The sequence below is a fragment of the Gordonia oryzae genome, from assembly GCF_003797185.1.
In the GTDB taxonomy this organism is placed as follows: Bacteria; Actinomycetota; Actinomycetes; order Mycobacteriales; family Mycobacteriaceae; genus Gordonia; species Gordonia oryzae.
Genome location: NZ_RKMH01000005.1, coordinates 57,672 through 115,342, shown reverse-complemented (window position 1 = coordinate 115,342; position 57,671 = coordinate 57,672). Strand labels below are relative to the sequence as shown.

The window sequence follows — 57,671 nt, the reverse complement described above, 5'->3', positions numbered from 1 at the left end:
GTGGATACGGGTGGCCTCTTCGGCCGGGAACCCGTTGACCATGTCGCCGCGATAGGACGGCAGGCCCAAGGCGTCGGTGTCGGCCGAGCGGGGTTTGGCGTACTGACCGGCGATGCGGGCAACCTTGACCACCGGCAGGCTCGCACCGTAGGTGAGCACGACCGCCATTTGCAGCAGCGTGCGGATGTTGCCCTTGATGTGCGGCTCGGTGTTGTCAGCGAAGGTCTCGGCGCAGTCGCCACCCTGCAGCAGGAAGGCCCGGCCCTGTGCCACCTCGGCGAGCTCTCCGGCGAGCGTGCGGACCTCAGCGGGCATACAGATGGGCGGCACCGACTCGAGCACCGTCCGCATACGCCGCGCGTCCTCGGCGGGCCAACTCGGTTGCTGCAGCGCGGGACGAGCCAGCGCGTCGGCGAAACGCGCCTGCAGGTCGCCCGGCAGCGGCGGGAGTTCGGGCAGTTCGTCGATCGGAACGTCTACGGTCCAGTTCACCACCGCTCCAGCGTAGCGAGGCCAGCTGCGCACACGCGCACCGGCAGGAACTGGTCAGGCGCAACACAGCGAAGCCGGCGTCGCACACGCGCACCGGCAGGGAATGATCAGCCCCGGGTCTGCCGTGCGTGTTCGATCGCCTGCCACTTGCGCCAGTTGTGTCGAGCGTCACTGAGTGCGTCATGGGCGTCGGCGGGTGCCGACGGCAGGGCTGGACGGCCCGCGTATTCCCAGTGCTGACGTAGTTCGCGGGTGAAACGTGGGATCGTTCGCGGCAACGCGGTCATCGGCCCCCATAGCTGGCACAGCACGACGTGGTCGTAAGCGCCCACCCAGGCCCACAATTCGATGTCGCCGGGCTCGGTGGTCAGGAAGTCCAGGAGGTCCTCACGGATGGCGCGCCGGGACCGCCATGCCCGTGACGCCGGCGACGGCAGCTTGGGAAGGACGTTCGCGCGAACCCAGTCCCCGGCCCGGCCCGAATCGAACTCGGTGGACACCGCGTAAAATTCTCGACCGTCCTCGGCGACGACACCGATCGAGATGAGATCGATCGTGGTGCCGTCCTCGATAAACTCCGAGTCGTAGAAGAACCGCATACTGGTAAGTATCACCCGCCACCCGGCGAGGGTCGCCGCCGGAGAGGAACGAAGAGCCCGTCATGACGACAATGCTGACTTCGGTGGATGAGCGGTTGCGCCACTGGTCGCCGACCCGGCGCGCGCGCATCGTCATCGGAGTGATCTTCCTCGCATCGGCGGGGATGCAGATGTTCGGGGTGCCGTTCACCTCCAGCTTCGGCACCCGGACCCGCATCGACCTCGACGTCTACCGAATCGGTGCGCAGATCTGGCAGCAGGGACAGAGCTTGTATGCCGACGGGTCGATGCCGTTCACCAGCGACGGCATCTGGTTGCCGTTCACCTATCCGCCGTTTGCCGCACTCGGCTTCGTCCCGCTCGGTGCCATGCCCCTGCCGGTGGCCGGGGTGGTGATGTCTGTGCTCACCATCGTGCTGCTGATGCTCATCGTCCACATCGTGCTGTCGTTGTTGTCGGTGGGCACCCGCACCAACCGTTGGTGGCTCGCGGCACTCGTCGCCGCGGGCGCACTGTGGCTCAATCCGGTGTGGATGACGATGGGTTTCGGTCAGGTCAATGTCATCCTGATGGCGATGATCCTGCTCGATTTCGTCGTCATCGCACGCGTGCGCACGCCCTGGACCCGGGCACAGGGCATCCTGGTGGGTCTGGCCGCGGCGATCAAACTCACTCCGCTGGTGTTCATTGCCGTCTTCGCCGTCGCCCGCCGCTGGCGTGCAGCCGCCACCGCCGGTCTCACCTTCGTGCTGGCGGGCGCGTTCGCGGCGGTGTGGCTACCGCGCGATTCGTTGGGTTATTGGACGCACACGCTGTTCCACACGACGCGGATCGGCGATCCGGCCGGACGCATCAACCAGAACCTCAACGCGGCGTGGGTGCGCATCCTGCCGGGCGTCGACGGTCAGATCGCCTGGGTGCTCAGTTCGTTGGCGGTCACCGTGCTGGCGTTGTGCGCGGTGCACGTGTGCCGTCCCCGGGAATCGTTCGCAGCGGGCGCCGGCCCCGCGGCGCGGATCAATGCGATGCTCGCGACCTGCGCGATCGCGGTCTGGGGTTTGCTCGTCTCCCCCACGTCGTGGGCGCATCATTGGGTGTGGACGATCCCGCTGATCTTGACCACCATCACGGTTGCCGCGCGCACGTCGTCTCGCGGCACCCGGATCGCCCATCTCGGACTGGCCGCGGTCGGGCTTCTCCTGTTCTCCCTCGGGCCTTTTCAATTCCTTCCACAGAGTTCGGCCTCGTGGTCGGTGCTCGCGCAGATCGTCGGGAGTTCGTATTCGATCTGGGGTATCGCCGCACTCGTGGTGATCTGGCGGTTCCCGGCCCAAGGCTTGCGGGCGCCGAGCACCCACGAGGCCACCGGCCGGACCGAACTCGCCCAGATCCGCACGCGCTGACCCAGGTCAGTGGGCGGCCTATAGGGCCGCGAGCACGCTCAGGCAGCCGGTCCCATTCGGGCTTCGGGCTTGGAACCCAGGGACTCGGCGGACGAACGGTTTTTGACGCTGGCTGCATAGACGTCGACGTACTGCTGACCCGACAGACGCATCAATTCGTACATGATCTCGTCGGTGACGGCACGTTCGATGAATCGGTTGCCCTGCATGCCTTCGTAGCGATCGAAGTTCAGCGGCTTACCCACCCGGACGGTGACCTTGGTCGGTCGAAACATCACCGTCCCAGGCGGATTGAACTTGTTGGTACCGATCATCGCTACCGGGATCACCGGCACCCCGGTCTCCAGCGCGATCCGCGCGAGCCCGGTCTTGCCCTTGTAGAGCCGACCGTCGGGTGATCGGGTGCCCTCGGGGTACATGCCCATCAGCTCACCCTTTTCCAGCTGCCGGCTCGCTGCGGTCAACGCACCGGCGGCCGCCTCGGCACCAGACCGGTCGATGGGGATCTGGCCGACCGCGGTGTAGAACCAGCGCTGGAACCTGCCCTTGAGTCCGGTCCCGTTGAAGTACTCGGCCTTGGCCAGGAAGTAGATGCGACGCGGGCACATCAGCGGCAGGAAGAAGCTGTCCATCACCGCCAGGTGGTTGCTGGCCAGGATGGCCGGTCCGCGCGCCGGAATGTTCTCCAGCCCTTCGATCGTCGGCCGCCCCAGCAACCGGAGCAGCGGGCCCAGCAGCACGTATTTGAACACCTGGTACCACATCGTGTGTGTCACTACCCTTCGTCGCACCGACGAGTGCTTACCGGCCACTCGATCCGGTTGTGAACTCTACTCACCCCAGCCGACGAGCGTGAGGCATCGGCCACCCGACGCACAGGACTTGCGGCCTGCGCCGACACCCCGACATCGGATTCCAGTCGCCATCACGTATGAGGTTATCCGGCGTCGGGCCCGTCAGACATCGGGAAGATCAGACATCGGCGACCTGCGCACGCCCGCACCGATCCCCAAGCGAGCGATCTCGGCGGCCCCGAGCACTCCGGCGTTCTCACCGAGTTGCGTACCGCGGATACGCGCGAGCTGCCGATGGCCGGCCCCGGTGACCAGCCGCGCATAGTGCTCGCGGGCCTCGTCGAGGTAGAGCCCCGACGCGGTCCCGACACCGCCGGCGATGACGATGAGGTCGGGGTCGAAGACATCGGCGATCATCGCCAGGCCCTGGCCAAGCGATGCGGCGAACGCGGCGAACGCAGCCACCGCCACCGCGTCGCCGTCAGCGGCGGCGCCGGCCACCCGTCGGCCGGTCAACGACCCGGGGTCGGCGGCCAGATCGGTCGCGAGCTGGCTGCGACCCCAGTCGCCGTCGGCGAGCAACTCGACCACGGTGTCAACCAAAGCCGTTCCGCTGCAATACCTCTCCCAACATCCACGCTTACCACAGGAGCATTGGCGGCCGTCCGGGACGATGGTGAGGTGCCCAAGCTCCGGTGCGACACCAAAGCTGCCACGATAGATCTCCCCGTCGATCAACAGGCCCGCACCGATGCCAGTGCCGATCGCCAACACCAGCACATTGTGTCCGCGGGCCGCCGCCCCGTAGTGACGTTCGGCCACCGCGGCCGAGTTCGCGTCGTGTTCGGTGAACACCGGTATACCGATGCGCGCGGCCATTTCCTCGGCCACCCGGGCCTCCCGCCACGGCAGATGGGGGGCGAATCGCACCACCTCGCGGTCGGGGGTGAGGAAGCCCGCGATCGCCACCCCGACGGCCTTGGCCGCCCAGCGCGAGGTCAGCTCGCCGACCAGGCGGTCGAGGCAGTGTTCGAGGGCTTGCGCCGTCGGCGGGGTCGCCGCGCGCAGAGTGTCGAGCATGACGCCCGAGTCGTCAACCACGGCGGCACGCACGCTGGTGCCGCCGATGTCGATCCCGATGGTCAACTCGCCCATCACTTCTCACCTTCCGACGTCGGGTCGACCACAGCGTGTCCACCCAACGCACCGGTCGGCGGTGTCTGCGGGGCGGCCTCGAGTCGCACCGCGATCGGCTGGTAGCGCCGCGGTGGCGCCCCGGCGTCGGCGGGCGCGCTGCGCAAAGCCGCCGCGATCGCCTCCAGCAAGGTGATGAGTGCGGCGATCAGCCGCGCGAGCAGGTCCCCGATCTCCTTCATCAGTGAGGTGATCTCACCGACGGCGGCCGCGGCCGATCCGTCGCCGAAGAAGGCGCCGGCCGCGGTGGCACCGCCCGATACGGACCCGGCCGGTCGTGCGGTGCCGGTGGGCCCCGTTCTGCCGGTAGCTCCCGATGCACCGGTGCCGAACCATCCCGCGACGACGTCGATCTGGGCGGCCAGCGCGAGCAGCAGGTCGCGTAGTGGGTCGCCTATCGACTCGCCACCACGTGCCGAACCCGACCCGGCATCGGCGCCACGGCTGGTGTCGTCAGTGCTCATGCCCTCGCCTCATACGCTCGGCTCATCCGGTCGATACTCCATCTGGCGATTCGTGTGCACAAGCACGGTACCCTCTGGGGCCCGCCCACCTCCATTCCGGGGCGCAGGCTTGCGCAGCCTCAGGCCTGACGGCCCTGTGGCCAGACTGACGGATCCGGGGTGAAGAGCACCCTGATCCGCCGGCCGTCCCAGCTCGCCTCACCGACGTGGCAGCGCCGCAGCACCGACGGCAGCCGCACCGCGTGACGGAAGCCGTCCACGGTGACGAGCAGGTCGTCGCCACCGCGGCCCAGGTCGAACCGGTGGGGGTCGGGCAGCCGCTGCTCCCACGACATCTCAAAGACGGTGTCGAGCCCGGTACCGGACACCGTCCTCACCTCGGCGTCGCCGCTACCGCGGGCGGCGCCGGTCGGTCGGGCAAGTGAGACAGCGAGTTTGCGTAGTCGCGCCGGGCGATCCAGTGGGGCGGCTGCGAGCTCGACGGTGCAGACAGACACTTGCGGGTCGTCGACGACCACCTCGGCGGGCGCACCGGCACCGACGCCCCGGTTCACCACGATCGACCGCATCGGAAACCCCATCAGATCGGCGATCGCGAGATAACGCGGTAGCGCACCGGCACCGCGTGCGTCGGCCGCCACGACGAGATGCCCGGCGACGACATGCGGATCGGTGAGCAACTCCGCGATGTCGTCGCAGTCGCCGGCAATGGCGTCGACGGCGGCCGTCAGTTGCGTGAGCATCGGTGAGCCGGCGGCCACCGCGAGACGTCGGTGGCGCGGCCACAGCCGTTCGAGGGCCTGCAGCAGGATCGTCGGCGCCCGCAGCAGGGAGTACGGATCGGCGACCCCCGACAGATCGACGACGATGCGTTCCCAAGTGCCGCTGGTGGCCTCGTCGCGGATGCGCCGCAACAGCAAGAATTCCTCAACCCCCGGCAGTGCGGCGAGTTCGGCGGCGTCGATTCCGGCCAACGTGGTCAACACCGGCAGCGTCGTCTTGGCGCCCCGGATACCGGCGGCGAGCAACTCGGCGAACATCGCCCAGGTCTTTTCCAGCGACTCCAGCCGGTCGAGCGTCAGCAAATGTACGCCCGAGGAGACCGCAACGCTCGATCCGGGCATCCGGAAGACCCCCAACAGATCCGGCGTCGGCGAGAGCCGGTCGACGGTGATCAGCAGGGTGTGACGGTCCGGCCGGGCCAAGGGAGCGCGGGCACGATCACGACCGCGGTCACGGCGCAGTGCTCCCGCGGCCGCGACCACGGAGATCCCGGAACCCCCCGGCCCCAGCATCACGTGGATGGGAGTGAGATCGATCAGCCTTCGACCCTCTTCTTCAGGTCGTTGAGGGCGGCATCGGTGATGGCCTTCTCGGCGCGCCTCTTGAGTTGCCCGATCATCGGCACCATCAGGTCCACCATCAGTGTGTAGGTGACCTTGCTCGAGCCGGGCACCTGTTGGACGACCTCGTAGCGGCCGCGCTGATCGCTTTGCAGATCACTGGAGACCAGTTCCCACCAGACCCCGGTGCCGTCGGCGTCCCACTCGTACCGCAATTCGTAGGTGTCGCGCAGCACTCCGGCGTCGAGCACGAATCGCACCCGGCGTGCGCGACCTGCCGAATCACGTTCGGTGACTTGGACTTCGCGGGCCGCGCTGACCCATTCGGGGTAGTTGTCGAAGTCGGCGATCACCGCCATGATGTCGGCAGCGTCGGCATTGACCACAATCGAGCGTTCGGTGCGGTCGGCCATCAGGCACCTATCCGACCGGCCGCGGTCGCGGGCTCGCCGACGCCGCGACCGTCCTCGAGGATGTCCTTGCACTCGAAGGCCATCACCTTACCTGCCACCCGGCGCTGCCGGTTGAGTTCGGCGAGCACATCCGCGCGCTCTCGGTCCGACCGCCCGCCGCCGACCACCGACGCGGCCGGTTCGGCATGCAGGAAGTAATGCAGGACGAAACCGTCGAGCACGGGCTCGCACCAGATCTCCATCGTCCCCTCGATCGGCCCCGACACGCGCCAGCGCACCCCAGCGGCCGCCCGGTCCTCGACCACCTCGAGATGCAGGTCGGGCCACCAGCGGCGCCACCTGGTCCGGTCCCCCAGCACGTCGGCCGCACTCACCGGGTCCGCGGCAACGAAGGTGTCGTCGGCAACCTGAATGCTCGTCACGACTCCAGCTTCACATATCGGCGCGGCCGATCGGTAGGCAACGTCTGCTCTGGCATCGTTTGCTTCGCGCACGGGCCTCACCGCGAACCCGATCGGCGGCGCCGCGACCTCACCAGGTCGCGGCCCACCCGCCGCATCGTGCCAACGGTCGTCGTTACGATGGTCAAGTCATCACTGACGGTCGAAAGGTGCAGGATATGAGCGAGTACAGCGTTCCCGCGAGGTTCACCATCGAGGCCGATGAGAACGCCACCTCGATCATCTTCGGCATCGCCGAACGCACACCGAGCCAGACTGTCTTCCGCCGCAAGGAGGGAGCGACATGGAAGCAGGTGCGCGCCGATGACATCGCCGCGCAGATCACCGCTCTGGCCAAGGGCTTGATCTCCTCCGGCGTGCAGCCCGGCGATCGGGTGGCGCTGTTGTCGGCGACCCGCCTCGAATGGGTGCTGCTGGACTTCGCGATCTGGTCGGCCGGGGCGATCACCGTGCCGATCTACGACTCGTCGTCGAGCTCGCAGATCGAGTGGATCATGACCGACTCCGCGGCCTCGACGATCATCGTCGAATCCGACGAACACCGAAAGCTCTACGAGGGAGCCACTCTCGACCATCCGGTGCAGGTACTGCAGATCGATCCGTCCGACGGACCGGGCGCGCTCGAGCACTTGACGGCCGCTGGTGCCGAGGTCGACGACGACGAGGTCGCCACGCGACGCGCGACGGTCCACGCGAGCGACCCGGCGACGCTGATCTACACCTCGGGCACCACCGGCCGGCCCAAGGGCTGCGAGCTGACGCACGCCAACATGCTCTCCGAGGTCCGCGGAGTCCTCGAGGGCAACATGTCGCAGTTGCTCGCGCCCGGCAAGCGGTTGCTGATGTTCCTGCCGCTGGCGCACGTGCTGGCCCGCGCGATCACCCTGGTCGCCATGGAGGCCGGGGTCGAGGTGGGCTTCACCAACGACATTGCAGGCCTCGTACCGGAATTCGCGGTGTTCAAGCCGTCTCTGATCCTCTCGGTGCCCCGCGTGTTCGAGAAGGTCTACAACACCGCCCGCCAGAAGGCCCACGACGAGGGCAAGGGCCGGATCTTCGACATGGCGGCGGCCACCGCCATCGACCACGCCGCGGCGGCCGAACGCGGCGACGTCGGAATCGTGTTGCGCGCCAAGCACACCCTGTTCGACAAGCTCGTCTACGGCAAGCTCCGCGCGGCACTCGGCGGCGAGTGCGAGCTCGCGATCTCCGGGGGCGGGCCGCTCGGTTCTCGCCTGGGATTCTTCTTCTCCGGGATCGGCATCCCGGTCTACGAGGGTTACGGCCTGACCGAGACGACCGCGGCGGTCACCGTCAACACCCCCGGCGCGGTCAAGATCGGCACCGTCGGAAAACCCTTGGCGAGCAACGCCGTTCGGATTGCCGAGGACGGGGAGATCCTGCTGCGCGGCGGCGTGGTGTTCAAGGAGTACTGGCACAACGAGGAGGCCAGCGCCGCCGCCATCACCGACGGCTGGTTCCACACCGGCGATCTCGGATCACTCGACGACGAGGGGTTCCTGAAGATCACCGGGCGCAAGAAGGAACTCATCGTCACCGCGGGCGGCAAGAACGTCTCGCCCGCCGGCCTCGAGGATGTCATCCGCGCCGATGCCCTGGTCTCACAGGCGGTCGTGGTCGGCGATCAGAAGCCGTTCATCGCCGCATTGGTCACCGTCGATCCCGAGGCCTTCCCGGCGTGGAAGGAGCGCAACGGCAAGCCCGCCGACGCATCGGTGGCCGATCTCGCCGACGACCCCGACCTGCGCGCGGCGATTCAGTCGGCCGTCGACGAGGCCAACAAGACCGTCTCGCACGCCGAGTCGATCAAGAAGTTCCGGATTCTCGGTGACGATTTCAGCGAGGAGACCGGTGAGATGACCCCGACGCTGAAGGTCAAGCGCAACGTGGTCGTCGACAAGTACGCCGGCGACATCGACGCGCTCTACGCCAGGCGCTGAGTCGCCCGTCGACGTCGTCGCGGTCGTCGAACACCACCGGCCCGAGCCGATCACAGCAGCTGGCGCAGCCGCGCGGCCGTCTGTGACCACTGCCAGTGGTCCTCGACGAATCGCCGTCCCTGACGGCCCATCTCCGCGGCAGCGTCGCGATCGCCCAGGATTCCGATGAGCGCGAGCGCGACCCCGGCGACATCGGTGCCGTCGACGACGGTTCCGGTGATCCCCTCTCGGACGGTCTCCGGGGCGCCGCCGGAGAGGCCGGCGACCACCGGCACACCGCTGGCCGACGCCTCCAGGTAGACGATGCCCAGACCCTCGACGTCCAGACCCTTGCCGCGCGTGCGCGCCGGCATGGCGAAGACGTCGGCGATGGTGTGATAGGCAGCGAGTTCGGCCGCCGGGACCGGCCCGGTGAACACGACGTGCTCGCTGACGCCCTCCGCGTGGGCGATGTCGTGGAGGTTCTCGGCGTAGGGTCCGCCCCCGACGATCACGAGCGCGGCGTCGGCGATCTCTGATCGGATCAGCGGCAGTGCACGAATCAGGACGTCTTGCCCCTTGCGCGGCACCAGCCGTGACAGGCACACGATGGTGGGTCGCTCACCGATTCCCAGCTCGGCTCGAATTCGTCGGCGCGACGCAGCATCCGGAGCAAACCGGGTGATGTCGACGCCCGGCGGGAGATACTCCAATGCGGCGCGCGGACCGAACGCCGAGGCGAATCGGCCGCGGGTGTAGCGGCTGACGTAGGTGATGACGTCGGTGTGGTTGCCGATGTAGCGCAGGATGCCGCGCGCCCCCGGGATCATCGACCAACCGACCTCGTGTCCATGTGTGCTGGCGATGATGCGGCGGGCCCCGGCCCGACGCAAGTATCCCGACAACACCGCCAACGGGGCAGCCGCCCCGAACCACACCGTCGAGATATCTTCGTCCCGAATGATTTTCGCGGCGCGACGGGCGACGAACGGGGTGGGCAACATCAGCGTCGTCGGATGCCGATAGACGCGGTAAGGCAGCGCGGCGTCGAACTCCTCGTGGCTGCGTCCACGCCAGCGCGGGGCATAGACCACCACATCATCCGGATCCAGCAGATCGACGAGATTCTCCAGGTAGGACTGGATTCCGCCACGCCGCGGCGGAAAATCGTTGGTCACCAGGAGCGTTCGGTGCATCACTCCATCATCCTTGCCGATTTCATCGCAGTTGGGCCGTCAGCCACGCCCGCCACCGGGCGACAAACTGGGCCCGCGTGATACCCAGGGTGGCCGACAACGCGGCATCGGCGCGCGCGTCGTCGCTCGATGCACCCACCGCCACGTACAGTGCACGAAGCCTGGGTTCGCCGAAAGCCGCCGCGACGAAGGTCGCCACCGACCAGGCCGACTGATAGGCCAGCCGCGAGGACACGGCATCGACGGAGAACTGATGATCGGTCGGTAGATCGGCCGGGGTGTCACCGGCCTGCACCGCGGCCGCGAGATCCGGGGCGGCATCGGCGGGACGGGTGTAGGTGCCCTTGCGCCCGACGTACTCGGCGACTCCCTCGGTGAGCCACATCGGCGCAGTGGTCGCAGTATGCGCGCGGGTGGCGACGTGTGTGAGTTCGTGGCGCAGAACCACGCCGAGTGCCGGTGCGGGCAGATCACGGGCGACCGGGGTGAGCAGGACGCGCTGGCCCGTCACCGAGCCCGCCGACAGATCAAGATGGGCGTAGATGGTTGCGGCCGCGGCGGTGTCGGTGGCCGAGGCGGCCAGGGCGTGGAATTGGTCGTCGGCGGCCGTGCTCACCACCACCGAACGCTGGGGCCACCCGGTCCCCCAGAACGCCGATACCGCAGCGATCGCACCGGGCAGCAGAGACCGGATGCGGGCGACCATCTGGGCGGTGGGGCCGGAAGCCATCGAACCAGAGGCCACAGAACCGGGGGCTGCGCCGGTGGCGGCCGCGGCATCCTCGGCGCTCTCCGGATAGGACGCGATGACCGATGTGCCGCCCGCGGTGGGAACGTCGACAACGGCCAGTTCCGGCAGATCCCACATCTGCGCCGATGGCGTGGGCTCTCCGGCCAGTGTGGAGTCGCCGACCAGTTTCCAGGTGTCGTCGTAACGGGCGACGACGAGCTGGGTGTCGATCACCACCTCGTCCTCGTCGATCCCGGGAGTGCTCGCACCGCCGAGCGCCACGTGCAGTTCCACTGGGGCCACCCAGGTATCGGAGCTTCCCTGCTGATCCAGCCGTGCCTGAACGTCGGCACCGACAAGGGTCTCGACCTCCTCAGTCGGCGCGAGCTGGTACCGGAACTCTCTGAGCCGCAGACGTTTTCCGCGCCCCGTATCGGCGTGCACCGACAGGTTGTCCTGCACGGTCTGCAACCGGGCGCGCAGCGACGGGTTGACCGACGGGTCCACGAGCGCCGCGAGCTGATCGGGGGTGCCCGAGCGCAGCGCGGTCGACAGCGAGTCGAGGAGATGTGTCACGCCCTGGGAGCGCTGGTCCAGATAGACATTGCTTGTCGGCACCGGTACCGACGACGAACTCGTCCCCGAAACGACACCGCCACCGTCGCCACCGCAGGCTGTGATCAGTAGCGACATGACGACGAACACCGCACCGGCGCTCGTGGTCACCCCGGTGCGCAGGGTCGCCCACCGCGGGCGGAGCACGCCGATCGCCCACCGCGGGCGAAGCACGCCCCTAGTACCGACGCGCGGAGTTGTACGGTCCCGCGTCGTCGATGGGGACGACCTTGACCGGCACACCGAATGTGGAGGCGTGAATCACGTAGCCGTCGCCGACGTACATGCCGACGTGCGTGGCGTCGGGGTAGTAGATGATGAGATCGCCCGGCTGAAGATCCTCGCGCGAGACCGGCGTGCCGCCGGCCAGTTGCGCCTCACTCGATCGCGGCAGGAGCTTGCCCGCCTGCTTGAACGCCCACACCATCAGTCCGGAGCAGTCGAATGAGTCGGGGCCGGTCGCGCCCCACACGTAGGGATCGCCAATGCGGGTCAGTGCGGCCTGCACCGCGATAAGTGCGGGGGCTGTACCGCGGGGTACAGCTGCGGGGTCGAAGTCGAAGCGCGGGCCGTCGAGCGCAGCGAGCTGCTTACCCGTCAGGGTCGCATAGATCACCCGGATCTGGGCTGCCTGCAACTGCAGTTCGGCCTGCTTCTTCTGTAGATCGCCCCGCACGCGTTCGGCGTCGGAGACCGCGCGGGTAGCTGTCGAGGCCGCCGCATTCGCGGCATCACGGTCCGAGACTGTTTGGGCGCGCACCTTTTTCAGCGCCGACAGATCGGCAGCGGCACGACGCGAGACCATCTCCAAGCCGGACATCTGGTCGAGCAGGGTTTGGGGCGAGTTGGCGGTGAGGACGGCATAGAGCCGGTTGGACCGGCCACCCATATAACTGATGCGCACCAGCGATCCGAAACGCGTTTGCAGCTCATTCAGCGAGACCTGGGAGCGGTCGAGCGAACTCTGCGCGGTAGCGGCGGCCTTCTTGGACTGTGCGACGATGCTGCGCTGTTTGTCGTATTCGATCTGCGCGTTGTGCATCTGTTCGGCCGAGGTCTCGGCCTCACGGCTCAGCGAGGTATAGCGCGCGAGCAGCTGATCCGCTGATTGCGGCGGGTCGGCCACGGCATCCGGCGTCCCGAACGCCGCGCCGATCTGCGTTAACGCGACCGCGAGCACAGCGATCACGGTGGTCAACGCCAGGCGCATTGATCGGTTGATGCCGATCGCCGATCCGGCTCCCACGACTGTCACCACATTCCCCTTGCCACTTCCCCACCGACCCGGACTACTCACCTCTGCCTCAACCGGGTCGTCGACCTCGACGCATAAGGGCGAATCGCGCTGTGCGCGATCCGCCCGAATACATGCTCACACGTTCTCACCGAGAGCGGGATCAGTATCGGCGAACCCCGGTCAGCGACCATGCCTTGACCGATGCCTTCTGCACCGGGACACCCTCAGTCGAGGCGTGAATGAACTGGCCGTTGCCGATGTAGAGCCCGGCGTGGCTGCCGCCGTTGAAGATCAGGACGTCGCCCGGCTGCGCGTCGGCGTAGTTTACCGCGCGTCCACCGCCGAGCTGTCCGTAGCTATCGCGCGGGATCGTCTCACCGGCCTGCTGATAGGACCAGTAGACCAGACCGGAGCAATCGAAGGCATTGGGGCCGGCAGCGCCGTAGACGTAGGGCGCGCCGATCTTGCTTTCCGCGGCACGGACGGCCTTCTCGGCAACGCTCTGCACCGGAGCCGTGATACCGCCCCCACCCGGACGGAACTGGTTCGGAACCTGATTTTGCTCGATGCCGGGCACCGTGAACTTGCCGAGATTCGGGATCTCGATGGTCGCACTGGGCGCCGGAGCCGGTGCGGCGAGGGCCGGACCTGCGGCTACGGCGAGCGAGCCGACGGTCAGCGAGCCCGCGATCATCGCCTTTTTGGCGATGACTCCGCGATTCGGCTGTTCCAAACGATGTTTGGCCACGTAACGAGTTCTCCTTTAGTTCTCCCTTGACCGCCTACCGAGTTAGCTGTCGGGTTCGGGCCGAGAGAATGGCCCTACGCGATCCAGACACGATTGTGTCCAGAAGGCGACTCACCCCAATCCGGATTGCTCCGAAAACGTGTGGTTCCCCGGTTCGTCCGTCGGACGATTGAGCGGTGATCTCCCCAGACCGCTTCGGTATGAAGCGGGACGCTCTGCGAAGGTCTCGGAAAGGTTACGAAATCGGATGCGTGTCTGTCCACTAGGGGACAAAGGGACCGATTCACGGTGACCGCTAACCAGCTCGCAAAATCCGCAGACCCGAGCGCGAACCGGGTCCGCACGCAGGGCCGATAGCGAGTTTTGCCGATCGTGCAGACTCCGTGCTCACCATCGAAGCAGCAACGAACACATCGACCGCGGAGCAGATCTCAGCATCGGAATCCCCCACCTCGCGGGCCACCCGTCGGTCACCGAGATCGTCGCCATCGCTGCTGCTCACGGGCCCTACAAAGAGGTTCATCATGCAGCCGTCACACGCGCGGTGACGACCCGGGCAGCTGGCGCAGTCGATGTACATTTGTGATCTCCATCTCACTTGCTGTCTCTCGGACGTGTCGGCGGGCGATTCATCCCTGTCGGCCCGATCCGGCCCATTGCGCAACGGGCCCGGCGAGCTCCGGAGATGACCACCGCAGCCGACAGTAGAAGTGACCACCGACAGAATCGGATGCGCCGACGCCGACGGACCCGAGAGCACACCGACCACAGCAGTCACTCGAACCCCAGACGATGCTGTCGGTGGGTCGAACTAGTGTTCGCGGCGTGGTGGTTGATACAGCTCAACTCTCCTTCGCCGACCTCGGCTCAGGAGCGGACGGTACCGACGATCCGGGATTCGGCGAGCAGTCCCTGTTCGATACGACCATCGTGGTGGTCGACCTGGAGACGACGGGGGGCGATCCGGCCCGCGACGCCATCACCGAGATCGGCGCGGTGAAGGTGCGCGGCGGCGAGGTACTCGGCGAATTCGCGACCCTCGTCGACCCGCAGCGGTCGATCCCGCCGCAAGTCGTCGCGCTGACCGGGATCACGAGTGCCATGGTCTACGACGCCCCACAGATCGGTGAGGTGTTGTCCTCCTTCGTCGAGTTCGCGCGCGGATGCCTGCTGGTGGCCCACAACGCGCGTTTCGACATGGGATTCCTGCGCCACAACGCCGCGCGGATGGACATGGCGTGGCCCTTCCACACCAGCTTGTGCACCGTCCGGCTCGCGCGCCGCGTGCTGACCCGTGACGAGGCCCCCACCGTCCGTCTCGGCGCCCTCGCCGACCTGTTCGACGTCTCGGTGCGCCCGACACACCGGGCTCTCGACGACGCCCGCGCCACCGTCGAGGTCATGCATCGGCTCCTCGAGCGCATCGGCAACCAGGGGGTGCACACCTACGCCGACCTGACCGCCTACCTACCCCGCGGCAACCCCCGCCTGTACGCCAAACGTCATCTCGCCGAAGGACTTCCGGCACGACCGGGGGTCTACCTGTTTCGTGGACCGTCCGCCGAGGTGCTCTACGTGGGTACCGCGACGGATCTGCGACGCCGGGTGATGTCGTACTTCAACGGGTCCGACCCGCGACCCCGAATCGCCGAGATGGTCAACCTCGCAGTCCGCGTCGACCACGTCGAATGCGCCCACGCACTCGAGGCCGGGGTCCGCGAACTGCGGTTGATCGTCGCGCATATGCCCGCCTACAACCGGCGCTCCACCCGCCCCCACCGTGGCTGGTGGATCACGCTGACCGGCGAACGATTTTCCCGACTGCAGATCACCCGAACCCCCGGCACCGATTCTGTGGGACCGGTCGCCAATCGCAACCGCGCCACCGAGATCGCCGAGCTGATCTCACGAGCAGCCAAACTGCGCACCTGTCGGGCCCGGATACCGGTCGGCGCGACGCACCATTGGTGCCGGACCCCTGCCGACGGTGGCGACGTCCTGGACGGGTGCGCCGCGGCCACCGATCGTCCACTGACGGTCGCCGACTACGTCGACCGGGTACAGGCCGCCCACGATCTGCTCTCCGGCCGCGACTCGGCTCTGTTGTCGGGGCTCATCGACGAACTCGATCGGTTGACCGACGCGCAGATGTTCGAGACCGCGGCACGTCACCGCGATCGCGTCGCCGCGACCATCGACACGTTGGCACGCTGTCAGCGACTCTCGGCGCTGTGCCGGATCGCCGAGATCGTCGTCGCCCGGACCGACGGCGCGGGTGGATGGGAGTTGGCCGTGATCCGACACGGTCGCCTGGCCTCGGCCGGGCACGCCCGACGGGGCGTGGCCCCCATGCCGGTCGTGGACGCGTTGATCGCCTGCGCGGAGACGGTGCTGCCCGGTGAAGGGCCGCTGCTGGGAGCGTCCCCGGAGGAAGCGGCACTGCTGTATCGGTGGCTCGGGCAGCCGGGCGTGCGGATCGTCGCGAGCTCCGAGGGTTTCTCGTCACCGGTCGGGTCGGCAGCGTCCCGCGGCGACTGGGCGGCCGCAGCACGCTCGGCCGCCGAGACCGCCGTGCGCCGCCGACGGCCACCAGCGCCGCATCCGAAGTCGGTGGCGCAGCGCGCAAAGGCGGTACGGCCCGAGAGACTCCACGCCCTAAGCTGATTGCCATGATCTCCGCCATCGTCCTCATCCACGCCGACGTTCACCGCATCCCGGAGACCGCGCAGGCGGTCGCCGACATCAGCGGTGTCGCCGAGGTCTACTCGTGTGCCGGCGACGTCGATCTCATCGCCAAGATCAAAGTGCGTGACCACGCGGAGATCGCCGACGTGGTGACCGGCCGGATCAACCGGCTACCGGGGGTCACCCACACCGCCACCCACATCGCCTTCCGTAGCTACTCCAGCTCGGAGGTCGAGGGCGGTTTCTCCATCGGCGAGGAGTAGCGCGAGTCGACGTGACTCGAGGTTCGACCTGTCTACGGCCGACCGGCCAGCTCCTGCGAGCGGGCGGCCCACCGATCGAGCAGGCCAGTCGCGGCCCCGGAATCGATGACCGCTTCGGCGCGCGCCTTCGCCGCCACCATTGCCGCGGCGAGACTCTCGACGTTGTGCAGCTCGGTCATCTCCGCCGACACGATGGCGCCCGCGGCGTTGAGGACCACCGCGTCGCGGACCGGTCCCCGCGCCCCGGCGAACAGGTCGCGGGCAATGGCGGCGTTGGCGGTGGCGTCACCGCCCTGCAGTGCGGACAGCTCCACGAGTTCGATCCCGAGTTCGCGCGGATCGAAGGCGAGTTCGACGACCCGGCCATCGATGACCTGCCACACCGTCGAGGTGCTGGTGGTCGTCAGTTCGTCGAGTCCGTCGTCGCCCCGGACGACGAGCACGGCCGCGTCCCGTTCGGCGAAGGCCTGCGCGAGCACCGGCGCGAGGTCGGCGAAGGCACAGCCGATCAGCCCGCGGGAGGGGCGGGCCGGGTTGGTCAACGGTCCTAGCACGTTGAACACCGTGGGGATGCCGATCTCCCTGCGTGGTGGACCGGTGAATCGGAACGCTGGATGGAAGACGGGCGCGAAGCAGAATCCGATCCCCAGCTCGTCGACGCAACGTCCGACGTCGGCGGCCCCCAGGCCGATCGACACGCCGAGCGCCTCGAGAACGTCGGCGCCCCCACTCTTCGACGACGCGGCGCGATTGCCGTGTTTGACCACTGCGACGCCGGCCGCAGCGATGACGACGGCGGTCATCGTGGAGATATTGACGGTGTGCGAGCGGTCGCCACCGGTGCCGACCACGTCGATCGCCGGCCGTGACACGGTCACCGGTACCGCGTGCTCCAACATCGCCGCGGCCAAGCCGCGCAGCTCGGCGGGCGCGGCACCCTTCATCTTGACCCCCACCCCGAAGGCCGCGATCTGAGCTCCGGTCGCCCCGTCGGTCATGATCTCGTTCATCGCCCACGCCGCTTCGTCGACGGTCAGGTCGATGCCGTCGGTGACCCGACCGAGGATCTGCGGCCAGGTGTAGATCTGCGCGCTACTCACCCCAAGAACTGTAGGGCCGACCCGACTACCCCCGGGCGTGGGGCCACCCCATGGCTCTGCCTCTCACCCGCCCATTCACCGGCCGGAGTGGTCGGCTCCTTCAGCGCGCTGCAACACCTGCCACCGGACCACACGACCGCCGTGTCGCGACCCGAGACTGGCCATCCTCGATCGTTCTTGTGACAGGTGCAGCGCGTCGACGAGTTGCACCCGCGCCAAAACCACGGTCTCGTGTCCGTCCGGCACCGGGCTGTCCTGCTCCAGATGTACCAGCCGATACCCGTCGATCGCGGCAACCGCGATCGCGTCGGACACCCGCGAGGTGGGTAACGCCAAGAAGTGTCGAACTACCGCCTGATCCGCCGGGCGCCACGAAGACCCTTCCAGCACAGTCGAACTCGACGCGGCGTCGTCGGCGCACGACGCGACGATCTCGAGATCGGCATCGTCGACGTCGATCACCTGCGACTCACGGCGGGAACCGATCCGTGCGGTCAATCGTTGCCATCGGGAACGGGACATCGGGCGGCCGTTGATATCCCGCGGCACAGAGCCCGGCTCGTGACCCGGTGGCGAAGTACCCATGCCCAGAGCAAACCACGACGGTCCCCACGGACACGCCGAGACACCCCCTGAACCGGCGCCGACCAGCGCGAAGAGAAAAAGTTCCCACCAATCTCGGACCCAAGTGGTCACCGCGTACTACGAACCGTCATACTTCAACCTGTGACTAGCGCTGTAGGTACTTCCGGAACGGCCATCACCGCGCGCGTGCACTCACTCAACCGGCCCAACATGGTGAGTGTCGGCACGATCGTCTGGCTGTCCAGTGAGCTGATGTTCTTCGCAGGCTTGTTCGCGATGTATTTCGTCGCGCGCGCCAACGCCAATCCGGTCAACGGATGGCCGCCGGAGCCCACCGAGCTCAATCTGGCGCTGGCCATCCCGGTGACGACGGTCCTCATCGCATCGTCGGTGACGTGCCAGATGGGTGTGTTCGCCGCCGAGCGCGGAGACGTCTTCGGTCTGCGCCGCTGGTACCTGCTGACCTTCTTCATGGGCGCGTTCTTCGTCTGCGGTCAGGGCTACGAGTACTACCACCTGGTCCACGAGGGCACGACGCTCTCCTCGAGCGCCTACGGCTCGGTGTTCTACATGGCCACCGGATTCCACGGTCTGCACGTCATCGGTGGTCTGGTTGCTTTCATCTTCCTGCTGATCCGCACCAAGCTGTCGAAGTTCACCCCGGCCCAGGCGACCGCGGCGATCGTCGTGTCCTATTACTGGCACTTCGTTGACATCGTGTGGATCGGCCTGTTCGTGACGATCTACTTCATCCGATGACCGCGCCGCACGCCGGGAGCACCCGGAGTCCCTGCGCAGTAACCGCGCTTCGCGCGGGGTGAACCCGCATCACAGCCCAGAGTCCGTCCGCTAGTAGAGAGACTAGAGATGAGTTCATCTCCACCGCGATCGTCGGATAGCGACGCAACTGACGCGGTCGAATCGGCGCCGACGCCGTCGACGACCCCGGTGAGTTCCGCCCGCCGGTCGAAGGCACGACGCAAGCTTCGCCGACGTGTCAGCGGCACCATCCTGTTGCTCGCCGGTCTGTTCATGGCTGGCATGATCGCGTCCCTGCTGACGCCCAAGCCGCAAGTCGCCACCGCCGACGTCGACAACGCCGCGCTGATCAGTGCGGGTAAGCAGCTCTACCAGACCTCGTGCATCACCTGCCACGGCGCCAATCTGCAGGGCGTGCCCGATCGCGGCCCGTCGCTACTCGGTGTCGGTGACGCGGCCGTGTACTTCCAGGTGTCGACCGGCCGTATGCCCGCCGCGCGCGGTGAGGCTCAGGCACTGCGCAAGCCGCCGAAGTTCACTACCGCCCAGATCGACCAGCTCGGTGCCTACATCCAGGGCATGGGCGGTGGCCCCAGCGTGATCTACGAGCACAATCCGGATGGTTCGATCAAGACCGAGAACGGTGTCCGCGTCGTAGCACAGGAGTCACTCCGGGGCGACAACCTCGCCCAGGGCGGCGAGCTGTTCCGACTGAACTGCGCGTCGTGCCATAACTTCACCGGCCGCGGCGGTGCGCTGTCCGGCGGTAAGTTCGCGCCGACGTTGTCCGACGTCAAGGAACAGCAGATCTACACGGCGATGCTCACCGGCCCGCAGAACATGCCGAAATTCTCCAATCGCCAGCTGTCGGTGGACGAGAAGCAAAACATCATCGGATTCATCAAGTACGTCACCGAATCCAAGCCGCAGGGCGGACTCGGAATCGGCGGCTTCGGTCCCGTCAGTGAGGGCATGGTGATGTGGTTCGTCGGGGTTGTGGCGATTGTCGCCGGCGCGATGTGGATGGGATCTCGAGCATGACCGTCAGTGATAAAGACGTCCCGACCAAGGACGAACTCGACCAGATGAGCAACGACGAGCTGGTCAAACTCGGTACCAACCTCGACGGTGTGGAGATCATCCACCGCGGCGAGCGTTACCCCGAGCCGGGTACAGGTGTCGAGAAACGTGCCGAACGTCAGGTCGCCATCTGGCTGACGATCTCGGGCATCTCCGCACTCGCCTGCTTCGTCATCTTCTGCTTCAATCACTGGCACTTCGCCATGCCGGACGATCCGAACTACTGGTGGTACACGCTCAATACACCACTGCTGGGCATCACCTTCGGTCTGTCGATTCTGTCCATCGGTATCGCGTTGGTGCTGATCACCAAGAAGTTCCTGCCGTCGGAGATCTCAGTACAAGATCGTCACGACGGACCCGGTTCCAGCGACGTCGACAAGGCGACCATCGTCGCCGAGCTCAAGGACTCCGGCACCACCTCCACGCTCGGTCGTCGCAAGATGATCATCGGCTCGGGCATCTTCGCGTTCGGCGCGCTCGCCTTCACCGGTGTGATCGCCGCGGTCGGCGGCATCATCAAGAACCCGTGGGCCGATCGTGGTGACGCTCCCCTGTGGAACTCGGGCTGGTCACCGATCTACAACTCCAAGGAGAACCCGACCGAGACCGTGTTCCTGCGTCGCGACGTCGGTGACCCCTACCGGGTGGCGCTGGTCCGGCCCGAGGACCTCGACTCTGGGGCGATGGAAACCGTCTTCCCGTGGCGCGTATCCGACGGACTCGGTGAGACAGAGGAATCCCGCGAGAAGCTCGTCTGGGGTCTGCGTTACGTCAGCAACCCGGTGATGCTCATCCGTCTGCGCCCCGCCGACGCGGCCAACGTGATCAAGCGCAAGGGTCAGGAGAGCTTCAACTACGGCGACTACTTCGCCTACACCAAGGTCTGCAGCCACCTCGGCTGCCCGACCTCGCTCTACGAGCAGCGCACCAATCGCATCCTCTGCCCGTGCCACCAGTCGCAGTTCAACGCACTCGACTCGGCCAAACCGGTCTTCGGTCCGGCAGCACGCGCACTGGCGCAATTGCCGATAACGGTCAACGATCAGGGGTACCTGGTCGCCAACCGTGCCCATAACCAGGGCAACTACATCGAACCCGTCGGACCGGCTTTCTGGGAGCGTGACTCATGACCATCGCCGACCGTATGGCCACACAGGCCGAAGAGGTGGACTCGCGGTACCACCTCGCCGCCGGTATGCGCCGGCAGATCAACAAGGTTTTCCCGAGTCACTGGTCCTTCATGCTCGGCGAGGTCGCCCTCTACAGCTTCATCATCCTGCTGCTCTCGGGTGTGTATCTGACCTTTTTCTTCGATCCATCGATGAGCGAGGTCATCTACCACGGCGATTACGAGCCGCTCAAGGGCGTCATGATGACCCGCGCCTACGAGACCACGCTCAACATCTCGTTCGAGGTGCGCGGCGGCCTGTTCGTCCGACAGGTGCACCACTGGGCGGCTCTGTTGTTCGCGGCGTCGATCATCATCCACATGGCTCGCATCTTCTTCACCGGCGCGTTCCGGCGTCCGCGTGAGGCCAACTGGATCATCGGCTGCCTGCTGCTGATCCTGGCGATGTTCGAAGGCTTCTTCGGTTACTCGCTGCCCGACGACCTGCTCTCCGGGACCGGTGTTCGCGCCGCGATGAGCGGCATCGTGCTCGGAATCCCGTTGGTGGGCACCTGGATTCACTGGGCGCTATTCGGTGGCCAGTTCCCGGGCGACATCATCATCCCGCGGATGTACGTGATGCACATCCTGTTGTTCCCGGGCATCATCCTCGCGCTGATCGGTGCACACCTGGCGCTGGTCTGGTATCAAAAGCACACGCAATTCCCCGGCCCCGGCCGCACCGAGAAGAACGTCGTTGGCGTGCGCATCATGCCGGTCTTCGCCGCCAAGGGCGGTGCGATGTTCGCCGTGGTCACAGGTGTCCTGGCAATCATGGCCGGTGTCTTCCAGATCAACCCGGTGTGGGTTCTCGGTCCGTACAACCCCGCCCAGGTCTCGGCCGGTTCACAGCCTGATATCTACATGATGTGGACAGACGGTCTGGTGCGTCTCATGCCCGACTGGGAGCTGTACTGGGGTCATTACACGATTCCGGCAGTGTTCTGGTGCGTCGTGATCATCACCTTGATGTTCGGCGTGATGTTCGCCTATCCGTGGATCGAGAAGCGCCTCACCGGCGACGACGCGCATCACAACCTCTTGCAGCGTCCGCGTGACACCCCGGTGCGCACCGGGCTCGGCGCGATGGCCTTCAGCTTCTACATCATCCTCACGTTGATGTGTATGAACGACATCATCGCGTTGAAGTTCCACGTCTCGCTCAACGCGACGACCTGGGCGGGCCGCATCGGTCTGATCGTCATCCCGCCGCTGCTGTACTTCGTTGCTTACCGCTGGGCGCTGGCGCTGCAGCGCAGCGACCGCGAGGTCCTCGCCCACGGTATCGAGACCGGCATCATCAAGCGTCTGCCGCAGGGTGAGTACATCGAGCTGCATCAGCCACTCGGCCCGGTCGACAGCCACGGGCATCCGATCCCGCTCCCCTACGAGGGCGCAGCAGTTCCGAAGCGGATGAACAAACTCGGTTCCTCCGGCTCCCCCGGCACCGGTTCGATCCTGGTCGCCGACCCGCTCGACCAGCAGGATCGCAACATCGAGTACGCGCACGAGCAGGAACTCGCCGAGCGCAAGGCACTGCGCGAGCTGCAGGACAAGGGCGGGAACCCACTCGAGTAGCAACCTGAAGACCGGCCCAACCGCCGGAAGTGAAACGAACACAACGACATCGGCTGTCTCACGGATCACGTGACGACAGCCGATTCGTTTGTGCCCGATTCGCCCACTCTCGTGACCCGGCCAGTACCGTGACAATCATGCCCCGCACCATCGTCGACCGCCTCCGAGCCCGTGCGGTCGCGCGGCGTACCGATCCCATGACCTACGGACTCGGATCCCTCGACGCCGCCATCTACGACTCCATTGCCCGCTCCCCCAGCCCGCTGCTCGACACCACGATGCCACCGCTGACTCGTGCAGCAGACCACAGCAGGTTGTGGATCGCCATCGCCCTCGGACTGGCCGCCAGCGGCCGCCCGGATCTTCAACGAGGTGCCATACGCGGGCTCGGCTCGCTGGCCGTCACCAGTCTGGTCACCAATCAGGTCGCCAAGCGCCTACGACGACGTCCGCGCCCGACTGCCAGTCTGGTGCCTGCGCCCCGCCGAAGTCGAACACTCCCGACGTCCAACTCGCTGCCGTCGGGGCACTCCGCGAGCGCTGCCGCCTTCGCCACCGGCGTGGCGATCGAGAGTCCCCTTGCGGGACTTGCGATGTCGGCACTAGCCGGTCTCGTCGGCTTCTCCCGGGTGGCGACCGGCGTGCACTACCCGGGAGATGTGGCGATCGGCCTGGGAATCGGCGCGGCGATCGCGACCACAGGCGGCCAGATCGCACCGCCGATCACTCGCCGCCGGATCTCCATCCCCCGACCTACCCGTGAGGAGGCACCGGAGGTCACCGACGGCGGCAACGTCACCGTGTTGCTGAACCCGGCTTCTGGGGGCGGCCGAGGTGCCCAGATCCGCGATCGTATCCGTGCCGGGTTGCCCGCCGCCCGAATTGTGGAACTCGACTCCGGTGACGACTTCGCCGCGATCGCGCGCGAGGCCGCCGAGGACTGCGACGTGCTCGCCGTGTGCGGTGGAGACGGGACGGTCGCCACCGCCGCGGCAGCGGCACTGGCCACCGACACCCCGCTCGCGGTCTTTCCCGGCGGCACCTTCAATCACTTCGCGCGCGACATCGGGGCCACGACCGCCGACGACACGATCGTCGCGCTGCGCGAGGGTCTGGTGACCCGCGTCGACGCGGCCTGGCTGGGTTCAGATCGGGTCGTGCTGAACACCGCCAGCATCGGTTCCTACCCTCGATTCCTGCGTGCACGCGAACGCCTCGAAGGCCGGACCGGCAAGGGACTGGCCAGCACCCTGGCGATACTGCATGTCCTGCGCCATTCCCGACCACAACGCATCCGGGTGAACGGCGAAGAACTTGACGTCACGTTGTTCTTGTTGGGCAACTCCATGTACGGCTCGTCCGGATTTGCCCCGGCCCGTCGCGAACGTCTCGACGATGGACTCCTCGACGTCCGATTCCTCGTTGCCGGCGGGCGGTGGGCGTTCGCGCGACTAGTGTTCGGGTTGCTGAGCGGTCGCCTCCAGCGCTCCCGCTCCTACCGCGAGATGCAGGTCCCGGAGTTCTCGTTCAGCTCCGAGGAGCCGGTGGAGGTTGCGCACGACGGGGAGGTCGGTGAGTCCTATCGGGAAGCCACCTTCACCGTCGCCTATCGTGCGCTCATGGTGTACGGCTCCAGCGTCGTCGGCACATACTGATGCCCGCGGGATTCTGCGGTGCACCGCACCGCAGACCACGATGCGACCCGGGCTCGCCGACTGCACCGTCTGCCGAACTGGCTTGACTACGCCCGTCGACCTCGGCGCCTCCGGGCTGTTGCTGGGGTCCCGTCTCCCCCTTGCAGGCTCACGGCTACGACGTCGTCGACCCGAACCGGATGAATCCCGGCCGCGGCCGGCAGCATTTCGACGATCTCGTCGCGCAGTGTTGGGCACGGGGATTGCGGGTGGTCCTCGACACCGGGTCTTCAGCCCTGTCGGCGATCAGCACCCGGCGATACCGGAGCTACATGTACGACCGGAGTCCACGGCCCGACTCGGCTCCGCTCCCTTGTCCTCGCGCGGCTGAAAGCGCTCGGCGCGGCGGCGCACGCGAGCTGCGGGCACCGCGCCGATCAGAACGTGAACTAGTTCGCTCTCAGTGCTTTTCGGGGCCGACGTGGTATTCGAACACCATTCCGGCGGCGGCAGAGATGATGCACGCCGCGGCGAAGATGCAGAACCAGATGTTGCCGGTGGCGAATCCGATCGCGAACATCGCGGCCGCCGCCGCCAGCATGATCGGCCACCACGAGTGCGGGCTGAAGAAGCCGAGTTCACCGGCGCCGTCTTCGATGTCGGCGTCCTCGTAGTCCTCCGGACGGATCTCCACGCGTCGCGCGACGAACCGGAAATAGGTTCCGGCGATCAGGGTCAGACCGGCGCTGAAGTACATTCCGACCACGCCGACCCATTCCACGCCGTGCGAGGTGAACGCGGTGCACAGCGTATAGATCACGCCAGCGAGGAAGAAGAAGGCCGTCAGGAGTTCGAAGAGCCTCGCCTCGATCTTCACTGGAAGTCACTCTCCTTGATCGTGCAGCCTGACAGCCGCGTGTTGTTCGGATCGCCGGTCGCCGCGGCGGTGCCATTACTCTTGCGGCGGGTGTCGAACGGAACCGTCACCACCGACTCGGGTTGCTGACAGATCGCTTCCAGCGCTTGGGCATTGGTCGCCAGCGGATGAGTGTCCCGATAGGTGATGTAGCGATCGAAGTCCTGCGGCGAGACCGCCCGCACCTCGAAATTCATCATCGAATGGTAGGTGCCGCACATTTCCGCGCAGCGCCCGACGAACGCACCGGTCCGCTCGATCTTCTCAATCTGGAAGACGTTATCGGTGTGATTCTGCTCGGGGAACGGCAGCACGTCACGCTTGAACAGGAACTCCGGCACCCAGAAGGAGTGCACAACGTCGGCGGCTGCCAGCTCGAACTGAATGCGCTGATCGGTCGGCAGGACGAGGATCGGGATCTCGGTGGAGGAGCCGACGGTCTCGATCTTGTCGAACCGCAGGTAGTTGCGGATGTCGTCGTCGCGGCCGTTGGCCGGTCCGGGCAGCGGTTCACCGTCGTGGGTGTCCTGCTGGACCTGCAGATCGAACGGATTGCCCAACGTGCTCGGGAACTGCTTCTCCTGGCCGTTGACCTCGGCCTGGCGATAGCCGAACTTCCAGTTCCACTGGAAAGCAGTGACGTCCACAACGACCTTCGGGTCGTTGGTCTTCTTCTCCACGTCGTTCTGCACTATGACGGTGAAGTAGAACAGCACCGCGATGATGACGAACGGGATCGCCGTGTACGTCAGCTCCAGCGGGACGTTGTAGGCGGTCTGGCGCGGGAACTCGTCCTGCCCCTCCTTCTGACGGTGGAAGGTGATGGCCCAGAAGATCAGACCCCACACGAGGATGCCCATCAGCAACGCCGCGATAACCGACCAGGTCCACAGGTGGCGCATCGACTCGGCCTGCGGGGTAACACCGACCGGCCAGCCGAACCGCACGATCTCGTCGCCACTGCAGCCCGTCATCACCACAGCCCCGACGGCGAGGATCGCGACGATGCCGAACCGCTTGATCATCCGCGATGCAGACGAAACACGCCGGGCCCGGGGCCGTTCACCGTGTGCCAATTTCACGCCTTCCTGCTCGCTCACCGCGACGATCCCGCCGCGCGAGTCGCATGCCACATGACCTGCCTCGACGCGTTGACTCCGAGGCACCCCGACCAACCGGCCGAAACGCCCGCGGCACCGCGGTCACACCGCAGCCGCGCCTATGTACTACGCAGCGTAGACCAACTCACGGGAACTTTTTCGGTTGGGGTGGATCAGCGCGTCGGATTCCGCTGACCTATCCCGACATCGCCTGTTCGGGAGCGGTTTCACCCCTCCGCCCTGCGGTGCCGGACGGCCCTTTCGAACCACGATGCGGCATACTCAGACCCGTCGGCGAACCCCGGCGTTGCGGACGCAATCTGTCATTGGAACCACTCGATGTCGAAAGAGGCTTGAATCCCTGTGTGTGGCTTGCTTGGTCTGCTGACCCCCGACGGCTCGGCGGCATCGGCCGCCGACCTCATCGCCGAAGCCTGCCACTGTATGCGGCACCGCGGGCCCGACGAGCCGGGCACCTGGCACAACGAGCACCTTGTCTTCGGGTTCAACCGGCTCTCCATCATCGACATCGAGCATTCGCATCAGCCTCTGCGGTGGGGTCCCCCGGATAGCCCGGAACGCTACGCACTCGTCTTCAACGGTGAGATCTACAACTACCTCGAGATCCGTGCCGAGCTCGCCGCCGACGAACAGGCGGTCTTCGGTACCGAAGGCGACGGCGAGGCCATCGTCGCGGCCTTCCACTACTGGGGCCCCGACGCGGTGCGCCGACTGCGCGGCATGTTCGCCTTCGCCATCTGGGACACCGACACCGGATCGCTGTTCCTGGCACGTGACCGGTTCGGCATCAAACCGCTGTTCCTCGCCACCGGCCCCGGCGGGACGGCGTTCGGCAGCGAGAAGAAGAGCCTGCTGGAACTGCTCGACCGGCTCGAGCTGTCGACCGATCTCGATCCACGCGCCGTCGAGCACTACACCGAACTGCAATACGTTCCGGAACCGGAAACCCTTCATGCCGCCGTACGGCGTCTGGAATCCGGGTGCCACGCGACTGTGCGGCCCGGCGGCTCCCCCTCGGTGACCCGATACTTCACCCCGCAATTCGGGGTGCGTCCGTTCACCGAGGCCACACGTCAGAAGCGCTACGACGAGATCGCCGATGTCCTCTCCGATTCCGTCGCCAAGCACATGCGAGCCGACGTGACCGTTGGATCGTTCCTCTCCGGCGGGATCGACTCCACCGCCATCGCCGCGTTGGCGATCCGTCACAACCCCGATCTCATCACCTTCACCACCGGTTTCGAGCGCGATGGCTATTCGGAGATCGACGTCGCCGCCGAATCGGCCGAGGCGATAGGCGCGCGCCACATCGTCAAGGTCGTCAACGAGACCGAGTTCATCGACGCGATCGCGAAAATTGTCTGGTACCTCGACGACCCGGTCGCCGATCCCGCGCTCGTACCGCTGTATTTCGTAGCCGCCGAGGCTCGAAAGCACGTCAAGGTGGTGCTCTCCGGAGAGGGTGCCGACGAATTGTTCGGCGGCTACACCATCTACAAGGAGCCGCTGTCACTCTCGGCGTTCGACAGGTTGCCGCGTCTGCTGCGGCGGGCGGCGGGCAAGGTCTCCGACCGCATTCCCGAGGGCACCCGCGGCAAAAGCCTGCTGCATCGCGGATCGCTGACACTGGAGGAGCGCTACTACGGCAATGCTCGCAGTTTCGACGACGCACGACTGCGTGCGGTCCTCGTCGACTACCGACCGGAGTGGACGCACACCGACGTCACCGCCCCGGTCTATGCGCACAGCGAGGGCTGGGATCCGGTGGCCCGGATGCAGCACATCGACCTGTTCACCTGGCTGCGCGGCGACATCCTCGTCAAGGCCGACAAGATGACGATGGCCAATTCCCTGGAGTTGCGGGTTCCGTTCCTCGATCCCGAGGTGTTCGCCGTCGCCGAGGCACTACCGTTCGACGAGAAGATCACGCATGGCACCACCAAGTACGCGCTGCGCAAGGCGCTCGAGCAGATCGTGCCGCCACATGTATTGCACCGCAAGAAACTCGGCTTCCCGGTGCCGATCCGGCATTGGCTGGCCGGTGGCGAGATGTACGACTGGGCGCACGAGACGATCAGTCACTCGCAGACCGAGCACCTGCTGAACACGTCGGCTGTCCTCGCGATGCTCGCCGAGCACCGTGAGGGGACCGTCGACAACAGTAGGCGCCTGTGGACGGTGTTGATCTTCATGGTGTGGCACGCGATCTTCGTGGAGAAGTCACTGGTGCCGGAGATCACCGACCACACCTATCCGGTACGGCTGTAGGTCAGGGCGCCTTGTAGAAGACCTTGCTGATCTCAGCGGCCGCGTCAGCGCCGTAGGCACCCTTGATGCGTTCGATCGCCGAGTGGTTGTCCCAGGTCCAGTCCTGGGTCGACTCCGACTCCAGCACGAGTACCGCGACCATCGACCCGAGCTGGGCGGCGCGTTCGAAGCCAAGGCCCTTGCTCACCGCGGTCAGAAATCCAGCACGGAAGCCGTCACCGACACCGGTCGGATCGACCTTCGCCGTCTCCGGAACCACCGGTACGTGGACCCGCGCGCCGTCGGAGCCTATGATCTCGACGCCGCCGGCGCCGAGAGTGGTGATGCGAGTGCCGACCATCTCTCGCACACGGTCCTCGGTGAGCCCGGTCTTCTCGCAGAGCAGACCCCACTCGTACTCGTTGGTGAACAGGTAGGTCGCGCCGTCGATCAGGGCGCGGGCGGACTCCCCGTCAAGGCGGGCCAGCTGTTGGGAGGGGTCGGCGGCGAACGGGATGCCCAGTTCTCGGCATTCGTTGGTATGGGCGACCATCGCCTCCGGATCGTCGGCGCCGATGAGAACCAGCTCGACGTCATTCGCGCAGACCTCGGCGAGCGTGATCTCGCGGGCCTCGCTCATCGCACCGGGGTAGAAGAACGCCAACTGCGCCATGACCTCGTCGGTGGTGCAGGTGAATCGGGCGGTCTGATGCTTCTGCGACACCCGCACGCCGCGGCAGTCGACGCCGTGCTCCTCGAGCCAGCGACGGTAGTCGTCGAAGTCTGACCCGACGGCGCCGAGGAGAACCGGGGTCCCACCGAGTTCGCCCATCGCGTAGCAGATGTTTCCGCCTACGCCACCACGCCGGACGACGAGGTCCTCGGCCAGGAAACTCAGTGATAGGTGGTCGAGGTGGTCACCGAGCAACTGCTCGGAGAACTTGCCGGGGAACTTCATCAGATGGTCGGTAGCGATCGAGCCACACACATATATGGTCACGGAGGTATTCAGGCCTGTCTGCTCGGCGATACTAGGCAACGACCGTTCACGCTACCCACCGGTGTCACAACGCATCCGACCGCATCCCCGGTGCGGGAATGCGGTCAGAAGGAAAGGCTCTTCGCGCGGACTCAGTTGAAGGAGTCGCCGCAGGCGCAGCTGCCGGTCGCATTCGGGTTATCGATGGTGAAACCCTGCTTCTCAATGGTGTCGACAAAGTCGATAGTGGCGCCCTGGACGTAGGGAGCACTCATCCGGTCGACGGCGAGGGTGACCCCGGCGAAGTCGGCGGTGAGGTCACCGTCAAGGCTGCGGTCGTCGAAGAACAGCTGGTAACGCAGTCCGGCGCAGCCACCCGGCTGCACGGCGATGCGCAATGACAGATCGTCGCGGCCCTCTTGGTCCAGGAGAGTCTTGGCCTTCGACGCGGCGGCGTCGGTCAGGATGACGCCGGTGCTGGTAGCGGCGCCGGATTCGTTCTGCACAGTCATCGATGCTCCTCAGTGCTGGTCGAGGCCGGCTCGGTGGGGCCGGTTGCGGTCAGTCCCCGCGCAGACGCACGGAAACGCACATTCGTACGATCGCCTTCAACGGTACCCCGTCATGACATATTCCCGCCGCCGGTCGACTGCCACGCCGAGTCGCGCGGTCACGCCCGCTCTGCTGTTCACCCGCCGTCACGACAATCCCTTTGTCGCCGTCACGGCCATGCCGCCGCGATTCCACGAACCATCCGCTCGAGCTGGTGATCGGCATCGTCCATCGCCAGGCGCAGCGATCCGGCGTGGTCGACGAGCGAATGCGCCGCGGCGATACCGGCGTCGGCGATCTCGTCGGGGCTCAGCGCGATCTGTCCGGCGACGACCAGCGTCGGTACCGACGCTGCGCGCGCGGTGGCGGTCAGAGCAGAAACGACCTTGCCACGCAGGGTCTGGCTGTCGAACTTGCCCTCCCCGGTAATCACCAGGTCGGCGCCCGCGACCTGAGCGTCACGGTCGGTGACGTCGGCGACCACCGTCGCACCGGAAACGCGCCGACCACCGAGTGCCAGCAGCGCCGCCCCCAGACCCCCGGCGGCCCCGGCACCCGCGTCGGCGCCGACATCGCGCCCGGCCATCCGGGCGAGCACCCGCGACCACTGGGTCATCCGCTCTTCGAGTCGTCCGACAGTGTCGGCATCGGCACCCTTCTGCGGACCGAACACCGCGGCCGCGCCCGAGGCACCGAGTAACGGGTTCTCGACGTCGGATGCCGCGACCACCTCGATCGCGGCGCAGCGCGCGACCGCGCGATCCGGGCCGCCGAGGGCCTCGACAAGTCCGCGACCACCGTCGGTGGTGGCGCTGCCACCGAGTCCGACGACCACCGAACCGGCCCCGGCGCGCAGCGCCGCGTCGACGAGCCGGCCAACGCCGAAGGTGTCGGCAGCCATCGCCGTCCGTGTGGTGGGGCGCCCGCCGAGTTGATGCAGACCGCATGCCTGCGCGCATTCGATGTAGGCGACGAGGTGGTCGGGATCGCGGTCGTCGAGCAGCCACTGCGCGTCGACCGCGGCGCCGAGCGGCCCGTAGACCGTCTCGGTGTGCAGCGTCCCGATGTGCGCGGCGAGGACCGCGACAAAACCCGGCCCGCCGTCGGACTGGGGTGCGCGGATCACCTCGTCGGCGGGTCGGGCCGAGAGCCATCCACGGGCGACGGCGTCGGCCGCCGATACCGCGGTCAACGTGTCACCGAACGAGTCGGGTGCGATCAGGACGCGCATCCGACCTCACCGACGAGCGTAGGAAAAGCAAGGGAAGACACCGGGGCCGCCATGCGGGGCAAGTATAGGGAGGTCGACGCATCACCGCAGCGCGGATCACCTAGGCTCGTCGGTGTGAAACTGCCATGGAAGAAGGACGACTCCGCACCCGCGGACGAGTCCGTCGAGACCCTTGACGATTCCGACTCGACGGATTCGGTTGCTCTCTCGAAATCGCAGCGTGGCAGTGCATACACGCCCGCCAAGGGCCGCCCGACGCCCTCACGCCGGGAGGCCGAGGGTCGTCGTCGCGGCCCGGTCGCGCCGCCGCCGACGACCCGCGCCGAAGCCCGCGCGCGCAAGAAGGAACTACGCAGCTCGATGTCACGGGAGGACAAGAAGAAGGCGTCGGCCGACCGCCGGGCCCAGCGCCTCGAGCAGCGCGAGCGGATGATGGCCGGCGACGAACGCTACCTGTTGCCGCGTGATCGCGGTGACGCCCGTCGCTACACGCGCAACCTCGTCGATTCCCGACGCAACTTCGCCGGATTGTTCATGCCGTTCGCGATCGTGTTGATCGTGGTGATGTTCGTGCCCTCGATCGCGGTGTACTCGACCTTCCTGCTGCTCGCTTTCGTCATCCTGATGGCCATCGACGGGGTGATCCTGGGCCGCATGGTCAACAAGCGGGTGGCGCAGCGCTATCCCGACGCCGGCGAGGGTGGTCTGAAGCTCGGCTGGTACGCCTTCACCCGCGCGACGCAGCTACGTCAGATGCGCGCGCCGAAACCGCAGGTCTCCCCCGGCGACGAAGTCTGAGCCGATGACCGCACGAGGGGTCCGGACGCTGGTCCTGGGCGGGGTTCGGTCGGGCAAGTCTGCACACGGCGAACTGTTGCTGCGCGAGGCCGCATCGGTGCGTTATGTGGCCACCGGGCCGACGCTGACGACCGATGCCGAGTGGACCGCGCGCGTCGAGAGACATCGGCAACGGCGTGATCCGAGGTACACGACGGTCGAGACGAGCGATCTGGCGTCGGAGCTGCGGGCCGACCCGCACACGACGACACTCGTCGACGATCTGGGCAACTGGCTGGCCGCCCGCCTAGACGCCACCGGTGCGTGGTCGGCGACGGCCACCGTCGACCGCTCCGCCGAGAACGATGAATTGTGTTCGGCAATAGCCGAATTCACCGGCGATCTGGTGGTGATCAGTCCCGAGGTCGGATTGGCACCGGTGGCCCCGACCCCGGCCGGACGACTCTTCCAGGACGAACTCGGCGCGCTCAACGAGGCCGTGGCAGCGGTGTGTGATCACGTGGTCCTCGTCGTGGCCGGCCGCGTCATCGACCTCACCGGAGCACCCCTGGCCGGGGCCCCGGCAACGCCCGATGCCGAGACCAACCCGGCTGGGCCCTCGACGACTGGGCCGGCACCGGATGCACCGACTCGACCAGCGTCATCCGCACCGGCCCCGCCAGCGCCCGCCGTCCCCGCGCCCGCCGCAGCCGCGGTCCCGATGACCGGCCACATTCCCGATGCGACCGACGCCGAGGTCTTCGACGCCATCGACCTGCCCGACGAGCAGGTCGCCCAGGCGGCGCGGGCACGCCAGCTCGAACTGACCAAACCACCCGGCTCCCTCGGCCGGCTCGAGGAGATCGGGGTGTGGATCTCGGCATGCCAAGGGGTCTGTCCCCCAAGGCCGATCGAGGCGCCCACCGTCGTGGTCTTCGCCGGCGATCACGGGGTGGCCCAAGGTGGCGTGTCGGCCTTCCCGTCGGAGGTCACCGCGCAGATGGTCGCCAACATCGCCGCCGGCGGTGCGGCCGTCAACGTGCTCGCCCGTCGGTGCGGCGCGACGGTGCGGGTCGCCGACATCTCCGTCGACGCCGATACCGGTCCGGAGGTCTCGGCCTACAAGGTGCGGCGCTCGAGCAACGATCTGCGGATCACCGACGCAATGACCATCGAGGAAGCACGCCGAGCGCTCGCCGCCGGACGGGCCATCGCCGACGATCTCGTCGACTCCGGGGCCGATCTGTTGATCGCCGGCGATATGGGGATCGGCAACACCACGCCCGCCGCGATCATTATCGGCACCCTTGCGCGCCGAGAACCCGTCGAGGTGGTCGGACGCGGCACCGGTATCGACGATGTCGGATGGATGCGCAAGACCGCCGCGATCCGCGACGGGATGCGCCGCGGGCGTCGTCATCGCAGCGACCCGCTCGCGCTGATGGCGGCGGTTGGTGGCGCCGATCTGGCCGCAATGGCCGGATTCCTCGCCCAGGCGGCTGTGCGGCACACACCGGTGATCCTCGACGGCGTGGTGGTCACGGCCGCCGCACTCATCGCCGTGGAGATGGCCCCGGGCGCGACGCGATGGTGGCTGGCCGGTCATCGCTCGGTCGAGCCGGCCCACGGCATCGCCCTGGAATACCTGGATCTCGAACCGCTGCACACCTATTCGATGCGCCTCGGCGAGGGCACCGGCGCATTGTCCGCGCTGCCGACGGTCCTCTCGGCCGTCGACATCATGACGTCGATGTCAACCTTCGCCGATGCCGGCGTCAGCGATGCCGACGCCGCTGCGGACTCCACTGCCGACCCGGAACCGGCTGGGACACAACCCTCGTCGTCCGCCTGACACCGATGAGCCCGGTACGTGCAATCGCCGTCTCGCTGTCGTGGCTGACTGTGCTCCCCGTACCCCGGCGGTTCACCGCATCAGCCCCCGATCGCCGGCTCGGCGGGGCGGTCATCGCGGCGGTACCCGTGATCGGCATACTCCACGCGGCGGTGGTAACCCTGATCGCTTGGGGACTCTCGCACACCGCCGCGCCGGCGATGCTGATCGGCGTTCTCATCGTCGGCGTGCTCGCCGGCAGCACCCGGGGTATGCACCTCGACGGTCTCGCCGACACCGCTGACGGTCTCGGGTGTTACGGACCGCCGCAGCGCGTGACCGAGGTGATGCGTTCTGGTTCGGTCGGCCCGTTCGGCGTGGCGACCCTGGTTCTGGTGCTGGCGCTGCAGGTGGTCGGCAGTGCGACACTGGTCGCCCAAAGTCGATGGTGGGAGCTCGGTCTGGCGATCGGCGTCGCACGCGTCGCTGCCGTCGTCGCCTGCCGCCGGGCACTGCAGCCTGCCCATCGCGACGGCTTCGGTGCGCTGGTCGCCGGGACACAGCGCATCGCCGCGGTCGTGTGGTCGGTGGTGGCGGTCGCTGTCGGCGTCGTCATCGGCTGCCTCGCCAACATGGTCACCGCGTTTTCGATCACCGCCGGGCTACCGACAGCCGCAACGATCGTGGTGATGCTCGCGTTCACCTGGCTGTTCAGTCGGCACTGCGCACGACGGATGGGCGGCATCGTCGGCGACGTCCTCGGCGCCGTGATCGAACTCGCCACCGCACTCGTCCTCGTCGGACTGATCCTCTGAGTCGGTCAGCACACTGCACACCCGCGGCGCATCCTCGGCATATGCCGTTGCCGGACTGGCATTTTGACGGATTCGCTCTGTACGGCCGCGTCCCTCCGCCGAGTTCGTCTACGACCCCGAATGGTGCCTCAGCGCCGGTAGAGCTCGGTCATCCAGCCGTGGGTGTCGGCGAACTTGCCACGCTGGATGCCGGTGAGGGTATCGCGCAACGCGAGGGTCACCTCACCGGGTGTGCCGTCCCCGATCGAGTATTCGTCGGTCTCGCTCTTGACGTGGCCGACCGGGGTGATGACGGCCGCGGTCCCACACGCGAAGACCTCGGTGATGTCGCCGGACGTCACACCCTTGCGGAGTTCCTCGGTGGAGATCTTGCGTTCCTCGACGGCGAATCCGGCGTCGAGGGCCAGGGTCAGCAACGATTCCCGGGTGATACCCGGCAGCAGCGAACCGGTGAGTTCCGGGGTGACCAGCCGCGCGTCGGCGCCCGAGCCGAAGACGAAGAATAGGTTCATCCCGCCCATCTCCTCGATGAATCGGCGCTCCACGGCGTCGAGCCACACCACCTGGTCACAGCCCTTCGCGGTGGCCTGCTGCTGGGCCAGGAAGCTCGCGGCGTAGTTGCCGCCGCACTTGGCGAAGCCCGTGCCGCCCGGGGCCGCACGAACGTATTCGGTCGATAACCACACACTGACCGGCTTGATACCACCGTCGAAGTAGGCGCCGGCGGGTGAGGCGATCACGCAGTAGCGGTACTGCGTCGACGGGGCGTTGACGCCCAGCCCGGCCTGCGAGGCGAACATGAACGGCCGCAGATACAGCGATTCCTCGCCGCCGGAGGCGGGCACCCATTCGTTGTCGGCGTCGAGCAGGGCCCGCAGCGAGGAGATGAAGTCGTCGACCGGCAGCGGCGGCATCGCCAGACGCTCCCCCGACCGCTGCAGGCGCAGGCCGTTGGCCTCCGGACGGAAGGCGGCCACCGATCCGTCGGGCTGACGGTAGGCCTTGAGGCCCTCGAAGATCTCCTGGCCGTAGTGCAGCACCATCGCCGACGGATCGAGTGCGATCGGGCCGTAGGGGGTCACCTTGGCGTCATACCATCCGCGGTCCACGTCGTAGTCCACCATCACCATGTTGTCGGTGAAGTACTTGCCGAAACCGGGAGCGGCGAGGATGTCCGCACGCTGCGACTCCGACACCGGGTGCGGGTGCTCGGTACGGGTGAACTGCAAGGTCATTGGCCCATCGTAGCGCTGCGGTACAAGGCGATCGGTGCCAGGTTCCAGTCTCCGCCGGGCCCGGGTCGCAGTCGTGCGCGGCGTAGCACAGGTGTGGGTACCTCAGACGCGCGACTCGACGAACGGCGGGATGACGACTTCGCACGGCAATGCCCGACCACGCACATCGATGACCACGTCGGCTCCCTTGCCGACGCCTGCGGCGGTGTCGATGAGCGCCAGCGCGATCCCCTGCTTGAGGGTTGGCGCGAAGGTGCCCGAGGTGCACAGGCCGATCCGTTCACCGCCCGCCGCGGTGAGCACAGCGCAGTCGGCGCGCGGCACCCCGCGCCCGGTGGCCCGCAGTCCGTAGAGTCGACGAGCGGGACCGTTCTCCTTTTCCACGAGCAGCGCCTCGCGCCCGAAGAACTCGGGCTTGTTCCAGCCGACCGCCCACCCGGTGCGGGCCTGAACGGGGGTGATCTCCGGTGAGAGTTCATGGCCGTGCAGGGCATATCCCATCTCGGTGCGAAGGGTGTCGCGGGCACCGAGTCCGGCGGGCAGACCACCGAATGCGGTGACCTGAGCCATCAGCGCGTCGAACACCGGGCCTGCCTGCGCCCACCGGGGAAGGATCTCGTAGCCGCGTTCTCCGGTGTAGCCGGTCCGACACACGCGCACCGGCGCAGTGCCCCCGTCAATCGACATCTCGGCGTCGGCGAAGGCCATGTAGTCCATCTCGGTGGGCAGGCCCACCGTGGCGAGCACCTCTGGGCTTTTCGGTCCCTGCACCGCGAACACCGCGTACTCGCGGTGCAGATCGGTGATCGCGACACCGTCGGGCGCAACCGCCGCCAACGTCGCGACAACCGCTGCGCTGTTGGCCGCATTGGGCACGAGGAAGACCTCGTCGTCGGCGACGAGGTACGCGATCAGATCGTCGATGACGCCACCGGAATCGTTGCAGCACAACGTGTATTGAGCTTTGCCCGGCGCAATCTTGGCGAGGTCGTTGGACAGGGTGGCGTTGACGAACTCCGCGGCGCCGGGGCCGGCGACCACCGCCTTGCCCAGGTGGCTCACGTCGAAGATGCCGACGGCCTCGCGTACCGCGGTGTGCTCGGCGACGGTGCCCGAGTACGCGACCGGCATGTCCCACCCGCCGAATTCGGCGAAGCTCGCCCCGAGAGCTGCGTGTCGTTCGGCGATGGGTCCGGCGAGAAGTTCGGTCATGGCGCTCAACCTACCGCGAACACGGCGCCCAGGACGATCACCACAGGGCTCACGTCCCGGCGGGAACCCCGAACCCCTGCAGTCCAGGATCGGCAGCGAGGTCGGCGGTGTGCAGGGTGACCCCGTCCGGCGGCTGGTTGCCGCCGACTGTGGTCACCTCATTGCCGTTGACGGCAACCACGATGTTGGTGTGTTGGCCCCACGGGCTGGGTTTGTCGTAGATCACGATGTCGCCGGGCTGCGGGCGATGACCTGGCCCCCGCCAGCGCAACGAGCTGTGCAGATAGTCGGTGAGCGTCGCCACCCCCGGGATGCGCCACGATCCGGAATTCGGATTGTCCAGCGGCACTCCGGATTCGTGCATCACGGTGCTGACGAAGTCGGCGCACCATGGTTCGTCGACACCACCGGAATAGGTGGTGCCTGACGCATTGCGCGCGTATTCCGCGCGCACCGACTCGATGATGCGGGCTCGAGAAGCGGTCAGTGTGGTGGTGTCGACGACGGGAAACGGCGGCCTCGACTGGCCGGTCATCCCGTTCACCGCGCGGGACACCACGTCGTTGTCATGGCGATATGCACGGACACCGATCACCGTCGCCGCGCACGCCGCAATCACCACGAGTGCGATCACCCATGCCACCTTGGTCCGCCGCATCGCCTCGCCCACCCCGTCTCTCGTTGTGACACCGACAACGTAACGCTGATTCGTTGTGGCGGGTTCCCACTCCTCTGGCACTTCGGCCGGTCGGATGACGGGCAGCCGACGAGGCGCCTGTGGCAAGGTTGGTCGGGTGAGCAAGAACGAGAGCGTCGACCGCACTCGCGGTCCCCAGATCACCCTGACCACCTCCATCAGCAAAGACGACGAGGTTCTTGTACTCGGCCTCGTCGCCGCCCCCTCCGACGACAACTCGATTGACGCCGCGGCACCGACCCTGCTCGGCGCTGATGTCCTCGACGATGGGTCGGCGACGGCGATCTCCGCCGCGCTGTCGGCGCTGGGCGCCACCGGTTCTCACGGTGAGGTCACCCGGCTGGCAGCGCCGGAACCACTCGGCGTACGCGTCGTGGTGGCCATCGGCGTCGGCGACGAGAAGTCGCTCGACGACCCGGAAAAACTCCGCCAGGCCGCCGGCGTCGCGATCCGTTCCCTCGAGGGCTTCGACGTCGTCGCCACCACCCTGGGCTCCACCGACATCGGTGCCGCGGTCGAGGGATTGTTTCTCGGCGCTTACCGCTTCGAGGAATTCCGCTCGTCGCGCTCGGCGTCGACCAAGCAACTGCCCGGCACGGTACACGTCGTGGTCGAGTCCGTTGACAAGGAGGCGAAAGCCGAACTGGCACATGCCATCGCGGTCGCCGATTCGGTGGCCATAGCCCGTGACTTCGTGAACACCCCGCCGAGCCACCTCTACCCTGAGGAGTTCGCCGAGCGTGCGCGCGAGTTGGGCGCGAAGGCCGGACTCAAGGTGGAGATCCTCGACTTCGACTCCCTCCAGAAGGACGGTTACGGCGGGATCGTCGGCGTCGGCAAGGGTTCGTCTCGGTTGCCACGGCTGGTGCGACTGACCCACGCGGGCAAGAAGTCGGCCAAGAAGGTGGCGCTCGTCGGTAAGGGCATCACCTTCGACACCGGTGGCATCTCGATCAAGCCGGCCGCCAACATGGATCAGATGACCTCCGACATGGGCGGCGCGGCAGCGGTGATCGCGGCGACCATCGCCGCTGCGCGTCTGGACCTGCCGGTGTCGGTCACCGCCACCGTGCCGATGGCCGAGAATATGCCGTCAGGGACCGCACAGCGTCCCGGCGACGTGCTCACCCAGTACGGCGGGACGACCGTCGAGGTCCTCAACACCGATGCCGAGGGGCGTCTGGTACTCGCCGACGCCATCGTGCGCGCCTGCGAGGACGAGCCGGACTATCTCATCGACACCGCTACCCTGACCGGCGCGCAGATGGTTGCCCTGGGCACCCGCACCCCGGGTGTCATGGGCACCGCCGACTTCCGCGACCGGGTGTCGGCACTGTCGGCCGAGATCGGCGAGAACGCCTGGCCCATGCCGCTACCGGCGGAACTGCGTGCAGATCTCAAATCTCGGGTCGCCGATCTGGCGAACGTCACCCCGCACAGGTGGGGCGGCATGCTCGCCGCGGGCCTGTTCCTCAAGGAATTCGTGCCCGACGGGGTGCAATGGGCCCACATCGACATCGCCGGTCCCGCCTTCAACACCTCCGGCCCCTGGGGTTACACCCCCAAGGGTGGTACGGGGGTACCGGTGCGCACGATCACGAAGGTCCTCGAGGACATCGCGGCCAACGGCTGATCGGCCACTTTTGCGACACACACTGCGTCCGAGGCGCGCGCGGCGGGTAGGGTCTAGCGATGGGCGCCGGGCCACCCGCCACACGCCTGGGAGACGCGGCGCACACACCGCGACACCCCGCTTCACACGCAGACCCACCACGTCGATTTCAGGAGTCAACAGCAATGGCCTTCTCCGTCCAGATGCCCGCCCTCGGTGAGAGTGTCACCGAGGGGACCGTCACCCGGTGGTTGAAGGAAGAGGGCGACACCGTCGAGGCCGACGAGCCCTTGCTGGAGGTGTCGACCGACAAGGTCGACACCGAGATCCCCGCCCCGACCTCCGGCGTCCTCACCAAGATCATCGCCCAGGAAGACGATGTCGTGGAGGTCGGCGGCGAACTCGCCCTGATCGGTGACGCCGGGGAGAGCGCCGATGACTCTGGGGGTTCCGGCTCCGACGACTCGGCGGGCGGCGACGACTCGACCGAAGCCGATGCGGCCGAACAGGACACCCAGGTGCCCCCGACCGAGGCAGAGGCACCGGCAGAGGAGCCCGCCACCACCGGCGCCCGCGAAGCGTCGGGGACCGATGTGCTGATGCCCGAACTCGGCGAGTCGGTCACCGAGGGCACGGTGACCAACTGGCTCAAGGCCGTCGGCGACGAGGTCGCCGCGGACGAACCACTGCTCGAGGTCTCCACCGACAAGGTCGACACCGAGATCCCATCCCCCGTAGCCGGTACCCTTCTCGAGATCCTCGCACAGGAGGACGATGTCATCGAGGTCGGCGGCAAGCTCGCGGTGATCGGCGATGCCTCGGCCGGCGAATCGAAGCCCGAGCCAGAGCCAGCGCCCGAACCCGCCAAGGCCGAGCCCGCCAAGCCCGAGCCCGCCAAGTCAGAGCCCGCCAAGCCCGAGCCCGCGAAATCCGAGGAGCCGGTCGCTCCGAGTGAGCCGGAACCCGAACCGGTAGAGGTGGCCTCCGCCGACGATTCCACCGATCTGCAGTCCACCCCGTATGTGACCCCATTGGTCCGAAAGTTGGCTACGGAGAACGACATCGACCTGTCGAGCCTCAAGGGCACCGGGGTCGGCGGCCGTATCCGCAAGCAGGACGTGCTCGCCGCCGCCGAGGCGAAGAAGGCCCCCAAGGCGGCCTCGAGCCCGGCTCCGGCCGCCGCGTCGGCGCCCGCGGCGTCGTCGCCGGAGGTCAAGCCAGAACTCGCAGCGCTGCGTGGCACCACGCAGAAGATCAATCGCATCCGACAGATCACCGCGAAGAAGACCCGCGAGTCGCTGCAGACCAGTGCCCAGCTGACGCAGGTCTTCGAGGTCGACATGAGCAAGATCGTGTCGCTGCGCAAGGCAGCCAAGGAGTCGTTCAAGGCCTCCGAGGGGGTGAACCTGACCTTCTTGCCGTTCATCGCCAAGGCCGTTGTGGAGGCGCTCAAGGCGCATCCGAACGTCAACGCCTCCATCGACGAGGACAAGAAAGAGATCACCTACTACGACAAGGTGCATCTCGGTATCGCCGTTGACACCGAGCAGGGGTTGCTCTCGCCGGTGATCCACAACGCCGACGACCTGTCGATCGCCGGACTGGCCCGGGCCATCGCCGACATCGCCGCCCGTGCCCGCACCAACGGCCTCAAGCCCGACGAGTTGGCCGGTGGGACCTTCACCATCACCAACATCGGGAGCCAGGGCGCCTTGTTCGACACGCCGATCCTGGTGCCGCCGCAGGCGGCGATGCTCGGTACCGGTGCGATCGTCAAGCGCCCGGTGGTTATCACCGGCGACGACGGTTCGGAGTCGATCGCAGTGCGTTCGATGTCGTACCTGCCGCTGACCTACGACCATCGCCTGATCGACGGTGCCGACGCCGGTCGCTTCCTGACGACGATCAAGAAGCGGCTCGAGGCCGGTTCGTTCGCCGCCGAGCTGGGCCTCTAGGCACCGATGCGGGTAGCCGTCGCCGGCTCATCCGGGCTCATCGGTTCGGCCCTGATCACCTCACTGGAATCGGCGGGCCACTCGGTGCGCCGGCTAGTCCGACGCGAGGCCTCCGAGCCCGGTGAATTCAGTTGGGACCCCGAGACATTCGGCGTTCCCGACGAGGCCCTCGACGGCGTCGATGCGGTGGTGAGCCTCGGCGGCGTCGGAGTCGGCAATGGCCGGTGGAGCGGGCGGTTCAAACAAGAACTCCGCGACTCGCGGATCCCGCCGACCGAGGTCATCGCCGAGGCCGTCCGCCGGACCGGTGTCCCCACGCTGGTAAGCGCGAGCGCCACCGGGTATTACGGGGATACCGGCGCACAGACGGCCACCGAGGACGACGGGCCGGGCTCGGGGTTTCTGGCCGAGCTGACCGTCGACTGGGAGGGCGCGGCGACGGCAAACTCCGGCGATGGGACTCGCGTGGTCCTGCTGCGGACCGCACCCGTGCTCGCACCGCGCGGCGGCCTGCTGGCCAAACTCCGGCCGCTGTTCAAGCTCGGCCTCGGCGGCACCATCGGCGACGGGAAGCAGTACTTTTCGTGGATTTCACTGATCGACGAGATCAGAGCGATCGAGTTCGTGCTGAATTCGTCGATCAGCGGTGCGGTGAACCTGTGCGCGCCCGGGGCGGTCCCGTTCGCGACGTTCGTCGACGCCTTCGGCCAGTCGGTACACCGGCCGACCCTGATGGGTGTTCCCGCGTTCGTCGCCCGCACCGTGGGCGGCGAGATGATCGAGGAAATGGTTCTGTACTCCCAGCGCGTTGCACCCGGTGTGCTCACCGACCACGACTTCGTCTTCACCCATCCCACCATCGGCGCGGGGCTGAAGTACGCCAATGGACGCTGACCGAACCGCCGCCGTCGGCACCCGCCGGGCATCGCTACGCGCCGTCGATACGCCCGTCGAAGTCCGGTGGCTCGGTGTCCTCGACTACCGCGAGGCCTACGAACTGCAGCATCGACTCGCCGGTGAACGTGCCGACGGCACACTCGATCACGATGTGCTGCTGCTACTCGAGCACCCGTCGATCTACACCGCGGGCAAGCGAACCGAGGACGCCGATCGTCCGACCAACGGCGCCGAGGTGATCGACGTCGACCGTGGCGGGCGGATCACTTGGCACGGGCCCGGACAGCTCGTCGGATATCCGATCATCAAGCTCGCCGAGCCCCTCGACGTCGTCGAGTACGTCCGGCGGCTCGAGGCGGCCCTCATCGCTGTCTGCGCGACACACGGCGTGGCCACCACCCGCGTCGCCGGTCGGTCGGGCGTCTGGGTCGTCGACGAGTCGCCAGAGCTGGGGCAGTCCGCGGAACGCAAACTCGGCCAGATCGGTATCCGGGTGGCGCGCGGCGTCGCGCTGCATGGGTTCGCCCTCAACGTCGACCCCGACATGAGCGCCTTCGACGCGATCGTTCCGTGCGGTATCGCCGACGCCGGGGTCACCTCCCTGAGCCGCGAAGCGGGCCGGGAACTCTCGGTCGGCACGCTCGCCGACGAGGTCGCCGACGCGGTCCTCGCGGCTCTGGACCACAGTGAGATCACCCTCACCCCGCAGGCCGGGCACGCCAACGGCGCGCGCGTAGCATCGGTGCGGTGACCGTGTCAGAGACCCGCACCACACCCACGGCGCCGGCATCGACCCCTCAGGTGTCGCCCCCCGCCCCCACCGAGTCCGCCCCCACCGCGTCCGTACCCGCCTCGTGCGAATCGAGCGCCGCACCGACAGACCCGGCTCCCAACGGTCGTAAGTTGTTGCGGCTGGAGATCCGCAACGCCCAGACCCCGATTGAGCGCAAACCCTCGTGGATCAAGACCCGCGCGACGATGGGACCCGAGTACACCGAACTCAAAGGCCTAGTGAAACGCGAAGGGCTGCACACGGTTTGCGAGGAAGCCGGATGCCCCAACATCTACGAGTGCTGGGAAGACCGCGAGGCCACCTTCCTCATCGGCGGCGAGCAGTGCACCCGCCGATGCGACTTCTGCCAGATCGACACCGGCAAGCCCGCCGAACTTGATCGTGACGAGCCCCGCCGCGTCGCCGAGAGTGTCCAGGCGATGGGCCTGCGCTACTCCACGATCACCGGCGTCGCCCGCGACGACCTCCCCGACGAGGGCGTCTGGCTCTACGCCGAGACGGTGCGAGCGATCCACCGGCTCAACCCCGGCACCGGCGTGGAGAATCTGATCCCGGACTTCCACGCCGAGCCCGATCTACTCGCCGAGGTCTTCGAGTCCCGGCCGGAAGTGCTCGCGCACAATCTGGAGACGGTGCCACGGATTTTCAAGCGCATTCGTCCGGCGTTCCGCTACGAGCGGTCCCTCGATGTGCTCACCCAGGCCCGCGACTTCGGCCTGGTCACCAAGTCCAACCTCATCCTCGGGATGGGTGAGACCCCGACCGAGGTGCAGTCGGCGATCGTCGACCTACACGAGGCGGGCTGCGACATTCTGACGATCACCCAATATCTGCGGCCTTCCGCGCGCCACCATCCGGTGGAGCGCTGGGTCAAGCCCGAGGAGTTCGTCGATCATTCCGAGTTCGCCCGCGAGGTCGGATTCGCCGGTGTGATGGCCGGGCCGCTGGTGCGTTCGTCCTATCGCGCCGGCCGGCTCTACGCGCAGGCGATGGCGCATCACCGACGGCAGCTGCCGCCGTCCTTGGCGCACCTCGCCGACGAGGGTTCGGCCAGCCAGGAGGCATCCTCGTTGATGGCGCGACTGGGCCGCTGAACCGGACACCTGCGCCGGCGACCGCGTTGTCGATCACCGCGTCCGCAGACGTATCCTGGTGAACATGGCAAAGGCGCAAGCGGCGAGCAAAGCGGACAAGAAGGCCGCACGACAGGCCCGACGGAAGGCCTCCAAGGAGCGGTTCACGCAGCTCTGGCAGGCGTTCCAGATGCAGCGCAAGGAAGACAAACGGCTGATCCCGTACATGGTCGGCCTGTTCGTGCTGATCGTGGCGATCTTCGTGGTCATCGGTCTGTTCGTCGGCTCTCCGTGGCTGCTCGTTCCCATCGGTGTGGTGCTCGGCATTCTTGCCGCCTTCCTCCTCTTCGGACGGCGCGTGCAGAAGACGGTCTACACCAAGGCCGAAGGGCAACCCGGTGCGGCCGGGTGGGCGCTGTCGAATATGCGCGGCCAGTGGCGGGTACAGCAGGCGGTCACCGGCACCTCTCATCTCGACGCTGTGCACCGGGTGATCGGCAAGCCGGGGGTCATCCTTGTCGGCGAGGGGTCGACGAGTCGGGTCAACACCCTTCTCGGACAAGAGAAGAAGAAGGTCGCGCGCGTGGTCGGCGACACCCCGATTTACCAGATCATGGTCGGCAACGACGACGGCCAGGTGCCGCTGTCGAAGCTCGAACGGCACCTCAACAAGCTGCCGGGCAACATCGATCGCAAGCGCATGGAAACCCTCGAGGGTCGGTTGTCGGCACTCGGCGGCAAGCAGCCCGGCCCGGGCATGCCCAAGGGTCCGCTGCCCGGCAACGCCAAGATGCGCAGCATGCAACGCACCGCCCGGCGTCGAGGCGCCTGACCGAACCGCCGCCGTCGTCGCACCGAGGGACCGTCACACTTAGAGCCGACAGGTCTGCGAAAGATTCGACCACACGAGCCGATTCACGTGGCGCACACGCATGAGCGACGTCACCGACGAGGCGCGCGCACTCGCCCGACCCTCGACGACGCGGCCCTCAACGACTCCGGACCATCGCGGTACCGGTAGCGCGATCGTGCAGTGCGCGGCCGTTGTAATCGTTCATCAAAGCGGGCACCAGGAACACGATCAGCACCTGCCGCATCAATGCACGGATCACGCCGACCGCGGCGACCGGAGCCTTCCCGGCGATCTCGTCGGCCAGGCGCTCGGGTCCGTGGTCGACGCGCGCCACCCGCATGCCTACGGCGAACTGCCCGGGCGTGAAGCCGAACATCGTCACGGTGAACACGCCGATGACGAACCACACGGCGAGCACGGCGAGGCCGAGTTTCGGTGACCCGAAGCCCACGAAAAACAGCGACAGCCCGCCTCCGATGATCCAGTCGACAAACAGCGCCAGTGTGCGCGGCCATCCCGGAACGAGTGCTCCGGGGCCGCTCTCGGGCAGGCCGAGGTCGGCACCGCGATATTCGAGATCGGCCGGTGCGCCCGACTGCGGGCCCGATAACCAGGAACCGGCGGCCCTGCTCATGCGCGATCACCCCGGGCAGCCACATGCCCGGTGCTCGCGTGCTCGGTTCTGCCGGTAGTCCGCGGGTCGTTCATGTTTTCCATGGTAAAGCCAGTGAGTTCCCTGACGAGATCACCGTTCGCTTTCGTCCGGGGCGTGCATACGGAATAGTTGACATGGGCACGACAACGCATTGCCACGCCGTGTAACACAGGGGAAACATATCCTTGACGTGCGAGCAACGTCGCGTCCATACGGTTCTGGCTGAGATCCGCCGCGGTTTCTTGCGCGGTGGTCCAGGCGCGTCAGGTCCGCGTGCACACGCCGACCTGACCCCGACAAGTTAAGGAGTCACCGCACGGTGTACAGCAGCAACGAAGAACTACTCGAGGGCATCAAGAAGGAAGGTGTCGAGTACGTCGACATCCGCTTCTGTGACCTGCCCGGTGTGATGCAGCACTTCTCGATTCCGGCCACAGCCTTCGACGAGTCGGTGTTCGAAGACGGCCTGGCATTCGACGGCTCGTCGGTGCGTGGCTTCCAGTCGATCGACGAGTCCGACATGATGCTGCTCCCCGATCCGGCCACTGCGCGGATCGACCCCTTCCGTCGCGCCAAGACCATGAACGTCAGCTTCTTCGTCCACGATCCGTTCACCCGCGAGGCATACAGCCGCGACCCGCGCAATGTCGCCCGCAAGGCCGAGGACTACCTGGCCTCCACCGGCATCGCCGACACCTGCTTCTTTGGTGCCGAGGCCGAGTTCTACATCTTCGATTCGGTCGCCTTCGACTCGCAGATGAACGGCACCTTCTACGAGGTCGAGTCCGAGTCCGGCTGGTGGAATACCGGTTCGCCCTCCGATCCCGACGGTTCACCGAACCTCGGCTACAAGGTGCGCCCCAAGGGTGGCTATTTCCCGGTGGCACCCTACGACCACTACGTGGACCTGCGCGATGAGATGTCGACCAATCTGACCAACGCAGGCTTCGAGCTCGAGCGCGGTCACCACGAGGTCGGCACGGGCGGACAGGCCGAGATCAACTACAAGTTCAACACGCTGCTGCACGCCGCCGACGACGTCCTGCTGTTCAAGTACATCATCAAGAACACCGCGTACGCGAACGGCAAGACCGTCACCTTCATGCCGAAGCCGCTGTTCGGCGATAACGGCTCGGGTATGCATGCCCACCAGTCGCTGTGGAAGGACGGCAAGCCGCTGTTCCACGACGAGGCCGGATACGCGGGCCTGTCGGATCTGGCGCGCTACTACATTGGCGGCATCCTGCATCACGCACCGTCGCTGCTGGCCTTCACCAACCCCACAGTGAACTCCTACAAGCGTCTGGTGCCGGGCTACGAGGCCCCGATCAACCTGGTGTACAGCCAGCGCAACAGGTCGGCCTGCGTCCGCATCCCGATCACCGGCAACAACCCGAAGGCCAAGCGCCTGGAGTTCCGTTGCCCCGACAGCTCGGGCAACCCCTACCTGGCCTTCGCGGCGATGATGATGGCCGGACTCGACGGCATCAAGAACAAGATCGAGCCGCACGAGCCCGTCGACAAGGACCTCTACGAGCTCCCACCCGAAGAGGCCAAGAACATCCCACAGGCCCCGACCTCGCTGTCGGCGGTCATCGACAAGCTCGAAGAGGATCACGAATACCTCACTGCCGGTGGCGTATTCACCGAGGACCTCATCGAGACCTGGATCGCGCTCAAGCGTGACGATGAGATCGAGCCGGTGCAGATCCGTCCACATCCCTACGAGTTCGCGCTCTACTACGACTGCTGATCTTTGATACAGAACATCGAGGGCTCACCGACGACGTCGTCGGTGAGCCCTCGATGTTCGTGAGCCCGGACAGTCGCACAACATCTCAAGGCGCAGGCGACGGGGGCACAGACAAATGATGCCCGGGATCAGGCCTTGCTCTCACACAATCACACCGCAGCCCGTAATGTCCTTCTCATGTCCCGTATGCTTTTTGTTGAAGATCTCGTCCCCGGCGACCGCATCGCCGTGGATGGCATCCGAGCCGTCGTCCGGAAACAGGTTCCGCATGGCACCGACCAACGCCGCGTCGAGCTCGCCCACAGCTCCGACGATCGCAGCGAAGTCATCTTGGAGGCCGGCTCCAAGGTCGAGGTCTACTGATCCTCACCACGTTGAACTCTCTCGAGTGTGCGGATGTGATCGACGATATTTTCCTGCGCGGTTCGACCGAGCCTGGTCCAACGGCGCACATGCCGCTCAGCACCGTGGTCACCACCACAACTCCGGGCCCTACCGGATATCCCGTCAACGACTGCGTTGCGCGCGACGAAGAGGCCCTGTACGGCCACCTCGATAGGTTCACGCCGCGCCCCACTGCGGTTCGCCCCACTGCGGTTACCCCGGCCAGACTGCTCTCTACCTCCACCAACCACCTCGTCTGCCGGATGACACATGAGGCAGACCGCGCTGAGCACACTTCCCAGCAGAGCGAGATGCCGAGTACACCGCACCGTGCACACCTATGTCTCCAGCACACCGATGTCTTCAGCACACCGAAGTCACGCAGACGCGACCGATAGGCGCGATCCCGACGACGTGGTCGGTGATGACCGAGGTGGTCGCCACGATTACGTGGCCCCGTCGCCATCAGTGGCCCATTGACGTCACCACAGCTGGCGACACCACCCGCGCCCGGATCAATGATGACAGAGTCACAAAGTCATACCGGGTCAGAGGAGCGCAGCCCTCGGTTTCAAGGACGATCGAAAAGATCACGGGCAGGCCGCAATTGGGATCACCGGGCCACCAACGTCGCAACCAGCGCTCGATGATCAGAGCCGCGCAGGTTACGGCTGGTCACCTGGACAGCACCGAATCCACGAATGAGGATGTGGTCGATCCCCGCCAACGGAATCCCGCCGAGCTTGTCGGTCGGATAGGTCAGCTGGTACCCCGATCCCGACTCGGCGCCGGCGTCAACGACATCGTTGCGCAGTAGAGCCCGGAATTGCGCGTGGTCGAACGTGGCGTTGAAATCACCAGCCACGATCACCGGACCTGTAGTAATGCTGTCGAGATGGCCTCCCACCGCGGTGAGGTCAGCGCTCCATTCGGCGGCGTAACCACTCATCGGCGCCGCCGAATGCACCGCGAGAACAGCCACCTCAGATGCTCCTGGCAGTTGCGTGCGAGCGGCCAGGTGGGCGGTGCCGGGAATCCGCTCCTCGTCACGCAGCTCCGCCCGCGAAAGAATCATCGTGCCCACCGACAACGGAGCAGGCCGCGCGTATCGGTGCGGGAAGCGATCGGCGAGACCGCTACGCATAATCCGGGCGTAGACCTCGGGGGTGACCTCCTGCAGGGAGACCAGGTCGGCATCGGAGGCGATCGCGCTGAGGTCGTCAACATCGGCGAGGCCCAATTGCAGATTCGCCGAGACTACGGTGAACCGCTGACCCGCAGGCGGGTTCTGCGACACCCACAGGGGGAACTGTGTGAAGACCACCCCGGCCAGCACCACCACCGACAGCGACAGCGCGATCCAACGCTGCATGCTGAGGAACACGATCACCGTCACCGCGCCGCTCACCAAAGCCAACGGCACCACTGCGGTGGCGTAGATCGCCGACGTTCCGCGTGAGGCGGTGTAATGCAGCCAGATAGCCGCTCCGGTCATCGCCAGGAGTAGCCAGCCCATTGAGAGACCGATAACGGTCGTCATCGCCCGCACCCCTCAGGCTCCGAACACCTTGCGCACCACATTCTTGGCGCGGCGGGTCACTCGCAGGTAGCTCTCCAGGAACTCCGCGGCCTGATCCTCGGGCCAGCGAGCGGCGAAAGCGATCTGGCGCAACTGCTTTCCCGGCGCCGGAAGCTGATCGACCGGCTTACCCCGGACGAGGACGAGCGCGTTACGCGCCTTGGTCGCCGTCAGCCACGCTTCCTTGAGGATCGCGACATCGGTTTCGGCGAGAAGTTCGGCCGAGCCGATCGCGTCGAGCGTCTGCAACGTCGAGGTGTTGTGCAAGGAGGTGAAGCGATGAGCGTAACGCAGCTGCATCAACTGCACCGTCCACTCGACGTCGGCGAGGCCACCGCGACCGAGCTTGGTGTGCGTCGCCGGATCCGCACCACGAGGCAGTCGTTCGGAATCGACGCGTGCCTTGATCCGCCGGATCTCGCGCACCGCCGCCGACGACACCCCGCCCGCCGGGTAGCGGACCTTGTCGGCCATCAACAGGAACTCGATGCCGAGTTCGTTGTCACCGGCGACCTGATGGGCACGCAGCAGCGCCTGGACCTCCCACGGCTGGGCCCACTGCTCGTAGTAGGCCGCATACGCGGCGAGGGTCCGCACGACCGGGCCGTTGCGTCCCTCGGGTCGCAGGCCGGTGTCGACGACCAGCGGCGGGTCCTCGCTGGGCGAGCCGAGCATCGAGCGGACCTTCTCGGCGATGGTCTGCGACCACCGAACAGCGGCGGCCTCGTCGGCACCGGGCATCGGTTCGCACACGAACAGCACATCCGCGTCGGACCCGTAGCCCAGCTCGAGTCCGCCGAGACGACCCATGCCGATGACCGCGATACGCGCCGGGGCCGGCGACTTCCGTTCGGCCTCCGATGCCTTGATCGCCACGGCCAGAGCGGCATTGAGGACCGCGGCCCACACACTCGAGAGTGCATGGCAGACCTGTGGGACGTCCATCATCCCGAGGATGTCGGCCGAGGCGATCCGGGCGAGTTCGGCCCGGCGATGCGAGCGGGCGATGGCCACGGCCCGCCGCAGATCGGTCTGCCGGACCGTCGAGGCGACGAGCCCCTTGGCCACGTCCTCCGGGCGGGTCTCGCACAGCTTGGGCCCGTTCGCACCGTCGGAGTAGAGGTGGATGACCTCCGGCGAGCGCATGAGCAGGTTCGCGATGAACTCCGAGGTGCCCAGCACGCGCATCAGGCGTTCGGCGACCACGCCGTCGTCGCGGAGCAGGCGCAGGAACCAGTCGTTGTCCATCTCCTCGCACAGGCGGCGGTAGTTGAGCAGACCGGCGTCGGGATCCGGTGTGTCCCCGATGTGTTCGAGCAGCTGCGGCAGGATCAGCAACTGCACCTGTCCACGTCGCCCGGGCGCCGACGCGAGAGCCCGGATGTGGCTCAGCGCACGCTGCGGCTGCGCGTAACCCAGAGCCGCCAGGCGCCGTTCGGCCGAGGTGTCGGAGAGCGTGAGTTCCTCGGTGTTGAACCGGGTCGCCGCCTCCAGCAGCGGCCGGTAGAAGAGCTTCTGATGCAGCTTGCGCACCCGCAGTGCCTGATGCTTGATCTGCCGGCGCAGGACCGCGGTCGCGTCGAGGTCGCCCTCACGCCGGATGTGCGCCGCGCGGGCCAGCCAGCGCATGCCCTCGTCGTCGTCGAACGCGGGCAGCAAATGTGTCCGCGACATGCGCTGCAACTGCAGGCGGTGCTCGAGCAGCCGCAGGAACTGGTACGACGCGATGAGGTTGGCGCCGTCGTCGCGACCGACGTAACCGCCTGCAATGAGCGCTTCGAGGGCGTCGACGGTGGCACGCACCCGCAGTTCCTCATCGACCCGGCCGTGCACCATCTGCAGCAACTGCACCGCGAACTCGACGTCGCGCAGACTTCCGCTGCCGAGTTTGAGGTTGCGTTCACGCTGATCCTCGGGCACCAGGTCCTCGACGCGGCGCCGCATCGCCTGCACCTCGTGCACGAAGTCCGCACGCTCGGCCGCACGCCACACCATGGGGTTGATGGCCTCGTGATACGCCGTGGCCAGTTCCATGTCACCGGTCATCGGACGGGCCTTGAGCTGCGCCTGGAACTCCCACGTCTTGGCCCACCGGTTGTAGTAGGCGACGTGTGATTCCAGGGTGCGGGTCAGCGCCCCCGCCTTGCCCTCCGGGCGCAGCGCGGCATCGACCTCGAAGAACGCCAGCGAGCCGACGCGCATCATCTCCCCGGCGATGCGTGCGGCCACTCCGTCGGCGGGTTCGCTGACGAACACCACGTCCACGTCGCTGACGTAATTGAGCTCGCGCGCACCGCATTTGCCCATCGCGATGACGCCGAGACGGACCCCGATCGGCTTGTCGCCGCACACCTCCCGGAAGGCGACGGCGAGCGCCGCGGTCAGCGCGGCGTCGGCGAGATCGGCGAGGTAGGCACCCACCTCGGGGAACCACATGACCTTCTCGTCCTCGACGGTCGACGCCACGTCGTGGGCGGCGAGTTGCATTACCAGGCCGCGGTAGGTCGCACGCAGAGCGACGACCGCTCGCGGTCCACTGAACCCGGCGCGGAAGATCTTGTTGCCCTTCTCCTGCTCACCCGGCTCGGCGACGGCGTCGACGGCCGCGAGCATCGTCGCGTTGATCTCGGCGACGTCGGGCAACGTGTCGGTCTCGAGCAAATGCCACGACGACGGCTCGGCGGCGAGGTGATCACCGAGGGCATCCGAGGACCCGAGGACACCGAAGAGTCGACCACGAAATCCCTTGTCGGTGCGCAGAAGTGCGTCAATCGCCGACCACTCGTCGGCGGCCGCCGACCGCAGGCGCATCAGCGCGCGCAGCGCGAGATCTGCATCGGGGGCACGGGACAGCGACCACAGCAGATCCACCGACTCCTCGGTGTTCCAGCCCAGTTCCGCGAGATCCGCCGCCGACGTGGCGTCGAGCAACCCCAGGCGTCCGGGACTGGGTATGCCACCACGGCCGTGCAGCGTTGTCACCCCACGAAAATAGCGTCCGACGCCGGCGCGCCGGAGCCCGGGCGGCGAATCCGGCCGCGTGTCGCGGCGCGGCTCGACCTACAGCGGTAGGTAGCTCTTGAGTTCGAAGGGGGTGACCAGGCTGCGATAGTTGGTCCACTCGGTCCACTTGTTCCGCAGGAAATAGTCGAAGACGTGCTCGCCGAGCGCCTCGGCGACCAACTCGGACTCCTCCATCGCGTGTAGCGCCTCGGCCAGGCTTCCGGGCAGTTCCTTGTAACCCATCGCCCGCCGTTCGGCGGGCGTCAGCGCCCACACGTCGTCCTCGGCCTCGTCGGGCAATTCGTAGTCCTCGGTGACGCCCTTGAGCCCGGCGGCCAACAGCACCGCAAAGGTCAGGTACGGGTTGCACGCCGAGTCCGGACTGCGGATCTCGACGCGACGCGACGACGCCTTGTTCGGGGTGTAGAGCGGCAGGCGGATCAACGCCGAACGGTTGGCGCCGCCCCAGGTGGCCGCCGTCGGCGCCTCACCGCCGTGGATCAAACGCTTGTAGCTGTTGACCCACTGGTTGGTGACGGCGCTGAGTTCGTTGGCGTGGTACAGGATTCCGGCGATGAACTTCTTACCGGTTTCCGACAGCTGCATCGGGTCGTCGGGGTTGTGGAAGGCGTTGGCCTCCCCCTCGAACAAGCTCATGTGGGTGTGCATCGCCGACCCCGGGTGCTCACTGAAGGGCTTGGGCATGAACGTCGCCCAGGTGCCCTCGGAGATCGCGACCTCCTTGACGACGTAGCGGAAGGTCATCACGTTGTCGGCCATCGACAGCGCGTCGGCGTAGCGCAGGTCGATCTCCTGCTGGCCGGGCGCACCCTCGTGGTGGGAGAACTCCACCGAGATGCCCATCGACTCCAGCGCCTCGATGGCGTGTCGTCGGAAGTTCGGAGCTGCGTCGTGCACGGCCTGGTCGAAATATCCACCCGAGTCGGCCGGCACCGGCACGCTGCCATCCAGCGGCGCGTCCTTGAGGAGGAAGAACTCGATCTCGGGATGGACATAGCAGCTGAAGCCGAGGTCGGCGGCCTTGTTCAACTGTCGGCGCAGCACGTGCCGGGAATCGGCCCAACTCGGGGTGCCGTCGGGCATCGCGATGTCGCAGAACATCCGCGCCGAGTGGTGACGACCCTGCGAGGTGGTCCACGGCAGGATCTGGAAGGTCGAGGGATCGGGCTTGGCGACGGTGTCGGCCTCCGAGACGCGGGAGAAGCCCTCGATCGCCGAGCCGTCGAAGCCGATACCCTCGGAGAAGGCGCCTTCGAGTTCGGCGGGGGCGATCGCCACGGACTTGAGGTATCCGAGAACATCGGTGAACCACAACCGAACGAACCGGATGTCCCGCTCTTCGAGAGTCCGCAGAACGAATTCCTTTTGGCGATCCATGAACGCCGACATTAGGGATGCCCTGTTAAATCCGTGTTACGTTCACAAGTCGAACTCTTCACCCTGGGAGTTTGCGGTAGTGATCCCACATTGTGATATGCCACGACCATAGGATGGAATCCTCGGCCCCGTGTGATCGAAGGCACAGATCAGGCGGGTATCGGTCAATCCCGCCCAGTGCAAAAATGGACTGTCCCACCCGCCCGGGTACCTGCCAGCAGGACTCGAGGAAGAAAAGAGACAACGATGTCCCCAGAGTCTGCGGTGTCCACCGCATCCGAAATCCCCGCGGCCGAAACCTCCGTCTACGGCGGCTCGCCCGCCGGGTCCGGCGAATTCACCCCGCGCCGCCGCGTTACTCGTGTCCATCACCTCGCGCAGATGAAGGCCGAGGGCGAGAAGTGGTCGATGCTCACCGCCTACGACTACTCGACCGCCCGCCTCTTCGACGAGGCCGAGATCCCGGTATTGCTCGTCGGCGATTCCGCCGCGAACGTCGTCCTCGGATACGACACCACGATCCCGATCAGCAGTGACGAGCTGATTCCGCTCGCCCGCGCCGTCGTCCGGGGCGCCCCGCACGCGCTCGTCGTCGCCGACCTCCCGTTCGGCAGCTACGAGGCCGGTCCGCAGCAGGCACTCGCGACCGCGGTCCGCTTCTTCAAGGAGGCGGGCGCGCACGCGGTCAAGCTCGAGGGCGGTGAACGCGTCGCCGACCAGATCGCCACCCTCACCGGCGCCGGTATCCCGGTGATGGCCCACATCGGTTTCACCCCACAGAGCGTCAACGGCCTCGGCGGATTCCGCGTCCAGGGCCGCGGCGACGCCGCGGACCAGTTGATCGCCGACGCCATCGCCGTTCAGGAGGCGGGCGCGTTCGCCGTCGTCATGGAGATGGTTCCGGCCGACCTCGCCGGGCAGATCACCCGCAAGCTCACGATCCCCACCGTCGGGATCGGGGCCGGTCACGAGACCGATGCACAGGTACTCGTCTGGCAGGACATGGCCGGCTTCACTCACGGCAAGACCGCGCGATTCGTCAAGCGATTCGCCGATGTCGGCGGCGAACTCCGTGGCGCTGCAGCCCGATACGCCGACGAGGTGCGTCGGGGCGTGTTCCCCGGCCCCGAGCACAGCTACTGATCCTGGTCGCCGCAACGTGCGGCCGGCGACGCCAGGGCAATCGGAGTCGGCACACGTTGCTGCGCAGCAGCCAGCACGACGAGAGCGGTCAGCACCACATCGACCACCGCGGTCATCCCGATGTGGCCGCCGACACCTCCGAGATGGGCGAACTGACCGAAGCGACCCACGGAGTTCGCCGGACCAACAGTTCGACGTGCCCGGCCTGTCGGATCATCGCTCTGATGCCCTTGTCGATTCGGTGATCACTGGGGTACACCTGCGCTGACTGGTCACGCCGGCCCCCACCCCCGACGCACGGATCGCCGCGCCGACGTCATCCGCTCGTATGACCAACCGCGACAGCAGGATTGCGCCATCACCGGCGTAACGGACATCGCGGCAGCGCCACCGCACCGCGCCCGGGTGTCTAGGCTCGTAAACCATGCGCGACTTCTACCCCGAGATCGAGCCCTACGCCTCAGGCCACCTGCCCACCACCGACGGTCAGCAAATCTACTGGGAGACCTCCGGTAACCCCGATGGCAAACCCGCGGTCTTCGTCCACGGCGGTCCGGGCGGTGGGACCGCACCCGATCAGCGTCGCTTCTTCGATCCGCACCGCTATCGGATCGTCCTGTTCGATCAGCGGGGCTGCGGCCGCTCCCGCCCGCACATCGCCGACGGCGCCGACCTATCGGTGAACACGACCGGCGCACTCATCGCCGACATGGAGGCGCTGCGCGAGCACCTCGACATCGACACCTGGCAGGTGTTCGGGGGCTCCTGGGGATCGACACTCGGGTTGGCTTATGCGCAAACCCATCCGGATCGGGTGTCGGAGCTGGTCCTGCGCGGCATCTTCCTACTGCGGCGCAGCGAGATCGACTGGTATTACAACGGCGGTGCGGCGCACATCTACCCCGACATCTGGGAGTCCTATCTGGCGCCGATTCCCGCCGCCGAACGCGACGGTGATCTCGTGGCCGCCTATCACCGGCTGTTGACGTCGGCCGAACCGGAGGTGGCCGCGGCCGCCGCCCGGGCCTGGACCGGCTGGGAACAGGCCACCAGCTACCTCATCCCGAAGCCCGAAGAGGCGGCGGCGATCAAGGAGGACTCCGGACCACGCTTCGACATCGCCTTCGCCTCGATCGAGAACCATTACTTCGTGAATCACGGCTTCCTCGACGACGGCCAACTCCTGCGCGACATCGACCGCATCGCCGACATCCCCGGCGTCATCGTGCAGGGCCGCTACGACGTCGTCTGCCCGATGCGCAGTGCGTGGGATCTGCACCGGGCGTGGCCGTCGGCACAGCTGCACATCGTCGACGACGCCGGGCACGCCTCCTTCGAGCCGGGCATCCGGAGCACACTCATCGAGGCAACCGACGCCTTCGCCGACGACGTCCGGTGATCGCCCACATATACACTTCACGCGTATCCGACATCCGGCAGGAGGACCAGTGGCAACCGAACAGGTCGAGGTAGAGCTGAAGTTCGACGTCGAAGCCGGAACCGCCACCCCCGACCTGCGGGTGTTACCCGGCGTCGTCGGCGCACGTGAACCGGAGACGTTCACCCTCGACGCCACGTACTTCGACACCGACAACCTGGATCTGGCAGGCAATCGGATCACCCTGCGACGTCGCACCGGCGGCCACGACAGCGGCTGGCATCTCAAGCGTCCCAGCGGAATTCCCGGCGCACGCCGAGAATTGCAGATCGCGTTCGACGAGGCACCCGCCGACGGCGACCTCCCCGATGCCCTGTTGATCCCGGTGCTCGCGCTCACCCGGCACCGCAGCCTGATCCCGGTGGCGGTGATCTCCACCTCCCGCACCATCACCACCCTGTTCGGGGTCGACGAGGAGCCGCTCGCGGAGTTCGCCGAGGACCTCGTGACCGCGCGGTCGCTGCTGCCCGGCGGCGAGGTCGCGCAGTGGGCCGAGTGGGAGTTCGAGTTACTCTCCGGCGGTACTCCACGATTGCTGAAGGCTGCCCACAAGTTGCTGCGCTCGGCCGGCGGATCGGAACCGTCGAGTGCCTCGAAGCTGGCCCGTGCCATCGGTTCCACCCCGACGACGACCGTCGAACCCCGGTTGCCCAAACGCCCCTCGGCGCTGGAGCTGGTGGTCACCGACCTGACCCTGCATCGCAATGCCCTGCTCACCTACGACCCCGAGGTCCGGGTCGACGCGCCAGACGCCGTGCATCAGATGCGGGTGGCCACCCGCCGATTCCGCAGCGTGCTCTCGGGTTTCCCGACGGTGCTCGACCCGCACCGGACCGCCCACATCAACGACGAGCTGCGCCTGCTCGCCCGAATCCTTGGTGACGCACGGGATTCGGAGGTCCAGCTCGAGATCGACACCGCCCTGTTGCGTGGGGAGTCGCCGTCGGAGGCCTTGGTCTCGGCGCTGACGGGGACCGAGTCGGACTCGCATGATCGCGCGATCCGCGCCGCTCATGCTGCGATGAACTCCGAGCGCTA

Annotated in this window: 51 protein-coding genes and 1 riboswitch (2 of these 52 cut by a window edge); of the genes, 24 read left to right on the top strand and 27 right to left on the bottom strand. The window is 66.9% G+C overall.

The features are described from left to right. Positions 1-495 carry the 5' portion of a class II 3-deoxy-7-phosphoheptulonate synthase gene (locus tag EF294_RS07920; protein WP_123927853.1) on the bottom strand. It extends 912 nt beyond the left edge of the window, so only the first 495 of its 1,407 coding nucleotides appear in the window; its start codon is at positions 493-495; its stop codon lies off the left edge, out of view. Positions 496-599: 104 nt separating this feature from the next. Next, positions 600-1,091: a polyadenylate-specific 3'-exoribonuclease AS gene (locus tag EF294_RS07915; RefSeq protein ID WP_123927850.1), complete on the bottom strand. Its 492-nt coding sequence runs from the start codon at positions 1,089-1,091 to the stop codon at positions 600-602. A 71-nt stretch (positions 1,092-1,162) separates the two neighbouring features. Here EF294_RS07915 and EF294_RS07910 point away from each other — a divergent pair, with 71 nt between their 5' ends. After that, the gene (locus EF294_RS07910) at positions 1,163-2,494 is read left to right on the top strand and encodes a glycosyltransferase 87 family protein (protein ID WP_123928308.1); all 1,332 of its coding nucleotides are present in this window, start codon (positions 1,163-1,165) and stop codon (positions 2,492-2,494) included. 38 nt (positions 2,495-2,532) lie between these two features. Here EF294_RS07910 and EF294_RS07905 read toward each other — a convergent pair whose 3' ends face one another. The 6 genes from EF294_RS07905 to EF294_RS07880 form a co-directional block, all read right to left on the bottom strand. Further along, positions 2,533-3,258, bottom strand: coding sequence for a lysophospholipid acyltransferase family protein (locus tag EF294_RS07905; protein WP_123928305.1), 726 nt, complete (start codon positions 3,256-3,258; stop codon positions 2,533-2,535). Positions 3,259-3,450: 192 nt separating this feature from the next. Further along, complete coding sequence (locus EF294_RS07900) at positions 3,451-4,443, bottom strand: ROK family protein (protein WP_123927847.1); 993 nt, start codon at positions 4,441-4,443, stop codon at positions 3,451-3,453. Next, positions 4,443-4,946: a hypothetical protein gene (locus EF294_RS07895; RefSeq protein ID WP_123927844.1), complete on the bottom strand. Its 504-nt coding sequence runs from the start codon at positions 4,944-4,946 to the stop codon at positions 4,443-4,445. The genes EF294_RS07900 and EF294_RS07895 overlap by 1 nt, the downstream gene beginning before the upstream one ends. Positions 4,947-5,065: 119 nt before the next feature. Then, positions 5,066-6,244: an ArsA-related P-loop ATPase gene (locus EF294_RS07890; RefSeq protein WP_123927841.1), complete on the bottom strand. Its 1,179-nt coding sequence runs from the start codon at positions 6,242-6,244 to the stop codon at positions 5,066-5,068. Positions 6,245-6,264: 20 nt separating this feature from the next. Further along, a complete protein-coding gene (locus EF294_RS07885; RefSeq protein WP_123927838.1) occupies positions 6,265-6,702 on the bottom strand; it encodes an SRPBCC family protein in 438 nt (145 codons plus the stop codon). Then, complete coding sequence (locus EF294_RS07880; protein WP_123927835.1) at positions 6,702-7,124, bottom strand: hypothetical protein; 423 nt, start codon at positions 7,122-7,124, stop codon at positions 6,702-6,704. Before EF294_RS07880 ends, EF294_RS07885 begins: the two co-directional genes overlap by 1 nt. A gap of 197 nt (positions 7,125-7,321) precedes the next feature. Between EF294_RS07880 and EF294_RS07875 the strand changes: the two genes are divergently transcribed. Then, positions 7,322-9,124 (top strand): AMP-dependent synthetase/ligase, encoded by a 1,803-nt coding sequence (locus tag EF294_RS07875; RefSeq protein ID WP_123927832.1) that lies wholly within the window; start codon positions 7,322-7,324, stop codon positions 9,122-9,124. 50 nt (positions 9,125-9,174) lie between these two features. On the opposite strand, the gene EF294_RS07870 is transcribed toward EF294_RS07875, so the two are convergent. The 4 genes from EF294_RS07870 to EF294_RS07855 all read right to left on the bottom strand — a co-directional run bounded on the left by EF294_RS07870 (position 9,175) and on the right by EF294_RS07855 (position 13,629). Next, a complete protein-coding gene (locus EF294_RS07870; RefSeq protein WP_185090984.1) occupies positions 9,175-10,299 on the bottom strand; it encodes a glycosyltransferase family 4 protein in 1,125 nt (374 codons plus the stop codon). A 22-nt stretch (positions 10,300-10,321) separates the two neighbouring features. Beyond that, positions 10,322-11,797 (bottom strand): hypothetical protein, encoded by a 1,476-nt coding sequence (locus tag EF294_RS07865; RefSeq protein ID WP_123928303.1) that lies wholly within the window; start codon positions 11,795-11,797, stop codon positions 10,322-10,324. A 25-nt stretch (positions 11,798-11,822) separates the two neighbouring features. Beyond that, positions 11,823-12,902 (bottom strand): NlpC/P60 family protein, encoded by a 1,080-nt coding sequence (locus EF294_RS07860; protein WP_123928300.1) that lies wholly within the window; start codon positions 12,900-12,902, stop codon positions 11,823-11,825. 139 nt (positions 12,903-13,041) lie between these two features. Further along, positions 13,042-13,629, bottom strand: a complete 588-nt coding sequence (locus tag EF294_RS07855) for a C40 family peptidase (protein WP_123927826.1) — start codon at positions 13,627-13,629, stop codon at positions 13,042-13,044. Positions 13,630-13,645: 16 nt separating this feature from the next. Continuing rightward, a riboswitch (cyclic di-AMP (ydaO/yuaA leader) is annotated at positions 13,646-13,815 on the bottom strand. Positions 13,816-14,421: 606 nt separating this feature from the next. Here EF294_RS07855 and EF294_RS07850 point away from each other — a divergent pair. Together EF294_RS07850 and EF294_RS07845 are read left to right on the top strand one after the other, a co-directional pair. After that, complete coding sequence (locus EF294_RS07850) at positions 14,422-16,293, top strand: DEDD exonuclease domain-containing protein (RefSeq protein WP_123927823.1); 1,872 nt, start codon at positions 14,422-14,424, stop codon at positions 16,291-16,293. Positions 16,294-16,298: 5 nt separating this feature from the next. Then, complete coding sequence (locus tag EF294_RS07845) at positions 16,299-16,577, top strand: Lrp/AsnC family transcriptional regulator (RefSeq protein ID WP_123927820.1); 279 nt, start codon at positions 16,299-16,301, stop codon at positions 16,575-16,577. A gap of 32 nt (positions 16,578-16,609) precedes the next feature. On the opposite strand, the gene trpD is transcribed toward EF294_RS07845, so the two are convergent. Then, positions 16,610-17,677, bottom strand: a complete 1,068-nt coding sequence (gene trpD, locus EF294_RS07840; RefSeq protein ID WP_123927817.1) for an anthranilate phosphoribosyltransferase — start codon at positions 17,675-17,677, stop codon at positions 16,610-16,612. Between the two features lie 75 nt (positions 17,678-17,752). Continuing rightward, complete coding sequence (locus EF294_RS07835) at positions 17,753-18,214, bottom strand: hypothetical protein (protein ID WP_123928297.1); 462 nt, start codon at positions 18,212-18,214, stop codon at positions 17,753-17,755. A gap of 189 nt (positions 18,215-18,403) precedes the next feature. Between EF294_RS07835 and ctaE the strand changes: the two genes are divergently transcribed. The 5 genes from ctaE (at position 18,404) to EF294_RS07810 (ending at position 24,505) form a co-directional block, all read left to right on the top strand. Then, entirely contained in the window at positions 18,404-19,021 is a 618-nt protein-coding gene (ctaE, locus tag EF294_RS07830) for an aa3-type cytochrome oxidase subunit III (RefSeq protein ID WP_185090983.1), read from the top strand. Positions 19,022-19,129: 108 nt separating this feature from the next. After that, a complete protein-coding gene (gene qcrC, locus EF294_RS07825; protein WP_123927814.1) occupies positions 19,130-20,062 on the top strand; it encodes a cytochrome bc1 complex diheme cytochrome c subunit in 933 nt (310 codons plus the stop codon). Further along, positions 20,059-21,234 carry a cytochrome bc1 complex Rieske iron-sulfur subunit gene (gene qcrA / locus EF294_RS07820; RefSeq protein WP_123927811.1) on the top strand — a complete coding sequence of 392 codons (1,176 nt, stop codon included), beginning with the start codon at positions 20,059-20,061 and terminating at the stop codon, positions 21,232-21,234. The genes qcrC and qcrA overlap by 4 nt, the downstream gene beginning before the upstream one ends. After that, the gene (gene qcrB, locus EF294_RS07815; RefSeq protein ID WP_123927808.1) at positions 21,231-22,850 is read left to right on the top strand and encodes a cytochrome bc1 complex cytochrome b subunit; all 1,620 of its coding nucleotides are present in this window, start codon (positions 21,231-21,233) and stop codon (positions 22,848-22,850) included. Before qcrA ends, qcrB begins: the two co-directional genes overlap by 4 nt. Before the next feature lie 137 nt (positions 22,851-22,987). Continuing rightward, complete coding sequence (locus EF294_RS07810; protein ID WP_123927805.1) at positions 22,988-24,505, top strand: bifunctional phosphatase PAP2/diacylglycerol kinase family protein; 1,518 nt, start codon at positions 22,988-22,990, stop codon at positions 24,503-24,505. A 439-nt stretch (positions 24,506-24,944) separates the two neighbouring features. Here the strand turns inward: EF294_RS07810 and EF294_RS07800 are convergent, their stop codons facing one another. Together EF294_RS07800 and ctaC are read right to left on the bottom strand one after the other, a co-directional pair. Continuing rightward, on the bottom strand, positions 24,945-25,361 hold the full coding sequence (locus EF294_RS07800; protein ID WP_123927802.1) for a cytochrome c oxidase subunit 4: 417 nt from the start codon (positions 25,359-25,361) through the stop codon (positions 24,945-24,947). Continuing rightward, positions 25,358-26,425 carry an aa3-type cytochrome oxidase subunit II gene (gene ctaC / locus EF294_RS07795; RefSeq protein ID WP_123928291.1) on the bottom strand — a complete coding sequence of 356 codons (1,068 nt, stop codon included), beginning with the start codon at positions 26,423-26,425 and terminating at the stop codon, positions 25,358-25,360. Before ctaC ends, EF294_RS07800 begins: the two co-directional genes overlap by 4 nt. Positions 26,426-26,863: 438 nt before the next feature. On the opposite strand from ctaC, the gene asnB reads away from it, so the two are divergent. Continuing rightward, on the top strand, positions 26,864-28,789 hold the full coding sequence (gene asnB, locus EF294_RS07790; RefSeq protein ID WP_123927799.1) for an asparagine synthase (glutamine-hydrolyzing): 1,926 nt from the start codon (positions 26,864-26,866) through the stop codon (positions 28,787-28,789). Position 28,790: 1 nt separating this feature from the next. On the opposite strand, the gene EF294_RS07785 is transcribed toward asnB, so the two are convergent. The 3 genes from EF294_RS07785 to EF294_RS07775 form a co-directional block, all read right to left on the bottom strand. Then, positions 28,791-29,768: a carbohydrate kinase family protein gene (locus EF294_RS07785; protein WP_185090982.1), complete on the bottom strand. Its 978-nt coding sequence runs from the start codon at positions 29,766-29,768 to the stop codon at positions 28,791-28,793. Positions 29,769-29,899: 131 nt separating this feature from the next. Then, a complete protein-coding gene (locus EF294_RS07780) occupies positions 29,900-30,259 on the bottom strand; it encodes a HesB/IscA family protein (RefSeq protein ID WP_123927795.1) in 360 nt (119 codons plus the stop codon). 209 nt (positions 30,260-30,468) lie between these two features. Then, on the bottom strand, positions 30,469-31,530 hold the full coding sequence (locus EF294_RS07775) for a glycerate kinase family protein (protein ID WP_123927792.1): 1,062 nt from the start codon (positions 31,528-31,530) through the stop codon (positions 30,469-30,471). Positions 31,531-31,644: 114 nt separating this feature from the next. Here EF294_RS07775 and EF294_RS07770 point away from each other — a divergent pair, with 114 nt between their 5' ends. The 3 genes from EF294_RS07770 to EF294_RS07760 are packed head-to-tail and all read left to right on the top strand — an operon-like array spanning position 31,645 to position 34,953. Then, the gene (locus EF294_RS07770) at positions 31,645-32,328 is read left to right on the top strand and encodes a DUF3043 domain-containing protein (RefSeq protein ID WP_123927789.1); all 684 of its coding nucleotides are present in this window, start codon (positions 31,645-31,647) and stop codon (positions 32,326-32,328) included. A gap of 4 nt (positions 32,329-32,332) precedes the next feature. Further along, positions 32,333-34,159 (top strand): nicotinate-nucleotide--dimethylbenzimidazole phosphoribosyltransferase, encoded by a 1,827-nt coding sequence (gene cobT / locus EF294_RS07765; protein WP_123927786.1) that lies wholly within the window; start codon positions 32,333-32,335, stop codon positions 34,157-34,159. Positions 34,160-34,164: 5 nt separating this feature from the next. Then, positions 34,165-34,953: an adenosylcobinamide-GDP ribazoletransferase gene (locus EF294_RS07760; protein ID WP_123927783.1), complete on the top strand. Its 789-nt coding sequence runs from the start codon at positions 34,165-34,167 to the stop codon at positions 34,951-34,953. Between the two features lie 128 nt (positions 34,954-35,081). Here EF294_RS07760 and EF294_RS07755 read toward each other — a convergent pair whose 3' ends face one another. From EF294_RS07755 to EF294_RS07745, 3 genes are all read right to left on the bottom strand, one after another. Further along, entirely contained in the window at positions 35,082-36,188 is a 1,107-nt protein-coding gene (locus EF294_RS07755; protein WP_123927779.1) for a branched-chain amino acid aminotransferase, read from the bottom strand. Between the two features lie 102 nt (positions 36,189-36,290). After that, positions 36,291-37,400, bottom strand: a complete 1,110-nt coding sequence (gene gcvT / locus EF294_RS07750; RefSeq protein ID WP_123927776.1) for a glycine cleavage system aminomethyltransferase GcvT — start codon at positions 37,398-37,400, stop codon at positions 36,291-36,293. A gap of 49 nt (positions 37,401-37,449) precedes the next feature. Then, positions 37,450-38,034 (bottom strand): CHAP domain-containing protein, encoded by a 585-nt coding sequence (locus EF294_RS07745; protein WP_246007747.1) that lies wholly within the window; start codon positions 38,032-38,034, stop codon positions 37,450-37,452. 160 nt (positions 38,035-38,194) lie between these two features. Between EF294_RS07745 and EF294_RS07740 the strand changes: the two genes are divergently transcribed. From EF294_RS07740 to EF294_RS07715, 6 genes are all read left to right on the top strand, one after another. Then, positions 38,195-39,730 carry a leucyl aminopeptidase gene (locus EF294_RS07740; protein ID WP_123927769.1) on the top strand — a complete coding sequence of 512 codons (1,536 nt, stop codon included), beginning with the start codon at positions 38,195-38,197 and terminating at the stop codon, positions 39,728-39,730. Between the two features lie 164 nt (positions 39,731-39,894). Continuing rightward, entirely contained in the window at positions 39,895-41,664 is a 1,770-nt protein-coding gene (gene sucB / locus EF294_RS07735) for a 2-oxoglutarate dehydrogenase, E2 component, dihydrolipoamide succinyltransferase (protein ID WP_123927766.1), read from the top strand. A gap of 6 nt (positions 41,665-41,670) precedes the next feature. After that, entirely contained in the window at positions 41,671-42,558 is an 888-nt protein-coding gene (locus EF294_RS07730; protein WP_123927763.1) for a TIGR01777 family oxidoreductase, read from the top strand. Further along, a complete protein-coding gene (gene lipB / locus EF294_RS07725) occupies positions 42,548-43,312 on the top strand; it encodes a lipoyl(octanoyl) transferase LipB (protein ID WP_123927760.1) in 765 nt (254 codons plus the stop codon). Before EF294_RS07730 ends, lipB begins: the two co-directional genes overlap by 11 nt. Before the next feature lie 50 nt (positions 43,313-43,362). Beyond that, positions 43,363-44,448 (top strand): lipoyl synthase, encoded by a 1,086-nt coding sequence (gene lipA / locus EF294_RS07720; protein ID WP_425459409.1) that lies wholly within the window; start codon positions 43,363-43,365, stop codon positions 44,446-44,448. 64 nt (positions 44,449-44,512) lie between these two features. Further along, the gene (locus EF294_RS07715) at positions 44,513-45,259 is read left to right on the top strand and encodes a DUF4191 domain-containing protein (protein ID WP_123927757.1); all 747 of its coding nucleotides are present in this window, start codon (positions 44,513-44,515) and stop codon (positions 45,257-45,259) included. Between the two features lie 157 nt (positions 45,260-45,416). Here EF294_RS07715 and EF294_RS07710 read toward each other — a convergent pair whose 3' ends face one another. Further along, a complete protein-coding gene (locus EF294_RS07710; protein ID WP_123927754.1) occupies positions 45,417-45,914 on the bottom strand; it encodes an RDD family protein in 498 nt (165 codons plus the stop codon). Between the two features lie 340 nt (positions 45,915-46,254). Between EF294_RS07710 and glnA (EF294_RS07705) the strand changes: the two genes are divergently transcribed. Then, positions 46,255-47,688 carry a type I glutamate--ammonia ligase gene (gene glnA, locus EF294_RS07705; protein ID WP_123927751.1) on the top strand — a complete coding sequence of 478 codons (1,434 nt, stop codon included), beginning with the start codon at positions 46,255-46,257 and terminating at the stop codon, positions 47,686-47,688. Positions 47,689-47,865: 177 nt separating this feature from the next. Continuing rightward, entirely contained in the window at positions 47,866-48,051 is a 186-nt protein-coding gene (locus EF294_RS07700) for a hypothetical protein (RefSeq protein WP_123927748.1), read from the top strand. Positions 48,052-48,685: 634 nt separating this feature from the next. Here the strand turns inward: EF294_RS07700 and EF294_RS07695 are convergent. The 3 genes from EF294_RS07695 to glnA (EF294_RS07685) all read right to left on the bottom strand — a co-directional run bounded on the left by EF294_RS07695 (position 48,686) and on the right by glnA (EF294_RS07685) (position 54,052). After that, a complete protein-coding gene (locus EF294_RS07695; RefSeq protein ID WP_123927745.1) occupies positions 48,686-49,612 on the bottom strand; it encodes an endonuclease/exonuclease/phosphatase family protein in 927 nt (308 codons plus the stop codon). A gap of 12 nt (positions 49,613-49,624) precedes the next feature. After that, entirely contained in the window at positions 49,625-52,633 is a 3,009-nt protein-coding gene (locus EF294_RS07690) for a bifunctional [glutamine synthetase] adenylyltransferase/[glutamine synthetase]-adenylyl-L-tyrosine phosphorylase (RefSeq protein ID WP_185090979.1), read from the bottom strand. Between the two features lie 78 nt (positions 52,634-52,711). Then, positions 52,712-54,052: a type I glutamate--ammonia ligase gene (gene glnA, locus EF294_RS07685; protein ID WP_123927742.1), complete on the bottom strand. Its 1,341-nt coding sequence runs from the start codon at positions 54,050-54,052 to the stop codon at positions 52,712-52,714. Between the two features lie 246 nt (positions 54,053-54,298). On the opposite strand from glnA (EF294_RS07685), the gene panB reads away from it, so the two are divergent. Then, complete coding sequence (gene panB, locus EF294_RS07680; protein WP_123927739.1) at positions 54,299-55,195, top strand: 3-methyl-2-oxobutanoate hydroxymethyltransferase; 897 nt, start codon at positions 54,299-54,301, stop codon at positions 55,193-55,195. On the opposite strand, the gene EF294_RS21365 is transcribed toward panB, so the two are convergent. Further along, entirely contained in the window at positions 55,189-55,365 is a 177-nt protein-coding gene (locus EF294_RS21365) for a hypothetical protein (protein ID WP_185091001.1), read from the bottom strand. The two genes, panB and EF294_RS21365, sit on opposite strands and share 7 nt — an antisense overlap. A 254-nt stretch (positions 55,366-55,619) precedes the next feature. Here EF294_RS21365 and pip point away from each other — a divergent pair, with 254 nt between their 5' ends. Both pip and EF294_RS07670 read left to right on the top strand, forming a co-directional pair. Then, positions 55,620-56,594 carry a prolyl aminopeptidase gene (gene pip, locus EF294_RS07675; RefSeq protein ID WP_123927736.1) on the top strand — a complete coding sequence of 325 codons (975 nt, stop codon included), beginning with the start codon at positions 55,620-55,622 and terminating at the stop codon, positions 56,592-56,594. A gap of 49 nt (positions 56,595-56,643) precedes the next feature. Then, a protein-coding gene (locus EF294_RS07670) for a CYTH and CHAD domain-containing protein (RefSeq protein ID WP_123927733.1) crosses the window boundary here: on the top strand, positions 56,644-57,671 show its 5' portion. Its footprint extends 466 nt past the window's final position; only the first 1,028 of its 1,494 coding nucleotides appear in the window; its start codon is at positions 56,644-56,646; its stop codon lies beyond the right edge, outside the window.

What these genes read in the sequence shown, in the direction of transcription:
- EF294_RS07915 (WP_123927850.1), bottom strand. Translation starts at nt 1,091, where the DNA reads ATGCGGTTCTTCTACGACTCGGAGTTTATCGAGGACGGCACCACGATC.
- EF294_RS07910 (WP_123928308.1), top strand. Translation starts at nt 1,163, where the DNA reads ATGCTGACTTCGGTGGATGAGCGGTTGCGCCACTGGTCGCCGACCCGG.
- EF294_RS07905 (WP_123928305.1), bottom strand. Translation starts at nt 3,258, where the DNA reads ATGTGGTACCAGGTGTTCAAATACGTGCTGCTGGGCCCGCTGCTCCGG.
- EF294_RS07900 (WP_123927847.1), bottom strand. Translation starts at nt 4,443, where the DNA reads ATGGGCGAGTTGACCATCGGGATCGACATCGGCGGCACCAGCGTGCGT.
- EF294_RS07895 (WP_123927844.1), bottom strand. Translation starts at nt 4,946, where the DNA reads ATGAGCACTGACGACACCAGCCGTGGCGCCGATGCCGGGTCGGGTTCG.
- EF294_RS07885 (WP_123927838.1), bottom strand. Translation starts at nt 6,702, where the DNA reads ATGGCCGACCGCACCGAACGCTCGATTGTGGTCAATGCCGACGCTGCC.
- EF294_RS07875 (WP_123927832.1), top strand. Translation starts at nt 7,322, where the DNA reads ATGAGCGAGTACAGCGTTCCCGCGAGGTTCACCATCGAGGCCGATGAG.
- EF294_RS07870 (WP_185090984.1), bottom strand. Translation starts at nt 10,299, where the DNA reads ATGCACCGAACGCTCCTGGTGACCAACGATTTTCCGCCGCGGCGTGGC.
- EF294_RS07850 (WP_123927823.1), top strand. Translation starts at nt 14,422, where the DNA reads ATGCTGTCGGTGGGTCGAACTAGTGTTCGCGGCGTGGTGGTTGATACA.
- EF294_RS07845 (WP_123927820.1), top strand. Translation starts at nt 16,299, where the DNA reads ATGATCTCCGCCATCGTCCTCATCCACGCCGACGTTCACCGCATCCCG.
- qcrC (WP_123927814.1), top strand. Translation starts at nt 19,130, where the DNA reads ATGAGTTCATCTCCACCGCGATCGTCGGATAGCGACGCAACTGACGCG.
- qcrA (WP_123927811.1), top strand. Translation starts at nt 20,059, where the DNA reads ATGACCGTCAGTGATAAAGACGTCCCGACCAAGGACGAACTCGACCAG.
- qcrB (WP_123927808.1), top strand. Translation starts at nt 21,231, where the DNA reads ATGACCATCGCCGACCGTATGGCCACACAGGCCGAAGAGGTGGACTCG.
- EF294_RS07810 (WP_123927805.1), top strand. Translation starts at nt 22,988, where the DNA reads ATGCCCCGCACCATCGTCGACCGCCTCCGAGCCCGTGCGGTCGCGCGG.
- ctaC (WP_123928291.1), bottom strand. Translation starts at nt 26,425, where the DNA reads ATGATCAAGCGGTTCGGCATCGTCGCGATCCTCGCCGTCGGGGCTGTG.
- EF294_RS07780 (WP_123927795.1), bottom strand. Translation starts at nt 30,259, where the DNA reads ATGACTGTGCAGAACGAATCCGGCGCCGCTACCAGCACCGGCGTCATC.
- EF294_RS07775 (WP_123927792.1), bottom strand. Translation starts at nt 31,530, where the DNA reads ATGCGCGTCCTGATCGCACCCGACTCGTTCGGTGACACGTTGACCGCG.
- cobT (WP_123927786.1), top strand. Translation starts at nt 32,333, where the DNA reads ATGACCGCACGAGGGGTCCGGACGCTGGTCCTGGGCGGGGTTCGGTCG.
- EF294_RS07760 (WP_123927783.1), top strand. Translation starts at nt 34,165, where the DNA reads ATGAGCCCGGTACGTGCAATCGCCGTCTCGCTGTCGTGGCTGACTGTG.
- EF294_RS07755 (WP_123927779.1), bottom strand. Translation starts at nt 36,188, where the DNA reads ATGACCTTGCAGTTCACCCGTACCGAGCACCCGCACCCGGTGTCGGAG.
- gcvT (WP_123927776.1), bottom strand. Translation starts at nt 37,400, where the DNA reads ATGACCGAACTTCTCGCCGGACCCATCGCCGAACGACACGCAGCTCTC.
- sucB (WP_123927766.1), top strand. Translation starts at nt 39,895, where the DNA reads ATGGCCTTCTCCGTCCAGATGCCCGCCCTCGGTGAGAGTGTCACCGAG.
- EF294_RS07730 (WP_123927763.1), top strand. Translation starts at nt 41,671, where the DNA reads ATGCGGGTAGCCGTCGCCGGCTCATCCGGGCTCATCGGTTCGGCCCTG.
- lipB (WP_123927760.1), top strand. Translation starts at nt 42,548, where the DNA reads ATGGACGCTGACCGAACCGCCGCCGTCGGCACCCGCCGGGCATCGCTA.
- EF294_RS07715 (WP_123927757.1), top strand. Translation starts at nt 44,513, where the DNA reads ATGGCAAAGGCGCAAGCGGCGAGCAAAGCGGACAAGAAGGCCGCACGA.
- EF294_RS07710 (WP_123927754.1), bottom strand. Translation starts at nt 45,914, where the DNA reads ATGAGCAGGGCCGCCGGTTCCTGGTTATCGGGCCCGCAGTCGGGCGCA.
- EF294_RS07700 (WP_123927748.1), top strand. Translation starts at nt 47,866, where the DNA reads ATGTCCCGTATGCTTTTTGTTGAAGATCTCGTCCCCGGCGACCGCATC.
- EF294_RS07695 (WP_123927745.1), bottom strand. Translation starts at nt 49,612, where the DNA reads ATGACGACCGTTATCGGTCTCTCAATGGGCTGGCTACTCCTGGCGATG.
- glnA (WP_123927742.1), bottom strand. Translation starts at nt 54,052, where the DNA reads ATGGATCGCCAAAAGGAATTCGTTCTGCGGACTCTCGAAGAGCGGGAC.
- panB (WP_123927739.1), top strand. Translation starts at nt 54,299, where the DNA reads ATGTCCCCAGAGTCTGCGGTGTCCACCGCATCCGAAATCCCCGCGGCC.
- pip (WP_123927736.1), top strand. Translation starts at nt 55,620, where the DNA reads ATGCGCGACTTCTACCCCGAGATCGAGCCCTACGCCTCAGGCCACCTG.